General features: G+C 65.0%; 59 protein-coding genes (2 of these 59 running past the window's edge). 24 read left to right on the top strand and 35 right to left on the bottom strand.

The window, feature by feature from the left end; all coding sequences use genetic code 11:
* Nucleotides 1–244, bottom strand: partial view of a hypothetical protein gene (locus AC1RKI_RS12855; protein WP_061958790.1) — the 5' portion only. It extends 167 nt beyond the left edge of the window; 244 of the gene's 411 nt are visible here — the first part of the coding sequence; the start codon lies at nt 242–244; the stop codon falls past the left edge of the window.
* A gap of 416 nt (nt 245–660) precedes the next feature.
* On the opposite strand from AC1RKI_RS12855, the gene rpsP reads away from it, so the two are divergent.
* The 5 genes from rpsP to AC1RKI_RS12830 all read left to right on the top strand — a co-directional run bounded on the left by rpsP (nt 661) and on the right by AC1RKI_RS12830 (nt 3743).
* Nucleotides 661–912: a 30S ribosomal protein S16 gene (gene rpsP / locus AC1RKI_RS12850; protein WP_061958789.1), complete on the top strand. Its 252-nt coding sequence runs from the start codon at nt 661–663 to the stop codon at nt 910–912.
* A 58-nt stretch (nt 913–970) separates the two neighbouring features.
* Nucleotides 971–1639, top strand: a complete 669-nt coding sequence (rimM, locus tag AC1RKI_RS12845; protein ID WP_492795547.1) for a ribosome maturation factor RimM — start codon at nt 971–973, stop codon at nt 1637–1639.
* A gap of 22 nt (nt 1640–1661) precedes the next feature.
* Nucleotides 1662–2444 carry a tRNA (guanosine(37)-N1)-methyltransferase TrmD gene (gene trmD, locus AC1RKI_RS12840; RefSeq protein WP_244786871.1) on the top strand — a complete coding sequence of 261 codons (783 nt, stop codon included), beginning with the start codon at nt 1662–1664 and terminating at the stop codon, nt 2442–2444.
* 74 nt (nt 2445–2518) lie between these two features.
* Nucleotides 2519–2908 carry a 50S ribosomal protein L19 gene (rplS, locus tag AC1RKI_RS12835; RefSeq protein WP_061958786.1) on the top strand — a complete coding sequence of 130 codons (390 nt, stop codon included), beginning with the start codon at nt 2519–2521 and terminating at the stop codon, nt 2906–2908.
* A gap of 154 nt (nt 2909–3062) precedes the next feature.
* Nucleotides 3063–3743, top strand: coding sequence for a CoA pyrophosphatase (locus AC1RKI_RS12830; RefSeq protein WP_492795544.1), 681 nt, complete (start codon nt 3063–3065; stop codon nt 3741–3743).
* Nucleotides 3744–3793: 50 nt separating this feature from the next.
* Here the strand turns inward: AC1RKI_RS12830 and AC1RKI_RS12825 are convergent, their stop codons facing one another.
* The gene (locus AC1RKI_RS12825; protein ID WP_492795543.1) at nt 3794–4663 is read right to left on the bottom strand and encodes a sulfurtransferase; all 870 of its coding nucleotides are present in this window, start codon (nt 4661–4663) and stop codon (nt 3794–3796) included.
* A gap of 185 nt (nt 4664–4848) precedes the next feature.
* On the opposite strand from AC1RKI_RS12825, the gene dnaE reads away from it, so the two are divergent.
* Both dnaE and AC1RKI_RS12815 read left to right on the top strand, forming a co-directional pair.
* Nucleotides 4849–8352, top strand: coding sequence for a DNA polymerase III subunit alpha (gene dnaE / locus AC1RKI_RS12820; protein WP_490714741.1), 3504 nt, complete (start codon nt 4849–4851; stop codon nt 8350–8352).
* A complete protein-coding gene (locus AC1RKI_RS12815; RefSeq protein ID WP_492795541.1) occupies nt 8345–9601 on the top strand; it encodes a glycosyltransferase in 1257 nt (418 codons plus the stop codon). The genes dnaE and AC1RKI_RS12815 overlap by 8 nt, the downstream gene beginning before the upstream one ends.
* Here AC1RKI_RS12815 and AC1RKI_RS12810 read toward each other — a convergent pair.
* Nucleotides 9534–10316 (bottom strand): glycosyltransferase family 2 protein, encoded by a 783-nt coding sequence (locus tag AC1RKI_RS12810; protein ID WP_084004152.1) that lies wholly within the window; start codon nt 10314–10316, stop codon nt 9534–9536. The two genes, AC1RKI_RS12815 and AC1RKI_RS12810, sit on opposite strands and share 68 nt — an antisense overlap.
* 88 nt (nt 10317–10404) lie before the next feature.
* Between AC1RKI_RS12810 and msbA the strand changes: the two genes are divergently transcribed.
* Together msbA and AC1RKI_RS12800 are read left to right on the top strand one after the other, a co-directional pair.
* Entirely contained in the window at nt 10405–12174 is a 1770-nt protein-coding gene (msbA, locus tag AC1RKI_RS12805) for a lipid A export permease/ATP-binding protein MsbA (RefSeq protein ID WP_341248019.1), read from the top strand.
* An 84-nt stretch (nt 12175–12258) separates the two neighbouring features.
* A complete protein-coding gene (locus AC1RKI_RS12800; RefSeq protein WP_492795539.1) occupies nt 12259–12852 on the top strand; it encodes a peroxidase-related enzyme in 594 nt (197 codons plus the stop codon).
* 87 nt (nt 12853–12939) lie between these two features.
* Here AC1RKI_RS12800 and AC1RKI_RS12795 read toward each other — a convergent pair whose 3' ends face one another.
* From AC1RKI_RS12795 to phnG, 8 genes are all read right to left on the bottom strand, one after another.
* Complete coding sequence (locus AC1RKI_RS12795; protein ID WP_223505670.1) at nt 12940–13461, bottom strand: hypothetical protein; 522 nt, start codon at nt 13459–13461, stop codon at nt 12940–12942.
* A 186-nt stretch (nt 13462–13647) separates the two neighbouring features.
* Nucleotides 13648–14847, bottom strand: a complete 1200-nt coding sequence (locus tag AC1RKI_RS12790; RefSeq protein ID WP_492795538.1) for an alpha-D-ribose 1-methylphosphonate 5-triphosphate diphosphatase — start codon at nt 14845–14847, stop codon at nt 13648–13650.
* 169 nt (nt 14848–15016) lie between these two features.
* Nucleotides 15017–15745, bottom strand: coding sequence for a phosphonate C-P lyase system protein PhnL (gene phnL, locus AC1RKI_RS12785; RefSeq protein ID WP_411800707.1), 729 nt, complete (start codon nt 15743–15745; stop codon nt 15017–15019).
* A 2-nt stretch (nt 15746–15747) separates the two neighbouring features.
* Nucleotides 15748–16524: a phosphonate C-P lyase system protein PhnK gene (phnK, locus tag AC1RKI_RS12780; protein ID WP_061958776.1), complete on the bottom strand. Its 777-nt coding sequence runs from the start codon at nt 16522–16524 to the stop codon at nt 15748–15750.
* Complete coding sequence (locus tag AC1RKI_RS12775; protein ID WP_061958775.1) at nt 16521–17423, bottom strand: alpha-D-ribose 1-methylphosphonate 5-phosphate C-P-lyase PhnJ; 903 nt, start codon at nt 17421–17423, stop codon at nt 16521–16523. The genes phnK and AC1RKI_RS12775 overlap by 4 nt, the downstream gene beginning before the upstream one ends.
* Nucleotides 17420–18553 carry a carbon-phosphorus lyase complex subunit gene (locus tag AC1RKI_RS12770; RefSeq protein ID WP_061958774.1) on the bottom strand — a complete coding sequence of 378 codons (1134 nt, stop codon included), beginning with the start codon at nt 18551–18553 and terminating at the stop codon, nt 17420–17422. The genes AC1RKI_RS12775 and AC1RKI_RS12770 overlap by 4 nt, the downstream gene beginning before the upstream one ends.
* 1 nt (nt 18554) lies before the next feature.
* The gene (phnH, locus tag AC1RKI_RS12765) at nt 18555–19172 is read right to left on the bottom strand and encodes a phosphonate C-P lyase system protein PhnH (protein ID WP_150979402.1); all 618 of its coding nucleotides are present in this window, start codon (nt 19170–19172) and stop codon (nt 18555–18557) included.
* A 1-nt stretch (nt 19173) separates the two neighbouring features.
* Nucleotides 19174–19662, bottom strand: coding sequence for a phosphonate C-P lyase system protein PhnG (gene phnG, locus AC1RKI_RS12760; RefSeq protein ID WP_341248016.1), 489 nt, complete (start codon nt 19660–19662; stop codon nt 19174–19176).
* Between the two features lie 179 nt (nt 19663–19841).
* On the opposite strand from phnG, the gene phnF reads away from it, so the two are divergent.
* From phnF to phnN, 4 genes are all read left to right on the top strand, one after another.
* A complete protein-coding gene (gene phnF / locus AC1RKI_RS12755; protein WP_061958772.1) occupies nt 19842–20576 on the top strand; it encodes a phosphonate metabolism transcriptional regulator PhnF in 735 nt (244 codons plus the stop codon).
* Nucleotides 20577–20657: 81 nt separating this feature from the next.
* Nucleotides 20658–21860: an alpha-D-ribose 1-methylphosphonate 5-triphosphate diphosphatase gene (locus AC1RKI_RS12750; RefSeq protein ID WP_492795533.1), complete on the top strand. Its 1203-nt coding sequence runs from the start codon at nt 20658–20660 to the stop codon at nt 21858–21860.
* Nucleotides 21857–22588 carry a DUF1045 domain-containing protein gene (locus tag AC1RKI_RS12745; RefSeq protein ID WP_492795532.1) on the top strand — a complete coding sequence of 244 codons (732 nt, stop codon included), beginning with the start codon at nt 21857–21859 and terminating at the stop codon, nt 22586–22588. The genes AC1RKI_RS12750 and AC1RKI_RS12745 overlap by 4 nt, the downstream gene beginning before the upstream one ends.
* Nucleotides 22585–23160, top strand: a complete 576-nt coding sequence (gene phnN / locus AC1RKI_RS12740) for a phosphonate metabolism protein/1,5-bisphosphokinase (PRPP-forming) PhnN (RefSeq protein WP_061958770.1) — start codon at nt 22585–22587, stop codon at nt 23158–23160. The genes AC1RKI_RS12745 and phnN overlap by 4 nt, the downstream gene beginning before the upstream one ends.
* Nucleotides 23161–23396: 236 nt before the next feature.
* Here phnN and AC1RKI_RS12735 read toward each other — a convergent pair whose 3' ends face one another.
* From AC1RKI_RS12735 to phnC, 4 genes are all read right to left on the bottom strand, one after another.
* Nucleotides 23397–23930 (bottom strand): phosphonate degradation HD-domain oxygenase, encoded by a 534-nt coding sequence (locus AC1RKI_RS12735; RefSeq protein WP_200899066.1) that lies wholly within the window; start codon nt 23928–23930, stop codon nt 23397–23399.
* A gap of 2 nt (nt 23931–23932) precedes the next feature.
* Complete coding sequence (gene phnE, locus AC1RKI_RS12730; protein WP_061958768.1) at nt 23933–24745, bottom strand: phosphonate ABC transporter, permease protein PhnE; 813 nt, start codon at nt 24743–24745, stop codon at nt 23933–23935.
* Nucleotides 24746–24831: 86 nt separating this feature from the next.
* Complete coding sequence (gene phnD, locus AC1RKI_RS12725; protein WP_061958767.1) at nt 24832–25812, bottom strand: phosphonate ABC transporter substrate-binding protein; 981 nt, start codon at nt 25810–25812, stop codon at nt 24832–24834.
* Nucleotides 25813–25873: 61 nt separating this feature from the next.
* Nucleotides 25874–26728, bottom strand: a complete 855-nt coding sequence (gene phnC / locus AC1RKI_RS12720; protein ID WP_061958766.1) for a phosphonate ABC transporter ATP-binding protein — start codon at nt 26726–26728, stop codon at nt 25874–25876.
* 285 nt (nt 26729–27013) lie between these two features.
* Between phnC and AC1RKI_RS12715 the strand changes: the two genes are divergently transcribed.
* Nucleotides 27014–27613: a hypothetical protein gene (locus tag AC1RKI_RS12715; RefSeq protein ID WP_492795529.1), complete on the top strand. Its 600-nt coding sequence runs from the start codon at nt 27014–27016 to the stop codon at nt 27611–27613.
* Here AC1RKI_RS12715 and AC1RKI_RS12710 read toward each other — a convergent pair.
* Both AC1RKI_RS12710 and AC1RKI_RS12705 read right to left on the bottom strand, forming a co-directional pair.
* Complete coding sequence (locus tag AC1RKI_RS12710; RefSeq protein ID WP_492795572.1) at nt 27573–27989, bottom strand: OmpA family protein; 417 nt, start codon at nt 27987–27989, stop codon at nt 27573–27575. The genes AC1RKI_RS12715 and AC1RKI_RS12710 overlap by 41 nt on opposite strands.
* A gap of 28 nt (nt 27990–28017) precedes the next feature.
* Nucleotides 28018–28608, bottom strand: a complete 591-nt coding sequence (locus tag AC1RKI_RS12705; RefSeq protein WP_492795527.1) for a M35 family metalloendopeptidase — start codon at nt 28606–28608, stop codon at nt 28018–28020.
* 56 nt (nt 28609–28664) lie between these two features.
* Here AC1RKI_RS12705 and AC1RKI_RS12700 point away from each other — a divergent pair, with 56 nt between their 5' ends.
* Entirely contained in the window at nt 28665–28832 is a 168-nt protein-coding gene (locus AC1RKI_RS12700) for a hypothetical protein (protein ID WP_492795526.1), read from the top strand.
* Between the two features lie 89 nt (nt 28833–28921).
* On the opposite strand, the gene rng is transcribed toward AC1RKI_RS12700, so the two are convergent.
* The 8 genes from rng to AC1RKI_RS12660 form a co-directional block, all read right to left on the bottom strand.
* On the bottom strand, nt 28922–30385 hold the full coding sequence (gene rng / locus AC1RKI_RS12695; RefSeq protein ID WP_150979393.1) for a ribonuclease G: 1464 nt from the start codon (nt 30383–30385) through the stop codon (nt 28922–28924).
* Between the two features lie 115 nt (nt 30386–30500).
* Nucleotides 30501–31106 carry a Maf family nucleotide pyrophosphatase gene (locus AC1RKI_RS12690; protein ID WP_227459876.1) on the bottom strand — a complete coding sequence of 202 codons (606 nt, stop codon included), beginning with the start codon at nt 31104–31106 and terminating at the stop codon, nt 30501–30503.
* Nucleotides 31107–31261: 155 nt separating this feature from the next.
* Nucleotides 31262–31741 carry a 23S rRNA (pseudouridine(1915)-N(3))-methyltransferase RlmH gene (gene rlmH, locus AC1RKI_RS12685; protein WP_061958762.1) on the bottom strand — a complete coding sequence of 160 codons (480 nt, stop codon included), beginning with the start codon at nt 31739–31741 and terminating at the stop codon, nt 31262–31264.
* Between the two features lie 37 nt (nt 31742–31778).
* Entirely contained in the window at nt 31779–32555 is a 777-nt protein-coding gene (gene rsfS, locus AC1RKI_RS12680) for a ribosome silencing factor (protein ID WP_211922708.1), read from the bottom strand.
* A gap of 46 nt (nt 32556–32601) precedes the next feature.
* Complete coding sequence (locus AC1RKI_RS12675) at nt 32602–33315, bottom strand: nicotinate-nucleotide adenylyltransferase (protein ID WP_150979390.1); 714 nt, start codon at nt 33313–33315, stop codon at nt 32602–32604.
* A gap of 5 nt (nt 33316–33320) precedes the next feature.
* Nucleotides 33321–34232 carry an oxygen-dependent coproporphyrinogen oxidase gene (gene hemF / locus AC1RKI_RS12670; RefSeq protein WP_061958794.1) on the bottom strand — a complete coding sequence of 304 codons (912 nt, stop codon included), beginning with the start codon at nt 34230–34232 and terminating at the stop codon, nt 33321–33323.
* Between the two features lie 137 nt (nt 34233–34369).
* Nucleotides 34370–35638: a phosphoribosylamine--glycine ligase gene (gene purD / locus AC1RKI_RS12665; RefSeq protein WP_061958760.1), complete on the bottom strand. Its 1269-nt coding sequence runs from the start codon at nt 35636–35638 to the stop codon at nt 34370–34372.
* 83 nt (nt 35639–35721) lie between these two features.
* The gene (locus AC1RKI_RS12660) at nt 35722–36447 is read right to left on the bottom strand and encodes a YebC/PmpR family DNA-binding transcriptional regulator (protein WP_061958759.1); all 726 of its coding nucleotides are present in this window, start codon (nt 36445–36447) and stop codon (nt 35722–35724) included.
* Nucleotides 36448–36708: 261 nt separating this feature from the next.
* Here AC1RKI_RS12660 and AC1RKI_RS12655 point away from each other — a divergent pair, with 261 nt between their 5' ends.
* On the top strand, nt 36709–38241 hold the full coding sequence (locus AC1RKI_RS12655; protein WP_492795522.1) for a helicase HerA-like C-terminal domain-containing protein: 1533 nt from the start codon (nt 36709–36711) through the stop codon (nt 38239–38241).
* A 171-nt stretch (nt 38242–38412) separates the two neighbouring features.
* Here AC1RKI_RS12655 and AC1RKI_RS12650 read toward each other — a convergent pair whose 3' ends face one another.
* From AC1RKI_RS12650 to AC1RKI_RS12640, 3 genes are all read right to left on the bottom strand, one after another.
* Nucleotides 38413–38577 (bottom strand): DUF3149 domain-containing protein, encoded by a 165-nt coding sequence (locus tag AC1RKI_RS12650; RefSeq protein WP_150979388.1) that lies wholly within the window; start codon nt 38575–38577, stop codon nt 38413–38415.
* 97 nt (nt 38578–38674) lie between these two features.
* On the bottom strand, nt 38675–39325 hold the full coding sequence (gene upp, locus AC1RKI_RS12645) for a uracil phosphoribosyltransferase (RefSeq protein ID WP_061958757.1): 651 nt from the start codon (nt 39323–39325) through the stop codon (nt 38675–38677).
* 165 nt (nt 39326–39490) lie between these two features.
* On the bottom strand, nt 39491–40483 hold the full coding sequence (locus AC1RKI_RS12640) for a Bug family tripartite tricarboxylate transporter substrate binding protein (RefSeq protein ID WP_492795520.1): 993 nt from the start codon (nt 40481–40483) through the stop codon (nt 39491–39493).
* Nucleotides 40484–40793: 310 nt separating this feature from the next.
* Between AC1RKI_RS12640 and AC1RKI_RS12635 the strand changes: the two genes are divergently transcribed.
* The 3 genes from AC1RKI_RS12635 to AC1RKI_RS12625 all read left to right on the top strand — a co-directional run bounded on the left by AC1RKI_RS12635 (nt 40794) and on the right by AC1RKI_RS12625 (nt 42969).
* The gene (locus AC1RKI_RS12635; protein ID WP_227460188.1) at nt 40794–41681 is read left to right on the top strand and encodes a DMT family transporter; all 888 of its coding nucleotides are present in this window, start codon (nt 40794–40796) and stop codon (nt 41679–41681) included.
* Between the two features lie 65 nt (nt 41682–41746).
* Nucleotides 41747–42535, top strand: a complete 789-nt coding sequence (locus AC1RKI_RS12630) for an SDR family oxidoreductase (RefSeq protein WP_061958754.1) — start codon at nt 41747–41749, stop codon at nt 42533–42535.
* Nucleotides 42535–42969, top strand: a complete 435-nt coding sequence (locus tag AC1RKI_RS12625; protein WP_061958753.1) for a methylglyoxal synthase — start codon at nt 42535–42537, stop codon at nt 42967–42969. Before AC1RKI_RS12630 ends, AC1RKI_RS12625 begins: the two co-directional genes overlap by 1 nt.
* A gap of 101 nt (nt 42970–43070) precedes the next feature.
* On the opposite strand, the gene AC1RKI_RS12620 is transcribed toward AC1RKI_RS12625, so the two are convergent.
* The 6 genes from AC1RKI_RS12620 to AC1RKI_RS12595 form a co-directional block, all read right to left on the bottom strand.
* Entirely contained in the window at nt 43071–43364 is a 294-nt protein-coding gene (locus AC1RKI_RS12620; RefSeq protein WP_061958752.1) for a YkvA family protein, read from the bottom strand.
* 187 nt (nt 43365–43551) lie between these two features.
* Nucleotides 43552–44694, bottom strand: a complete 1143-nt coding sequence (locus AC1RKI_RS12615; protein ID WP_492795517.1) for a BMP family ABC transporter substrate-binding protein — start codon at nt 44692–44694, stop codon at nt 43552–43554.
* A gap of 75 nt (nt 44695–44769) precedes the next feature.
* Nucleotides 44770–45690 carry an ABC transporter permease gene (locus AC1RKI_RS12610; RefSeq protein ID WP_150979384.1) on the bottom strand — a complete coding sequence of 307 codons (921 nt, stop codon included), beginning with the start codon at nt 45688–45690 and terminating at the stop codon, nt 44770–44772.
* 18 nt (nt 45691–45708) lie between these two features.
* Nucleotides 45709–46803, bottom strand: a complete 1095-nt coding sequence (locus AC1RKI_RS12605) for an ABC transporter permease (protein WP_150979383.1) — start codon at nt 46801–46803, stop codon at nt 45709–45711.
* Entirely contained in the window at nt 46796–48364 is a 1569-nt protein-coding gene (locus AC1RKI_RS12600) for an ABC transporter ATP-binding protein (protein ID WP_244786916.1), read from the bottom strand. Before AC1RKI_RS12600 ends, AC1RKI_RS12605 begins: the two co-directional genes overlap by 8 nt.
* A gap of 301 nt (nt 48365–48665) precedes the next feature.
* On the bottom strand, nt 48666–49583 hold the full coding sequence (locus AC1RKI_RS12595) for a pirin family protein (protein WP_492795514.1): 918 nt from the start codon (nt 49581–49583) through the stop codon (nt 48666–48668).
* 212 nt (nt 49584–49795) lie between these two features.
* Here AC1RKI_RS12595 and AC1RKI_RS12590 point away from each other — a divergent pair, with 212 nt between their 5' ends.
* The 5 genes from AC1RKI_RS12590 (at nt 49796) to AC1RKI_RS12570 (ending at nt 53966) form a co-directional block, all read left to right on the top strand.
* A complete protein-coding gene (locus AC1RKI_RS12590) occupies nt 49796–49999 on the top strand; it encodes a hypothetical protein (protein ID WP_157779632.1) in 204 nt (67 codons plus the stop codon).
* 390 nt (nt 50000–50389) lie between these two features.
* Entirely contained in the window at nt 50390–51106 is a 717-nt protein-coding gene (locus tag AC1RKI_RS12585) for an ABC transporter permease (RefSeq protein ID WP_061959884.1), read from the top strand.
* Between the two features lie 40 nt (nt 51107–51146).
* Nucleotides 51147–52100, top strand: coding sequence for a glycine betaine ABC transporter substrate-binding protein (locus AC1RKI_RS12580; protein ID WP_061959883.1), 954 nt, complete (start codon nt 51147–51149; stop codon nt 52098–52100).
* Between the two features lie 10 nt (nt 52101–52110).
* Nucleotides 52111–52761: an ABC transporter permease gene (locus AC1RKI_RS12575; protein WP_061959882.1), complete on the top strand. Its 651-nt coding sequence runs from the start codon at nt 52111–52113 to the stop codon at nt 52759–52761.
* Nucleotides 52758–53966, top strand: a complete 1209-nt coding sequence (locus AC1RKI_RS12570) for an osmoprotectant ABC transporter ATP-binding protein OsmV (protein WP_492795511.1) — start codon at nt 52758–52760, stop codon at nt 53964–53966. The genes AC1RKI_RS12575 and AC1RKI_RS12570 overlap by 4 nt, the downstream gene beginning before the upstream one ends.
* Before the next feature lie 183 nt (nt 53967–54149).
* Here AC1RKI_RS12570 and AC1RKI_RS12565 read toward each other — a convergent pair whose 3' ends face one another.
* Nucleotides 54150–54681, bottom strand: the 3' portion of a protein-coding gene (locus AC1RKI_RS12565; protein WP_492795509.1) for an aldehyde dehydrogenase (NADP(+)). It continues 1046 nt past the right edge of the window; only the last 532 of its 1578 coding nucleotides appear in the window; its start codon lies off the right edge, out of view; the stop codon is at nt 54150–54152.

The following is a 54681-nucleotide window of genomic DNA, read 5'->3' as shown; positions in this document are numbered from 1 at the left end:
TCAGCCGGTCGTCGTTGCGCGCGCGCTGTTCCATCCGGTCGATCTGAGCCTGGACGTGGTCGCGGTTTTCCGCGCGCACGCTGGCCATGTCCCAGCCGCCGCCCCGTCCCATGCGCACCGAGTTGTCGGCGCGCGCATGGTGCCAGAAGGCGATTTGTGCGTGGCTGGTGGCGATGGAGCCAACCAGGCCGATGACGGCCACGGTACCAGCCACCAGACAGCGCAGGTGGGGGCGGGTAAGCATGTGGATTTCCAATGTCCTGTAGCAGGTGATGAGTCAGGCGTTGGATTCATGGTACGCAGGCAGCCTGGGATGGCCTATTCGAATCGCGTTACCGGTGTAACGGATTGTTTCGTCATTTTTGCCAACTTCGATGCGTCTGCCGCCGGCGTCGGGCACTTAGGCTCTGCCGCATACTACTGACGCCCTGCCATGCGTGGGGGCGCCTTCGACGATGCGCGACTCGATGTGTCGTATTCGTTGCATGAGCCAAGCACTGTCACCATTTTCGCCACGGCGGGCTTGCGTCGATGTTGCGCTGGCGGCGCACCGGCGGCCGAGGAGATAGCGAAAAGCCCTAAGAGTTTGTTCGGGGTCCCGAAGTGGGCTATACTCTTGCGTTTCGTGTTCGCACACCCCCGTTTTTTCGAGGAATTAACATGGTCGTAATCCGTCTGGCTCGCGGCGGCAGCAAGAAGCGCCCGTTCTTCAACATCGTTGCTACCGATTCGCGCAACCGTCGCGATGGCCGTTTCATCGAGCGCGTTGGCTTCTACAACCCGCTGGCTTCCGACAAGGAAGAAGGCCTGCGCCTGGTGCAAGACCGTCTGGCCTACTGGCAAGGCGTTGGCGCCCAGCTGTCGCCGACCGTTGCTCGTCTGGTCAAGCAAGCTGGCAAGGCTGCTGCCTGATAGCTTTAAGGCGTACCGGTTCGGGTGCGCTTGATGCATAACTGACGCTCTCTGCAACGTGACTGGCAACGCCACCGGCCGTAAGCCGCTGAATCTTTCGGGTGCTGCCGCGCAATCTGGCGCCGCTGCCCGCGAGGCGAAGCTGCCTGCCGCACTGCTGGACACAAATAGCCTTCCTGACGATCTGATCGAGGTCGGCTATGTGGGTGCGGCATATGGCATCCGGGGCTGGATCAAGGTCCATCCGCATGCGGACGACGCCTCCGCATTGCTGCATGCCCGTCGCTGGTGGCTGCTGCGTGCGCCGCCGGCAGGCGTGATGACCGCGCCGGCGCAGTCTGCCGAAGCGGTCAGCGTCAAGATTGCCCAGTCGCGCGAGCATAGCGGTACCGTGGTGGCGCAAGCCGCCGGCGTTTCGGATCGCAATGTGGCTGAAATGCTTAAGGGCCGTCGCGTCTGGATCCGGCGTGAGGATTTTCCCGCGCCGGAAGAAGGTGAATTCTACTGGGTCGACCTCATCGGTTGCGCCGTGGTCAACGAGCAGGGCGAAGCGCTCGGCGAAGTGACCGGCCTGATCGACAACGGCGCCCATCAGATCCTTCAGGTGGCTTTCAAGCTGCCGGATGGAAAGGCCGCGGAGCGGCTGATTCCGTTTGTCGACGCATACTTGCGCACGGTCGATACATCGGCCAGGCGCATTGTCGTGGACTGGGGGCTCGAGTACTGAAGTTCCGTCTAGGGAGGCGCGGATGCAGTTCGACGTAATCACGCTGTTTCCCGAGATGTTTCGCGCGCTGACCGACTGGGGCATTACCAGCCGTGCAGCCAAGCAGGACCGCTACGCCTTGCGGACCTGGAATCCGCGCGATTTTACTGTCGACAACTACCGGACGATCGATGATCGTCCCTATGGCGGCGGCCCCGGCATGGTTATGCTGGCCAAGCCGCTGGAAGACGCGATCGATGCCGCAAGCGCGGCGCAATCGCAGGCCGGTGTCGACAAGCCTCACGTTGTCCTGATGTCGCCGCAAGGCGCCACACTGACGCACGAGAAGGTCATGTCGCTGTCGCGGCGGCCCGGCCTGGTGTTGCTGTGTGGGCGCTATGAAGCCATCGACCAGCGTCTGATCGATCGTCGCGTGGACGAGGAAATCAGCCTCGGAGATTTCGTGCTGTCGGGTGGAGAGCTTCCCGCGATGGCGCTGATCGACGCGGTGGTGCGGCATCTGCCCGGCGTGCTGGGCGATGCGCAGTCGGCGGTGCAGGACAGTTTCGTCAACGGCCTGCTTGATTGTCCGCACTACACGCGGCCGGAAGAATACGAAGGCGTGCGGGTCCCCGATGTACTGCTGGGGGGGCATCACGCCGAAATCGAAAAATGGCGGCGCCAGCAGGCGTTGTCCAATACGGCTCGCAAGCGTCCCGATCTGATCGTGGCGGCGCGCGAGCAAGGATTGTTGTCCAAGGCCGATGAGAAGTTCTTGTCGGAGTGGGCGACGAAAGCAGGGCGGGAGTTCGCTTCCGCCAAGTGAAAACCCCATCCTCTGCCGGGGCCCAGCAAGGTTCTGGGGCATACAACGCCGGCACGATGGTTAAGGAGAAAACGATGAACATCCTCGAGCAAATCGAGAAGGAAGAAATCGCGCGTCTGACGGCGAACAAGACCATCCCCGCATTCGCACCTGGCGATACCGTTATCGTCAACGTGAACGTGGTGGAAGGTAACCGCAAGCGCGTGCAGGCCTATGAAGGCGTGGTGATCGCCAAGCGTAACCGTGGCCTGAACAGCTCCTTCATCGTGCGCAAGATCTCGTCGGGTGAAGGCGTGGAGCGTACGTTCCAGCTGTACTCGCCGCTGATCGCCGGCATCGAAGTGAAGCGTCGCGGTGACGTCCGTCGCGCGAAGCTGTACTACCTGCGCGAGCGCTCGGGCAAGTCGGCACGTATCAAGGAAAAGCTGGTGACGAAGGCCTCGAAGGCCGCCGCCGCCCAGTAAGCTTCCTGGTCAGGCGCCGGCAACGGCGCCCTGCCGGATTGCGAAGGACACCCTCGGGTGTCCTTTTTGCGTTCTGAGCCGATGTTGCGCCGATGTCGTCACGGTATTGTGCTGCAGTGCGGCAATACGCCGTTCTGTCATACTTGACGGCGTTATGCGCCCCATATTCGATCCCCAAGCGTTACCGGTCATCGAGACCGATCACCGTCGCGCGCCGCTTTCCGCGCCGCGCATGCGACCCGATTTCATCCGGCACAGATTGCTCTCGCCCCCGGCATGGGAGCCGGAGCTGACCGATGAATCGCGAGTCTATGACAAGTCGCGCGGCCTGCGCGAAGCCGCCGTGCTGGTGCCGCTGGTCGATCGTCCGGACGGCTTGACCGTGCTGCTGACCGAGCGCAATGCCAACCTCACGGCGCATGCGGGGCAGATCAGCTTCCCGGGCGGCAGCCGGGAAACCTACGACGCCGACCGGATTGCCACGGCATTGCGCGAGACACGCGAAGAAATCGGGCTGGATCGCGACCACATCGAGGTGCTCGGGTCGTTGCCCGACTACATCACCGGAACCGGATTTCACGTCAGTCCCGTGGTCGGGTTGGTGCGTCCCGGATTTACCTTGCAGCCCCATGCGGGCGAAGTGGCCGATGTATTCGAAGTGCCGTTGGCCTTCCTGATGGATCCGTCGCGGCACGAGCGCCGCCTGTTCCGCTGGGACGGGGGCGAGCGCCAGTTCTATGCCATGCCGTATCCGCGCGAGGATGGCGGCCATTGGTTCATCTGGGGCGCCACGGCCGGCATGCTACGCAATCTCTATCACCTGCTTGCCGCCTGAGCCCCGCGCGCCGTTGAAGACCGGGCCAGCCGGCTCACACGCCTGATGTCTCAGGCCGCGACCTGCGCGTCGTTGCCGTCCGACGCGGGCATCTGGTCGGCACAGTGCGGGCAGCTCTTGCCGACCACATACTTCGGATCTTGCTGCGCCTCGGGCGTCACCACTGCGCGGCAAGCGAAGCACTGTACCGGACCGGCGGGCTCCAGATTGGGATTCAGCGCGGTTCGGTAGTCGAACACGAAACAGTCGCCGCGATAGTGACTGCCGCCGACTTCCTCGAAATACTTGAGAATGCCGCCCTCAAGCTGATAGACGCGCTCGATCCCGACTTCCTGCATGTGGATCGCGGCCTTTTCGCAGCGAATGCCGCCCGTGCAGAACGAGACCACGGTCTTGCCCTCAAGCGTTGCACGGTTCTCGGCCACGGCCGGCGGGAAATCGCTGAACTTGTCGATGTTGTACTCGACGGCGTTCTCGAACGTGCCGACCGCCACTTCGAACGCATTGCGCGTATCCAGCATCACCACGGGACGGCCGTCGTCGTCGTGCCCCTGGTCGAGCCAGCGCTTCAGATCCGCCGGCCGGACTGACGGCGCGCGGCCGGCCTCCGGTCGGATCAGCGGCATCTTCATGGTGATGATTTCCTTCTTGGCGCGCACCAGCATCCGCTTGAACGGCTGGTTCTCGGACAGGCTCTCCTTGGATGCGATATCGGCAAAGCGCGCGTCCGCGTGCAGCCACGTCATGAATTCATCAATTTGCGCCCGGGTGCCGGCCAGGAACATGTTGATGCCCTCCGGCGCAAGCAGGATCGTGCCTTTCAGCCCCGCGGCCTCGCAGCGTTCGCGCATGGCGGGGCGCAGCGTCTCGATGTCTTCGAGAGTGACAAACTTGTAAGCTGAAATATTGACGATCTGCATGGCCGGTGCCGCGTGTCGAGTGCGTGAGCGCGCTCGATAACTGCCTGATTGGAAAGGCGAAATTATAGCCGCTTGGCGGCCGTGCCGATACCCGCCGGCGCGCTGGCACGGCGGTGCGCGCCGGCACATCACTTTACGAATTCTCTCAGCGTGCCGCGCAAAGGGAGCCGGTACAATGGCGCCCTATGTCTGAACCCCGCTTCGTACACCTTCGCCTGCATTCCGAATATTCGGTCGTGGACGGCATCGTCCGCCTCGATGACGCGGTCAAGGCCGCCGCCAAAGACGGCATGGGCGCGCTCGCGCTGACCGATCTCGCCAACGCCTTCGGCCTTATCCGCTTCTACAAGGAAGCGCGCGGCGGCGGCGTCAAGCCCATAGTGGGCGCTGACGTCTGGCTGACCAACGCCGACGATCGCGACAAGCCCGCGCGCATGCTGCTGCTTGTCCAGGACCGCATTGGCTATCTCAATCTCTGCGCGCTGCTGTCGCGCGCCTGGCTGGGCAATCAGCACCGTGGCCGCGCCGAATTCGAACCGGCCTGGTTCGAAGAGCCGGGCGAGGAAGGCCTGCCCCTGGCAACGGGCCTGATCGCGCTGTCCGGCGCAATGGGCGGCGATGTCGGCCAGGCTTTGGCCAACGGCAACGCCGATGGCGCGCGCCGCGCCGCACAGCACTGGGCGCGCGTTTTTCCGCAGCGCTTCTATATCGAATTGCAGCGCGCGGGGCATCCGGGCACCGAGGCATATGTCCAACAGGCGGTGCAGCTGGCCGCCGCGCTGCAGTTGCCGGTCGTCGCCACGCATCCGGTCCAGTTCATGACGCCGGACGACTTCACCGCGCATGAGGCGCGCGTGTGTATCGCCGAAGGCGAATTGCTGGCCAATCCGCGCCGCACGCGCAAATTCACTACCGACCAGTATTTCAAGACCCAGGACGAGATGTGCGCGCTGTTCGCCGACATCCCGTCCGCGCTGCAGAACGCGGTCGAGATTGCCAAGCGCTGCAACCTGACGCTGGAACTTGGCAAGCCGCGGCTGCCGCTGTTTCCCACGCCCGATGGCATGTCGCTGGACGACTACCTGGTCTTCATGGCCAAGGACGGCCTGGAAAAGCGCCTGGCGGTGCTGTTTCCCGATGAAGCCGAGCGGGAACGCAAACGGCCCGAATACTATGACCGGCTCCAGTTCGAGACCGGCACCATCATCAAGATGGGATTTCCGGGCTACTTCCTGATCGTGGCGGACTTTATCAACTGGGCCAAGAACAATGGCGTGCCGGTGGGGCCGGGCCGCGGCTCGGGCGCGGGCTCGCTGGTGGCCTATGCCCTGGGCATCACCGATCTCGATCCGCTCAAGTACGCGCTGCTTTTCGAGCGTTTCCTGAATCCCGAGCGGGTTTCGATGCCCGACTTTGACATCGACTTCTGCCAGCACGGTCGCGATCGCGTGATCACGTACGTGAAGGAAAAGTATGGCAAGGACGCCGTGTCGCAGATCGCCACGTTCGGCACCATGGCCGCAAAGGCGGCCGTGCGCGACGTGGGCCGCGTGCTCGATCTCGGCTATGGCTTTGTCGATAGCGTCGCCAAGCTGATCCCGTTCAAGCCAGGCAAGCTCGTTACCCTAGAAGAGGCGAAGAAGGAAGAGCCCGCGCTGGCTGAGCGCGAGCGCAACGAGGAAGAAGTCCGCCAGTTGCTGGAGCTGGCGCAGCGCGTGGAAGGGATGACGCGCAACGTCGGCATGCACGCCGGCGGCGTACTGATCGCCCCGGGTCGCCTGACCGATTTCTGCCCGCTCTATACGCAGGGCACCGATGGCATGAGCGGGGTGGTCAGCCAGTATGACAAGGACGACGTCGAGGCGGCAGGCCTGGTCAAGTTCGACTTTCTGGGCCTGACCACGCTTACGATCCTCGATTGGGCCGAGCGCTATATTCGCCGGCTCGATCCCGCCAAGGCCGACTGGAACTGCAGCCAGATTCCGCTGGACGACGGCCCCGCCTTCGAGATTCTCAAGAGCGCCAACACGGTCGCGGTATTCCAGCTGGAAAGCCGTGGCATGCAGGGCATGCTAAAGGACGCCAAGCCTGACCGGTTCGAGGACATCATCGCGCTTGTGGCGCTCTATCGCCCCGGCCCGATGGACCTGATCCCCAGCTTCTGTGCGCGCAAGCACGGTCGCGAAAAGGTTGAATACCCGGATCCGCGCGTCGAGCCCGTGCTCAAGGAGACCTACGGCATCATGGTCTACCAGGAGCAGGTCATGCAGATGGCGCAGATCATCGGCGGCTACTCGCTGGGCGGCGCCGATCTGTTGCGCCGGGCCATGGGCAAGAAGAAGGCCGAGGAAATGGCCAAGCATCGCGAACTGTTCCGCGAAGGTGCAGCCAAGAACGGGCTGAGCGCGCAACAGGCCGACGATATCTTCGATCTGATGGAAAAATTCGCGGGCTACGGCTTCAACAAGTCGCATGCTGCCGCCTACGCGCTGCTGGCCTACTACACGGCGTGGCTCAAGGCGCACCATCCCGCGGAATTCATGGCAGCCAATATGTCGCTGGCCATGGACGACACGGACAAGGTCAAGATCCTCTACGAGGATTGCCGGCTCAACAAGATCGAAGTGCTGCCGCCCGACGTCAACGCCAGCGAGTACCGATTCGCGCCGACCGACGCCAAGACCATCCGCTATGGCCTTGGGGGGATCAAGGGGTCCGGGCAGGGCGCGATCGAAGACATCCTGCGCGCGCGCGAGGAACGGCCCTTTACCGATCTGTTCGATTTCTGCGAGCGCGTAGACCGGCGGCAGGTCAATCGCCGCACCATCGAAGCGCTGATTCGCGCCGGCGCGTTCGACAGCCTCAACCCGAATCGGGCGCAATTGCTGGCTTCGGTGTCGATCGCCATGGAAGCGGCCGAGCAGAAGGCCGAATCCGCCAACCAGGTGTCGTTGTTCGACCTGATGGGCGACGCTGGCGACGCGCATCGCCCGGAGCTGGTCGACGAGCCGGCGTGGTCCACCAAGCGGACGCTGCAGGAAGAAAAGCAGGCGCTTGGCTACTATTTCTCGGGCCACCTGTTCGACGCATCGCGCGACGAGGTGCGCAAGTTCGTCAAGGGCACGCTGGCCGCGCTGGAAAAGGAAGTGCAGGGCAATGGCGGCGGATACGGCCGCGATGTGCGTGGCAAGGTGATCGCCGGCGTCATCATGGGTGTCCGCACGCAAATGACGCAACGCGGCAAGCTGATCATCGTGATGATCGACGACGGCACCGCGCAGATCGAAATGACCGTCTTCAATGAACTGTACGACGCCAATCGGCACATGTTCCGTGAAGACGAACTCCTGATCGCGCAAGGCAATGCCCGTCACGATACTTTCACCGGCGGGGTCCGCTTCACGGCGGAATCGGTAATGGATCTGGTCACGGCGCGCGCGCGATATGCCGAGGCGGTTTGCCTTGGCTTCAATGGCAATGCGTCGACCGAACGCCTGCGCGAGCTGCTGACGCCGTATCTGGCCAACGGCGGCAAGGGCGCCGGCGTGCCGGTGCGCATCAGCTATATCAACAAGACAGCTCAATGCGAGGCCATGCTTGGCGCGCAGTGGCAGATCACGCCGTCCGAGGAGGCGCTTGCCAGCTTCCGCAGCGCGCTCGGCGATGGCGTGCGGATCATCTATGCCTGATCGTGCCCCGGCTGCCGGCATGCGCCGGCGACGCGTGCTGTTCCACGTGACGCACTTCCTCCATGGCGGGATTGAAACGTCGCTGGTCTCGCTACTGAATTCGCTGGACCCGGATCGTTTCGAACTGGGCCTGACGGTGACCTATCCGTCGCCGGAGCTGGAATCGCACTTCCGGGCGCGCTTGCCGGCCCACGTCGCGGTCCATGTCCTGGCGCCGGAACCGTGGTTGTCGCGTTGCCGGCAATTGAAGAAGCAGCGCAAGCTTGGTCCGCTGGGCAAGCTGTATGAAGAGGTGTTGCTGCCGCCCGTGCGCAAGCCGCTGATGAACCAGCGTTTCCGCAAGATCCTGAACGCTGGCGGTTACGACGCTGTGGTCGACTACGACATGTCGCTGTCGCGCATTACCGGGCCGCTGCCGGTGCCGATGATTGGCTACCAGCATTTCAGCGTGGAACATCTCGCGCGCGGTCACGGACGCAAGCTGCGCAAGTTGCGGCATCAGTGCAAGGTGGATTACGACGCGGTGGTGATGCTGACGGACAGCATGCTGGCGGATGCGCGCAAGCTGATACCAGAGGCCGCGGACAAGCTCGTCCGGCTCTACAACGCGATCGACCTCGCCAGCATCCGCGCGAAGGCGGAGCAGCCACTCGATCCCGCCGTCGCGCCCGCTGGCCCATTCATAGTCTCCGTGGGGCGCCAGGAAGAAAGCCAGAAGGATTTCACGTCGTTGCTGCGCGCCTATGCGCGGCTTGTGGCGCAGGGCATCGAGGAAAACCTCGTGCTGGTGGGCGATGGCGCTTCGCGTCCGCAGCTCGAAGCGCTGGCCCAGTCCCTTGGCATCGCCGTGCGCGTAACGTTTGCGGGTTTCCAGTCCAATCCGTACGCGTGGATTCGCCGTGCCCGGCTGATGGCGTTCAGTTCCAAGATGGAAGGGCTGCCCAACGTCCTGCTCGAAGGGCTCGCCGTCGGCCAGGTGGTGGTCAGCACCGACTGCCCCACCGGCCCGCGTGAAATCCTCGATGACGGGCGCGCTGGCTTGTTGGTGCCGGTGGGCGATGTGGATGGGTTGGCTGAGGCGATGCGGCGCGGCTTGCAGGACGACGCATTGCGCAGCACGTTATTGGCGCACGCGGCCCGTCATGTCGAACAAATGGGTTTCGGCCCGACTTCCCAGGCCTTTACTGCACTGGTCGATCGCCTGACGAAGACGACTGCCGCGCCTGCTGCTGCAACAGCCAGAGCTTGATGTACTTGTAATAGCTGGCCTGTCCGTTCATCAGCGCCACGGCCAGCCCTTGCGGGCCGTCCAGAAAGCCGCGGCGGATCAGCCAGGTGCGCAGGAACGCCCAGCTTCCGTGGGTCCAGGCGCTGAACACGGACGCCGTCTTGCCGCGCCGGAACGCCTGCTGGGCGCCAAGCGTGGAATATTGATCGACCTTGCGCAGCACCTGGGAGAAATCGTCGTAGGTGTAGTGCAACAGCGGTGTTTGCAGGTGTCCGATGGGGCCGTCGGCGATCACGTTTTCATGGACGATGTCGTCGGTGAAGCGCGCCTTGCCGGTGCGGAACAGGCGGGTGAGACGGTCCGGATACCACCCGCTGTGGCGCATGAACCTCCCGCAGAAACGCGACAGGCGGGGCATGTCATAGGCGTCGAACCGGCCCGATCCGATCGCGGCGAGGATCTCGTCGCGCAGTTCGGGGGTGACGCGTTCGTCGGCATCGATCGAGAGCACCCATTCGCTCGTGGCCTTGGACAGGGCGAGGTTTTTTTGCGGGCCAAAGCCGGGCCAGGTGGCCGTTTCATGAACTTCGGCACCCATGGCGCGGGCGATCTCGAGCGTGCCGTCGGTGCTGCCGGAGTCCACTATAATCGCGCGGTCGCACCAGGAGACGCTCTCGAGGCACTCCCGAATATTGTGTGCCTCGTTTTTTGTAATCAGTACGACAGAAATTTTCATAGATGCTTGCGATGGGATCCCGCATGCCGGAATTGCCCGCCATTCTAGCGGCAGTCGGCGCAGCGCCCATTTGGCAAGTGGAGCCAACGTGAACGACAGCAAAAAGCAAACGCCCCAGGAATCCGACACGCTCAAGCGCGTCTGGGCCTATCTGAAGCCCGAGATGCGCAATTTTGTGCTGGCCATCCTCGCCATGGCCCTGGTCGCCGCCAGCGAGGGCATCATCCCGAAGGTCGTCAATGATCTGCTCGACAAGGGGTTTGGCGGCGACTACGCCGGCAAGCTCTGGCACGTGCCCGCGCTGCTGGTCGGCGTGGCGCTGGTGCGCGGCGTTGCGCAGTTTGCGTCGGGCTACCTGCTGTCGTTGATCTCCAATCGCGTCCTGCTCAAGATGCGCATGCAGATGTTCGAACGCATGCTTCACGCGCCCGCTCTGTTCTACCACCGCAACACCGCGGCCTCGCTGATCAACGCGGTGATCTTCGAAGTCAACCAGGTGATGCAGATCCTCACCGGCGTGCTGATTACGCTGGTGCGCGATTCCCTGACCGTGCTCGCGCTGCTGATCTACCTGTTCTACACGAACTGGAGACTGACGCTGGTGGTGGCCGTGCTGCTGCCCGCCATCGGATTTGTGATGTCGAAGGTCAATCGCCGCCTGCGCCGCCTGAACCGCGAGCATCAGGCCCTGACCAATACAGCTGCCTATGTGGTCGAAGAGGCGGCTGGCGGTTTCAAGGTGGTCAAGCTCCACGGCGGCGAGGCGTACGAAACCGCGCGCTTTGCCACGATGGCGGAGCGCCTGCGTGGTTATTCGATGCGCATGGCCGTTGCTGGCGGCCTCAATCAACCGGTCACCGCGTTCCTGGCGTCGCTGGCGCTATCGGTCATCCTGACCATCGCCATGGTGCAGGCGCAGGGCAACCAGACGACGATCGGCGGCTTCACCGGTTTCGTGATGGCCATGCTGCTGCTGATTTCGCCGCTCAAGCACCTGACTGACTTGAACCAGCCTTTGCAACGCGGCCTGACTGCCGCCGAAATGATCTTCGGGCTGATCGATGAGCCGGTCGAGCCGCAGACTGGCGGCTTGCCGCTGGAGCGCGCCACCGGCGACCTCGTGTTTGAAAACGTCGGCTTCCGCTATGGCGATGCGGGACGCCCCGCGCTCGATCGCGTGAATTTCCATGCGGCCCCGGGCGAGGTGGTGGCGCTGGTCGGGCCGTCGGGCAGCGGCAAGACCACGCTGGTGAATCTGTTGCCGCGCTTCTTCGATCCCACCGAAGGCCGCATCGTGCTCGATGGCCGGTCGATCGACCAGTTTGGCCTGGCGGACCTGCGCCGCCAGATCGCCTTCGTCAGCCAGGATGTGGTGCTGTTCAATGACACCGTGGCCGCCAACGTGGCCTATGGCGTCCATCCGCGCGAGAAGATCGACATGGCGCGCGTGGAGCGCGCGCTGGCCGCGGCGTACCTGACCGATGTGGTCAAGGGCCTGCCCGACGGCGTGGAGACCAATATCGGCGACAACGGCATGAAGCTGTCCGGCGGCCAGCGTCAGCGGCTGGCCATCGCGCGGGCGTTGTACAAGGATGCACCGATCCTGATTCTGGACGAAGCCACTTCCGCGCTCGATTCCGAATCCGAGCGTCAGGTTCAGGCCGCGCTGGAATCGCTGATGGTGGGCCGCACTACGCTGGTGATCGCCCACCGTTTGTCGACGATCGAAAACGCCGACCGCATCGTGGTGCTGGAGCAGGGTCGCGTGGCGGAGCAGGGCAGCCACGCCGACCTGCTGGCCGCCAACGGCCTGTACGCCGGCCTGCACCGTATCCAGTTCGCCACTTCGGCGCACTGAGCCGGAGAAGGATCCGATGGCCGCGGCGAGGGCTGCGGCCGGGCATGTACCAACAGGGGAACATACCCCGACGAGGAGACAGACATGACCAACGCTTCAGCGCCAATCAGCCGCTATCCGGTTCCCGCGATTGCCAAGCTGCCGGACGATATCCGCCAGCGCGTACTCGAAGTCCAGGAAAAGGCCGGCTTCGTTCCCAACGTGTTTCTCGCGCTGGCCCACCGCCCCGACGAATGCCGCGCCTTCTTCGCCTATCACGACGCGTTGATGCTCAAGGAGACCGGCAACCTGACCAAAGGCGACCGGGAAATGATCGTGGTGGCTACCTCGGGCGTGAATCAGTGCCTCTATTGCGTGGTCGCGCACGGCGCCATCCTGCGCATCTACGAAAAGAAACCGCTGGTGGCCGATCAGGTGGCCGTCAACTATCGCAAGGCCGACATCACCCCGCGTCAGCGCGCGATGCTCGATTTCGCGATGAAGGTCTGCACCGAATCCCATACGATTGGCGAGCCCGATTTCGACGCGCTGCGCGCGCACGGCCTGGACGACGAGGACGCGTGGGATATTGCCGCGATCACCGCATTCTTCGGCCTGTCCAACCGCATGGCCAACACCATCGGCATGCGTCCCAACGACGAGTTCTTCCTGATGGGGCGGGTGCCCAAGAGCAAATAATCGGCCGCGCCCTGCCGGGGCGGTCCCGCCCGGCAGCGCGTGCTCTGGCGCGAGCGCGACAGCCGGGGCGCCGCAACGGGCTGAACGCTATCGGACTTGCGCGCACGCTCCGCTTTTCGGATCGAACAACACAGGCCACGCCTCATCGTAGATGCCGGGCGTGCAGTGTTTTTCGCAATGCGCGTGGGCCAGCGTGATGCGGCGCGGATCCTGCCAAACCATCAGCGTGCAGCCGCTGCCGTCGACGGCATGCAGTTCGATATGCGGCGTTTGCTGTACCTGTTTGAATTCCGACAGATCGAAGTGGCAAGAGCCGCGGCGCGATACCCAGAGTTTCCAGGACAGCTGCTGCACGGCGTTGTGCGACACGCGCACCAACGCATCCTCGCGAAAGCCGTCTTCCTCGGTACGTTTGCATGTGCCGTTCATGTCGATTTCGTGTGCCGGGATCGGGGTGGCGCGCGCCACCGCAGGCGCGGGTCGCGTGGCGTAGGGTTCGGGAAACGGGCCGTTGTACGTCTGCGGGCCTTCGGTGGTCCCCGGCGCGGTGCACGCCGCGCACAAAAAAAATGCCAGCATCGCTGGCATGATGATTCTTGTTGACGTCATGTTGGCCCCCTCGTACTTCCTCCGCCTACTTCAATGTAGCGGATGGATTGCCAAAGGCCAGCCATATGCGATCGGGACTAGCCCTAGCAGGCGAAGAAAAAGGGCGACGACTATAGTGAGACGATACGGGCCGCGCGACGAAGCATGTCGCGCGGCCTTTTTGCGAATACCGAATTAAGCTTCGGCTCAGGCCACGGCCTGCAGCGCAGCCGCGCGCGGCGCGGCGGCATGCACGGGCGGGTAACCGGCGGCGAACACCAGCCGGCCGGCCGACCACGTGTGCGTGACCAGCGGCTGTCCGGCCACACTGGCCACGGCAATCACGTCGGCGCGCTTGCCCGGCGCAAGGCGGCCGCGATCATCGAGCTGGCACGCGTCGGCCGGGTTGGCGCTGACCAGCGCCAGTGCCTCGTTCAGTGGCAGATCGGCCAGACGCGCGGCGGCAAACGCGGCGGCGATCAGGGTCGACGGCTGATAGTCCGAACACAGGATGTTGCCCACGCCTGCATGGATCGCGTCGATGGCCCGCATCGACCCACTCTGGCTTTTGCCGCGCAACACATTGGGCGCGCCGAGAATCGTCGGCAGTGCGTGCGTGGCCGCTGCACGCGCCGTTTCCAGGTTGATCGGGAATTCGCTCATGCGCACGCCGAGCGATTGCATCGCGGCGATGCGCTGCGGCGAATCGTCGTCATGGCTGGCAGTGGGAATGCGCAGTGCGTGCGCCTTGGCGATCAGCCGATTCACGCGATCGGTCGCGCCATCGAGTTCGGCGGCTTTCTTCGTGGCGGCGTCGGCAGCTTCCTCGCGGCTCATGCCGTGGTTGCCCATCATGTAGGACAGATACGCGTCCATGGTCTTGAACTGCCCTTGGCCCGGCGAGTGATCCATCACGGACAGCAAATCGACCACGCCTTCTTCCATCAGCATCTCGAGCACCGGCACCGCGGCGGCGTCGGTCACTTCGTAGCGGCAATGGATGCGGTTGTCGACCAGGCTGTGCGCGCGGTAGCCGGCCACGGTGCGCACCAGTGTGGCGGCCGTGTCATTGTTGCGCACGCCAAACTGGTTGCTGGCGAAAGACAGTGCGTGATACGGCGTGGTGATGCCGGCCGCCGCGTTGCGGCGATCGACCTGCGCGACGGCAAAATCGAGCGGAAACAGCACATTGGCGCGCGGTTCGGCTTCCTTTTCGATGGCGTCGCAATGCACATCGATCAGGCCCGGCATCACGGTGTGGCCGCGCAGGTCGATGACGCTGGCATGGGCGGGCGCCGAAATGGGATCGATGGCGGCGATCTGGCCATCGTCGATCAGCAGGGCGCTGTCGTGCAGCACGCGATCTGGAAGAACGAGCGTCGCGTGCGTGAGGTACGTGGTGGACATGTCCGGTTCCGTTTCAGGTTCGGGGCAGTGGCTGAGGGCGATCCCGGCGCGCCTGAGTGCGAGGGGCGAGCAGGGCGCTTCGGGCTATATGGTCATTAGGGGCGAATGTTCGATATGGCGACCGGGACGATCGGCTCTGCTGGCGCGCCGACGCGACCCGGCCGATGCTTCAGGCATTGGCAGCCGCCACGGGTTGCAGTGGCAGCGCGCGCGTGGCAACCGCGTCGCGCACCGCTTCGTCGTGGAAGATGCCGATCAGTGCGCGGCCTTCGGCCAGCGCTTCGCGGATCAGCGCGATCACCACGGCGCGGTTGTCGGCGTCGAGCGAAGCGGTCGGCTCGTCGAGCAGCAGGATCGGGTGGCCGCCGATCAGGCCGCGCGCGATGTTCACGCGCTGCTGCTCGCCGCCGGAGAACGTCGCCGGCGGCAAATCCCACAGACGGCGCGGCAGGTTCAGACGTTCGAGCAGCACCGCGGCCCGGCCGCGCGCCTCCTCGTGACTGGCGCCACGTTGCTGCAGCGGATCGGCCACGACATCGAGCGCGGACACGCGTGGAATGGCGCGCAGGAACTGCGAGACATAGCCGATCACATCGCGGCGCAGCTTCAGCACGCGCTGTTCGGGCGCGTTGGTCAGCTCGACCCACGGCTCGCCCGCGGCGCTGGTATCGCGCAGACGGATGGTGCCTTCGGTGGCCAGGTAGTTGCCGTACAGGCAGCGCAGCAGCGTGCTCTTGCCCGTACCTGAGCGGCCCGACAGCACCAGGCATTCGCCGCGCGATGCATCGAAATCGATCGCCTGCAGCACGGGCAGCCGGATGCCGCCCTGGTTGTGCAGCGTGAACATCTTGCCGAGGCCTCGCACCTCGATCAGCTTGCGGGTATCTGCGTGCATCATGGTCAGCCTTGCAGGATGGAGGAAACGAGCAGCTGCGTGTAAGGGTGCTGCGGGTCGTCGAGAATCTGGTCGGTCAGGCCCTGCTCCACCACGCGGCCGCCTTGCATCACCAGCGTGCGGTGCGCCAGCAGGCGCGCCACTGCCAGGTCGTGCGTGACCAGGATCGCGGCCAGGCCCAGGTCGGTCACCAGCCGGCGCAACAGGTCCAGCAGGCGCGCCTGCACCGATACGTCTAGCGAGGCGGTCGGCTCGTCCATGAAGACCAGGCGCGGATGGGTCACCAGATTGCGCGCGATCTGCAGGCGCTGCTGCATGCCGCCCGAGAACGTGCTGGGCACGTCGTCAAGCCGCGCCAGATCGATCTCCATCTTTTCCAGCCACGCGCCGGCGATCTCGCGCAGATCGCCGTAATGGCGATTGCCGACGGCCATCAGGCGCTCGGCGATATTGGCGCCGGCGCTGACCTGCATACGCAGGCCGTCGCGCGCGTGCTGGCGCACAAAGCCCCAGTCGGTGCGCGCCAGCAGGCGCATGCGCGCGCTGGACAGCCCGCCGAGATCGGTCAGCCCGGTTTCACGCATGTCGTAACTGACGCTGCCGCGCTGTGCCTTGACCTGCATCGACAGCGCCTGCAGCAGCGTGCTTTTGCCCGATCCCGATTCGCCCACCACGCACAGCACTTCGCCGGGGTACAGGTCGAAGTCGACATCGTGGCAGCCATGCACGCCATCCCAGGTGTGCGTCAGGTTGCGGACGGAAAGCAGGGGTGTGGCGTTCATTGCGAGTCTCCGGCGGCGTGTTTGACGGCCAGCGCGGCCTGGCGGTCGGCGCAGTATTCGGTGTCCGAGCACACGAACATGCGCGTGCCTGCATCGTCGGTGATGATTTCGTCGAGATAGCTGTCGGTGGCGCCGCATTGCGCGCAGCAGCTCGACCATTTCTCGACGGTGAACGGATGGTCGACAAAATCGAGGCTCTTGACCGACGTGTACGGCGGCACCGCGTAGACGCGCTTCTCGCGGCCCGCGCCAAACAGCATCAGTGCCGGGCTGCGATCCAGCTTCGGGTTGTCGAATTTTGGAATCGGCGACGGGCGCATCATGTAACGCTGATTGACGATGACCGGGTAGTCGTACGTCGTGGCGATATGGCCGTGGTGCGCGATGTCTTCATAGAGCTTCACATGCATCGACCCGTATTCGGCCAGCGCGTGCATCGTGCGGGTTTCGGTTTCGCTCGGCTCCAGCCAGCGCAGCGGTTCGGGGATGGGCACCTGATAGACCATCGTCTGTCCGGCGCGCAGCGGCGTTTCGGGAATGCGGTGGCGCGTCTGGATGATGCTGGCCTCGGCCGTGCGTTCGGTGGTCTGCACGCCGGTCACGCGGCCGAAGAAGCGGCGAATGTTGATCGCGTTCGTGGTGTCGTCCGATCCCTGGTCGATCACCTTGAGCACGTCCTGGCGGCCGATGATGGCGGCGGTCACCTGAATGCCGCCGGTGCCCCAGCCATAGGGAAGCGGCATTTCGCGGCTGCCGAACGGCACCTGGTAGCCGGGGATCGCCACCGCTTTCAACAGCGCGCGGCGCAGCATGCGCTTGGTCGATTCGTCCAGATAGCCAAAGTTGTAATGCTCGTCGCGCGCGACGGCGGTGTCTGGTGTGGCGGCGTGGGCGTTCATGCCAGCGACTCCTCTTGCGACGGTTGCGGTTGCGGCGTGGGCGCGGATGTGGGCGTGGCGTTCGGGTCCTGCTCGGCGCGCAGGCGGCGCAGCAGTTCGAGATTGGCCTGGAAATCCACGTAGTGCGGCAGCTTCAAGTGCTGCACGAAGCCGGACGCTTCGACGTTGTCGCTGTGGTACAGCATGAATTCGATGTCGTTGGCCGGATTGTCGGCAGCTTCACCCAGCTCGGCCGCACGCATCGCGCGATCGGCCAATGCCATCGACATCGCCTTGCGCTCGTTGTAGCCGAACGTCAGCCCATAGCCGCGCGTCAGGCGCGGCGCTTCGTCGGCATTGCCGGCAAACTGGCTCACCATCTGGCATTCGGTGAGTTCCACTTCGCCGATGGTGATGGCGAAGCCGAGTTCCTCGATGAACATTTCCACTTCGGTGCTGCCGTAGCGGATCTCGGCAGCAAACGGGTGCGAGTTGCCGTAGCCGCGCTGCGTCGAGTAACCCATCGCCAGCAGAAAGCCTTCGTCGGCGCGCGCCAGGTTCTGCAGGCGCGCGGGACGATCCGCGGGGAACGTCAGCGGCTCGCGCGTCAGATCGGGCGGGGCGGGGTCGCCAGCCGGCACCGCGTCGGCCTCGACCAGCGCTTCGGCTTCGAGCAGGCCGGTGACGCGCGGCATGCCGGTCGGCAGCGGCTGCGGCGACGGCGGCAGCGCTTCGGGGTCACGGCCCGCTTCGAGCGAGAAGTCGAGCAGGCGCTGCGTGTAGTCGTAGGTCGGCCCCAGTACCTGCCCGCCGGGCACGTCCTTGAAGGTCGACGAGATACGGCGCTGCAGCTTCATCTTGCCGGTGTCCAGCGCCTGCGTGTAGCCGAAACGCGCGAGCGTGGTGCGGTAGGCGCGCAGCAGAAAGATCGCCTCGATCTGGTCGCCTGCCGCCTGCTTGATTGCCAGCGCGGCCAGGTGCGGATCATAGAGCGACCCTTCGGCCATCACGCGGGACACGGCCAGCGGCATCTGCTCGCGAATCTGCGCCAGCGTGAGTTCGGGCACCGACGTGTCGCCACGGCGATAGGCGTCGAGCATCCGGTAGGAATTGAGGATGGCGCGTTCGCCTCCCTTGACGGCTACATACATGTCAGTCCTCCACGCGCGTGGTGCGCGTCATCGCGCAGAATTGCCGGCCGCTGGCCAGCAGCAGATCGACGCCAAGCGGAAAAGTCGCGTTGTTGGCGCGCCATTGCGCGCGGAAATCGGCAGGCAGACCGCCGACATGCAGCGTCTGCGTAGCTTCGATGCCCGGCCCGGCAAGCGTCAGCGTGTCGCCGTCGTGCAACGACGCCACTTCCACGATCAGCGTGGCCGATCGGTCGGGATACGCGGGCAGACCCTGCGCGCAATCGGCCAGGCGTGGCATGGCGTGGCCGTCGGGCACGCACACGAAGGTGGCTTGCGCCACGTCGTCGACCAGCGGGCAGCCGCAATGAAAGCGCAGGAAGGCACGGGCGGCGGCGGGAACGTCGGCCGGCAGCCATACCGGCGTGTCGGGATCGGCCAGTGTCAGCAACAGTGCGGTGAGCGCCGGCGACAGTCCTTCGGGTTGGCCGCTGTCGGCCGGCAGCGTTTCAAGGCGCCCGGGATGCGCGAACGCTTCCAGCGCGGCGCGGAACACCGCCTGCGCGTCATCGACCGGATTGTCGAAACCGGGCAGCAGCGAGGTAGCCGGGGCTTGCATGGTGATTTGTGTCGATGACATGTCAATCCTCTCCGCGGGCCATCGTGAAAAACTCCACGCGGGTTTGCGCGGCAACTGCGGCCTGCTGCGCGGCACGCTCGTCGAGCGCCTGCGAGAGCGGTGCGATGACGATGTCCTGCACGCGCCGATGCCAGGTGGCGCGCTGCAACAGCGCATCGAGCACGGCAGCCTGTTCGGCGTGGCGCGCGCCGCGTCCTTGCACATAGGACACGCCCGCGGTGGCGGCCTCGTCGCCGGTCTGATCGAGCACCACGGCGCAGCGTGTCACCGACATCTCGCCAAGGTTGAACTGCGCGCCGGTGCCGCCGGCGCGGGCGCGCACCATCGCCATGCCCGACTCCGGCTTGCGCAGCAGCCGGTAGGCCGGCAGCGCTTGCGCTTCGGCCAGGCGTTGAAAGGCCGCATCGAGTGCGTCCGACCGGGCCAGCGCCAGCACCCGTAGCCATGCGGCGCGCGCCGCATTCGCCTGGTTGGCGTTTTCGCTTTGCATGATCACCCCTATACGTCTATACGTTTAGATGTACACTAACACAACACGGCGATAATAGACCACAGCCAGATGTCGGTTTCGTGACGCGGCGGGGCTTTGGTCGGGCACGCGGCGGATGCGGCGGGTATGAGGCACAATCGCACGAAACCCATGAACGCTTGATGACGAGCAGAGCAAAGATGTCCGAACGGGAAGTGGAACGTGGCTCCGGTGTGGCCGTATGGCGCCAGATTGGCGAGGCGCTGGCGGAAGACATCCGCAACAAACTCTATGGCCCCGGCGAGCAGTTGCCGCCGGAGCCCGAACTGGCCACGCGCTTCAGCGTGAACCGCCATACCATTCGCCGCGCCATGGGCGAACTGGAACTAAGCGGCCTGGTGCGCATCGAGCAAGGGCGCGGCACGTTCGTGCAGGAGCACGCGATCGACTACGCGATCGGCCGCCGCACGCGCTTTTCGCAGAACCTCGCAGCGCAGGGCATGCGCGGCCATCTGGAGATCGTCGAGAGCCAGGTGGTCCGCGCGCCCGAGGTGAGCAAGCACCTTGGCCTGTCGCGCACGGCCGAAGTGCTGCGCGTGCAGATGGTCGGCAAGGCTGAAAATCGCACCATCGACGTGGCCGAGCATTATTTCGATCCGAAGCGCTTCCCCGAACTGGAAGCGCGGCTGCGCACCACGCAGTCGATCTCGCGCGCGCTGGCGCAGTACGGCATCGCCGACTACACGCGCAAGTGGTCGCGCATCACGGCGGCCATGCCCAGCGCGCCGGTCGCGCGCCTGTTGAACCAGCCCAAGACGCGCCCCGTGCTGCAGGTGGAGGCGCTCAATGTCGATATCGACGGCGCGCCCGTGCAATACAGCGTGACCCGCTTTGCCGGCGACTGGGTGCAGCTTACGGTGTCCGACAACGACTGACAGACCTGCCGCGCGGTGTGGCGGCACAGTCGTATTGGTCTAGACATCCGTCTGTCATCTGACGCAGCTAACGTAATGCCCATGCATACGACAACCTCCTCCTATTCGGTCCCGCTGCGCGGGATCACCGGCCGCCGGGTACTGGGCGCCGCCGGCATCGCCCCCGCCACGCTGGCTTTCGAGCACGGCAAGATCGCGCAGCGTGACGCCGACGCCGGCGTTGCCATCGACGCGCAGGATCTGCTCGTCCTACCCGGCATTGTCGATATCCATGGTGACGCGTTCGAGCGCGCGGTGATGCCGCGGCCAGGCGTGAGCTTTCCGTACGGACCCGCGCTGATCGATGTCGACCGGCAGTTGCTGGCGCACGGCATCACTACCGAATTCCACGGCGTGACGCTGTCATGGGAAGGCGGGCTGCGTGGCGAGGCCTACGCGCTGCGCATGTTCGATGCGCTGGCGCAGCTGCACCCGGTGCTGGGTGCATCGCACAAGGTGCATCTGCGCTTCGAGGCGTATCACCTGGCCGGCGTGGAAACCGCATTGCAGTGGATTGCGGACGGCCGCGTCGGGCTGCTGGCGATCAACGACCATTTGCCGACGATGGCGCGCCGCATGAGCGACGACAAGAAGGTGGCGCAATATGCCGAACGCGCCGAGTGCGATATGGAGGCGTTCCGCAATCGCCTGCGCGCGGCCAGCCGCCATGCGCAGGATGTGCCGGCCGCCATGTCGCGCCTGATCGCCGCCGCGCGCGCCGCGCAGCTGCCCGTGGCGTCGCACGACGACCCCGACGGCGCCACGCGTCAGCACTACCATCGCCAGGGCTGCTCGATCGCGGAATTTCCGCTTACCGTCGATGTGGCCGCGATGGCGCGCCAGATTGGCGACGAAACGGTGTTCGGTGCGCCCAACGTGCTGCGGGGCACCAGTCATACCGGCGCGCCGAATGCCACCGAAATGGTGGCGGCCGGGCTGTGCACGGTACTGGCGTCCGACTACTACTATCCTGCGCCGCTGCAGGCAGCATTCAAGCTGGCGCAACTGGGCGTCTGCGCATTGCCCGAGGCATGGCATCTGGTGTCGCGCAATCCGGCGCGCGCCGCGGGCCTGCGCGATCGTGGCGCGCTGGTGCCGGGCATGCGCGCCGACGCGATCCTCGTCGATGACAGCCATCCCGGTTTGCCGCGCGTGTGCGGCGCCATCGTCAATGGCGAATTGCGTCATGCGACCACGGCGCTGCCATTGATCGACCTGGCCGACGCAGGCAGTCTGGCGGCATGAGCAAGACCGCACATCGCTACGCGATCTATCTGTCGCCGTCCGAGCCGTTCCGCAGCATTGGCGCGCAGTGGCTGGGCCGCGATGCCGATACTGGCACCGACGTGCCGCTGTCGCCGCGCATCGCGCAACGTCCCGCCGAGTGGGTCGCCGCGCCGGCGCACTACGCGTTGCACGCGACCCTGAAGCCGCCGTTCCGGCTGACCCAAGGCACCGACCCGGCGATGCTCGATCGTGCGGCGCGCGATTTCGCGCGGGGCCGCGCGGCGTTCGATGCGCCGTTGTCGCTGCGCGCACTGCGCGGTTTCCTGGCGTGGTGTCTGGCCGATGCCGAAGGCCATGGCGGCCGACAGATGCACCGGCTAGCCGATGACTGCGTGCGCGACTTCGATCGCTTCCGCGCACCGCCGACTGCCCACGACATCGCCCGGCGAAATCCCGCCAGGCTCGACGCGGCTCAGCGCGACATGCTGGAACAGTGGGGCTATCCGTACGTGTTCGATACGTTCACATTCCATATCACGTTGACGGGCCAGCTCGACGCCGCCAGCCAGACGCTGGCGCTGCGCATGCTGACCGAAGCCGGTGCGCAGCCGGACGCACCGCTGCATGTCGATGGCATCAGCGTCTACGTGCAGGCTGACCCCGGCGCGGACTTCGTGGCCGGGCGCCACTATCGATTCGACGGCGCGGTCAGGGATGGCGCCGGCGCGGTGTATCTGGCGTCATGAACCCGCCGAAGACAAGCGACGGCAGCGGCCTGTTCTACGTGATGGGCCCATCGGGCAGCGGCAAGGATTCTCTGCTGCGCGCGCTGCGTGAACGCCTGCATCGGTCCGATCCGGTGTTGGTCGCGCATCGCTATATCACGCGCGCCGCGGACGCCAGCGAGGCGTCCGTGGCGTTGAGCACCGACGAGTTTCACCGGCGTGTCGATCTGGGATGCATGGCCTTGCATTGGCACAGCCACGGCCTGCACTACGGCATCGGCGTGGAAATCGAGCAATGGCTTGCCCGCGGCCTCAATGTCGTGGTCAACGGATCGCGCGAATATCTGCCGATTGCCGCGGCGCGCTATCCAGGGCTTTGCGCCGTGCATGTGCGCGTGAATCCCGAAGTGCTCGCGGTGCGTCTGCGCCAGCGCGGACGCGAATCGGAAGCCGCGATCGCGCAACGTCTGGCACGCGCCACGCAACCGTTCGACGTGCCCGAAGGCGTGCGGCTGGTCGAGATCGACAACAGCGGTGCGCTCGATGTCGCGGCGGCGGCGTTCTCGCAACTGGTGACGTCTGGACGCGCCTGAGTGCGGTCGGGCGGGGACGGATCGCGCGGATCGCGCCGCGATCGCCGATTGCATTTCCTCGCGCGTGGCCGCAGCACGCTGGCCCTAAGCGCCGGCGTTTGACCTGCCGACGCCGCATACCTTCCCACCCGGCATTTTCGATTTACGCGATGCGCTGACCTGAACCGCCGCGCCGAGGCGTGCATCGCTTCGGCGCGGCGTGCGCCGCGTGCGCGTCTGCGCGGGAATCGGTGGAGCTATGCCGTGCGCATGCAGCGCGCAGCCATGTCGAGATAGTGGTCCAGCGGCGGCGTGGCCAGATCGACAACCTTTGCCAGATCGTCATAGCGGCGCAGGCGCACCGCTTCCAGTGCGTGCGGCGTGGCCGCGAAGGCGGCGGCCTGGGTGCCGTCGTACACGCCGCCCTGCAGTTGCAGGCTGTGCACCGACACCGGCGACAGCGTTTCGAAGTAGCCCGGATCCGTAGCGCACAGGTAGCGCTTGGCGGCCACGTGCAGACGCACCGGCTCGGTGACGTCGGCATCGAACAGCGTCGACAGCGCATCGGCGCCGGCTTCCTGGTGGCGCATGTCGGTCGTGCTGCTTTCCGCGAGCATCAGATGGCCGATGTCGTGCAGCAACGCGGCGACGATCAGCGCTTCGCGCTCGCCGGCCTGTTCGGCCAGTTGCGCGCATTGCAACGCGTGCGCGGTCTGGCTGATGGCCTCGCCGCCGTAGTAGGCCGTGCCGTGCTGTGCGAACAGGCCAGCGATGCGTTCGAGCGTCAGCATGCTCATACCAGCACCTTGCGGATCTGCGCGGAAATCACGTCGATGGCAACCACGAACAGGATGATGATGATCATCACCGCACAAGTCTGCGCGTACTGGAAGCTGCGGATGATCTCCCACAGCACTGTGCCGATGCCGCCCGCGCCGACGATGCCCACCACCGACGCCGAGCGCACGTTCGATTCAAAGCGATACAGCGCGAACGACAGCCACAGCGGCAGCACCTGAGGAATCACGCCATAGACGATTTCCTCGATCGGCCCTGCACCGGTGGCGCGCACGCCTTCCACGGGACGCGGATCGATCGCCTCGACCGCTTCGGCAAACAGCTTGGCCAGCACGCCCATCGTGTGGATCCAGATCGCCAGCACGCCGGCAAACGGCCCCAGCCCGACCGCGACGATAAACAACATCGCAAACACCATTTCGTTGATGGCGCGGCAAGCGTCCATGATGCGGCGCGCGGGCTGGTACACCCACACCGGCACGATGTTCGCCGAGCACAGCAGGCCCAGCGGCACGGCCATGAACACGGCCAGCGCGGTGCCCCAGAGCGCGATCTGGACAGTCACCAGCATTTCGTCGAGATAGGTCTGCCAGTCACGGAAGTTGGGCGGGAAGAAGTCCGCGGCAAACTTTGCCATGTTGCCGGAGTCGCGCAGCAGGTCCAGCGGACGCATGTCGGCGCCTTGCCAGGACATGGCGAGCATGGCCAGCACGATCGCCCAGATGAACATCACGGATAGCGATGTGCGCGGCGGCCGGACGGAACTCTGTGGCGAAGGGGGCAGGCCAGGCTTGGCGGTGGCGGTCATGGGGGCAATCCGAAAGTAAAACAGGGGCTGAAAAGTGGCAAAGCCGACGGCGCCACGCATGCGGCGCCGTCGGCCTTCATAACGACTTACTGCGTGCTGACCGCCTTGTCGAGCTCGGCCAGACGGCGGGTGACATCAGCCAGCTTCTTCTCCTTGTCGGCAGCAGCCAGCGTGCCGTCCGATTCGATCTTGGCCTTTTCCTTGGCCAGTTCGATCTGGCGGATCGGCACCAGTTGCGCGTCGGTCGACGGACGGAAGCCGCGGTAGGTCAGCGCGGCCAGCGTTTCCTTTTCGCGCGCGGCATTCGGGCCCTTGCCGTAGTTGACGAAGAAGTCCTGGATCTTCTTCTTCATGTCCGGCGACAGGTCCTTGCGATAGACCAGCGGATCGGCCGGGATCAGCGGCGACTTCCACAGCACGCGCACTTCGTCGTAGGCATTCTTGCCGGTGTTGATGCGATAGCGCTCGAAGTTCTCGGTGTTGTTCACGGCCACATCGACCTGCTTGTTCAGCACGGACAGCAGATTGGTTTCGTGGTTGCTGATGCGCACGGCCTTGAACAGCGACTTCGGATCCACCTTGTTGGCGGCCCACAGGTAATAGCCCGGCACCGCGGTGCCCGAGGTCGAGTTCGGATCGCCGGCGCCATACGACAGCTCCTTACCGTGCTTGATCACGTCTTCGACCGATTTCAGGTCGCTGTCCTTGCGCACGATCAGCAGCGACCAGTAGCCCGGATTGCCGTCCTTGTCGATCACCGAGGCGAACACTTCGCCATTGGCGCGGTCCACCGCTTCCATGGCCGACTTGTTGCCGAACCACGCGATCTGCACTTTGTTGAAGCGCATGCCTTCGATGATGCCGGCGTAGTCGGAGGCGAAGAACGGCTTGACCTGCACGCCGAGCGTCTTGCTCAGGTCGTCGATCACCGGTTGCCAGGCGTTCTTGAGGTTCGACGACGATTCGGTCGAGATAAAGCCGATGTTCAGGGTCTTGGCGTCCTGGGCGAAGGCGGGCAGCGCCATGACACCCGAAGCCACCACGGCGAGAAAGGTTCTGCGAAGCATCGAAAACTCCGTTGGAAAGTCTGATGGGGAAAACGCGGTCGGTAAGACGGGAAATTCGGGTTCAGGCGGCGGCCAGGTCCATCCTGACCATGACGGGCGCGGGCATGCCCTCGCCGGGCGCAGGTTCGTCCGCCACGGTGTCGTGCAGCAGTTCCTCGGCCTCGGTGCCATAGAGGTCGCGCAGCATGGTTGGCGTGAGCGCGGCCGACGGGCCGTCGTAGACCACCTTGCCCTGGCGCAGCGCCACTACACGCGGGCAGTAGCGCATCGCCACGTCGACCTGATGCAGCGACACCACCACGGCCACCTTGCGCGTGCGATTGATCTGCGCCAGCAACGACATCACGCGGCGCGACGACTCCGGATCGAGCGATGCGATCGGCTCGTCGGCCAGGATCACGCGCGCGTTCTGCACCAGCGTGCGCGCGATGGCCGCACGTTGCTGCTGTCCGCCAGACAACGTCGAGGCGCGCTGAAACGCATAGTCGTCTATACCAACTTGGGCCAAAGCATCGAGCCCGGCCTGCACTTCATCGGCCTTGAAAAAGCGGATCAGGCTGCGCCATTTCGGCACGCGCGTGAGCAGGCCCACCAGCACGTTGGTGATGACTGGCAAACGCCCGACCAGGTTGAATTGCTGGAACACGAATCCGATTTCCGCGCGCACACGGCGCACATCGCGCGCCAGGCGGCCGTTGCGTTGCACGACGCGGCCGTTGACGAGGATCTCGCCGGCGCCGGCGTCGCCGGTGACAAAGCCGGCCATATGGCGCAGCAGCGTCGACTTTCCGGAACCCGATGCACCCAGCAGCGCGACCATTTCGCCCGGTGCGATGTGCAGCGTGACATCGTCAAGCGCCTTGCGGTCCGCGCGGAACGACTTGCTCAGGCCGCGGACTTCGATTGCATGCGTCATGTCGACTCCTTGCTTGAATGACCTGCGCATTCTGGGGGGAGCGCGTGACAGAACGATGACGGGGCAGGACTTCCGTGAACGGCCGGAGCGCGGCCGCGGGACCGGTGGGGCGACGCGTGGTCTGTCCCAGATCACGGCGGCCCGGCCCGAATCTCCCTACGCTGCTTCGGGTTGTCTCCGAGCCACTTTCGTTCCAGATGGGATAGAGGAATCGCCGCGATGAACCGAGTCGTTGTCTTTCAGGGCCAATATGGCGTGTTTCCCACGCGCGGCCTGTCTTTGTCGATGCCCGCCGTGCAGACCTGCATCGGCGTCTTCGGAATCCACGATTCAGGCCAGACGCTGGTGGCCGCGCACTTCGATACCGACCAGATGCTCGAGGCCAATATTGGCGAAATCGAGAAGAAAATGCCGCGCGGGCACCAATGGCGCGACTATGACGTGACCATATTCGGCGGCGACGGCGCGGCCAGCATGTTGCGATGCGGGTGGCCCAGCACTTATATCGGCCAACGGATCCAGGCCTGTCTGCGCCAGCGCGGCTGCATGCGGGCGCAATATACGAACCATTACTCGGGCCTGATCCCGAGGACTTTCAACCTGCAGTTCGAACATGATCGGCCACGCATCATCGAAGGCCAGTCGCACAGGTTCTTCGACGGCCATCATCCGACCGCAAGGCACGTGGCGATCAACCGCATACGCAAGCGCCCCAGCGAGTACACCGTCGTGGACGCGTGCATGCTGGACGTCACGGATCTGTATGTACGGCGCGGGCGCTTAACGGGGGGAGGACGCGGATCCCAGGCCGGTGCCAAGGCCCGGCTAACCTTGCTTTCTAGGCTTACGGCATCGGCACGCCGCGATCCTCTGCCATGTGGGTAGGCAACGAGCAACACGGGTGCGGGCAGCCCGGGAGAAACTCAATGGCGACCGCGCGGGTCGGCTGCCCTTGAATTGGCACGTTGTAGGACGTACCGGGGCGCTCCGCCTGGACGCGATCCGGACGGAAACCGCGATCGGTAAGGAAGCGGCGAACCGAGTTTGCTCGATCCGCGGCCAATCTCTTGCCCCCTCGCTCGGACGGATCAACGTGACCCTCTATCGAAAAGCTTTCGTAGTTGGGGAAGCCGGCTTTTAGGTCAGCCACCCATGCGCCCAAGCGCAAAGCCGACGCGGCATTCAAGTTTGCTGACTCGTTAGCGAAAACCAGATCAAGCCCACGTATGGGGCTGCATCCGAATGCAGCCTGCTGCGCCATGCACCCCGCAAGGAACGCAATGGTGCCCTTACTCCGAACAAACGACATAGCCCGCGATGTTGTCTGCGTTTTCAATGGTTCTTGCATCTCTGGCTCCTGCGTGATCCTTGGCGCTGTGAGTGGAATACCAGTAGTCTTGAGAATTCATGACGTCTGTGAAATGGGATACCTCGTGTACCAGCGTGAGCAACTGCGAATCGAATCGCGGATGGCGGGGGCGTAGCGTACAGAAATCGAGGCGTATGGCGATAGTGTGCGTCGCCGTGTCCGGCGCGCATACCTCAGCGACGGCCCCAGGGCTGTTTTCACGGGAGACGCACCCGCCGACGCGCATTGCGTCGGCGGAGTGGCGGATGAAGTTGGCCGGCGAAAGTGTAGACAGTACGGTCCTCATTCTGGCGAGGCCTCTGGCGATCTCTACGCGAGCTGCGTCATCGGTTGTACCAAACCACAGTAGGAACCGGATCGTGATTTGTCGAAAATCAGAATTTCGAAAAATCAACAGGAAGGTGTGCCGGTTAAAAATCGGCCATTGCTGCGGATGGACGGAATAGAATGCCGCCGTGCGTGTAGAGGCAACTAAATCGTGCTTCAAATGGGGGCATCGGATTGAGGTCATTGGCCTCGCCGGTCTGCAGCCCGCGCAGCAACGAGTGCCAGGGATTGGTAAAGCCCATGAAGCGCGACTATGTCGCCTTCAGGGCCACGCCTCACGCAGAGACGGTTGCCCGCAATCTGGGCATTGCGGTTGAACACTACAACGAGCAGCATTCCCAACAGCGCCAACTGCCGAAGAGGCCAGTTCCTACCGATTCAATGTTCGCCTTGGATGCGCGTCATTGACGCGCCTGGAGATAGCGTAACGGCAAAACTCGTTGCCGTTTCTAGCTTTCCGGGCAGTCGGCGAGTTTGAGGGGATGTCCCCAAATACATCACATCAAAATGATGTCGTACTGTTCCTGGTGGAAGGTCGATTCCACCTGCAGCGAGATCGGCTTGCCGATGAAGTCGCCGAGCATTGCCAGATGTTGGCTTTCTTCCTCGAGAAACAGGTCGATCACTTCCTGCGACGCCAGGATACGGAATTCGCGTGGATTGAACTGGCGCGATTCGCGCATGATTTCGCGCAGGATGTCATAGCACACCGTGCGCGGCGTTTTGACCTGGCCCTTGCCGGTGCATACGGGGCATTGTTCGCACAGCACGTGCGCCAGCGATTCCCGCGTGCGCTTGCGCGTCATTTCCACCAGGCCGAGCTGCGAGAAGCCGTTGACCGTGATACGCGTGCGGTCGCGCGACAGCGCGCGCTTGAGTTCCGACAGCACGGCATCGCGGTGCTCGGCGTTCTCCATATCGATAAAGTCGATGATGATGATGCCGCCCAGATTGCGTAGGCGCAGTTGCCGGGCGATGGTGTGCGCGGCTTCGAGGTTCGTCTTGAAAATCGTGTCGTCGAAATTACGCGCGCCGACGTAGCCGCCGGTATTCACGTCGATCGTCGTCATCGCTTCGGTCTGATCGATCATCAGATAGCCGCCAGACTTCAGGTCGACGCGCCGCGACAGTGCCTTCTCGATTTCGGCGTCGATATTGAACAGGTCGAAAACGGGCCGCTCGCCCGTGTAGTGCGACAGGCGCGACAGCACGGCCGGCGTGTATTCCTGCGCAAACTCCAGAAGCTTCTGGTAGTTCTCGCGCGAATCCACCTGGATGACGCCGGTGGCGTCGTTGATGAAATCGCGCAGCACCCGCTGCGCCAGGTTCAGGTCCTGATAAAGCAGGCTCGGCGCCGGCTGCGTGGTGGCGTTCAGGCGGATCGTGCCCCAGATCTTGCGCAGATAGGCGATGTCGTTGCCCAGTTCTTCGTCGCTGGCTTCTTCGGCGATGGTGCGGACGATGAAGCCGCCGCGTTCATCGGCGGGCACCAGTCCTTGCACGCGGGCGCGCAGCGCTTCGCGATCCACTTCGCCTTCGATGCGCTGGGAAATGCCGATGTGCGGATCCTGCGGCAGGTAGACCAGCGTGCGGCCCGCGATGCTGACTTGCGTGGAAAGCCGCGCGCCCTTGGTGCCGATCGGATCCTTGATGACTTGCACCATCAGCGCCTGGCCTTCGAACAGCGTTTTCTCGATGGCCAGTGGTGCGCTGTTCTTGTCGCTGCCGTCGCGCGGGTGCCAGATGTCGGCCACGTGCAGGAATGCGGCGCGTTCGAGTCCGATATCGATGAATGCCGATTGCATGCCCGGCAGTACGCGCACGACCTTGCCAAGATAGATATTGCCGACCAGCCCGCGCGTGAGCGTGCGTTCGACATGCAGTTCCTGCACGGCCGCCTGCTGCACGATGGCCACGCGGGTTTCTTGCGGCGTGATGTTGACGAGGATGTCTTCGGTCATAGCGATTGGGTTCGCATGTTGGCGCGTCGCCGGTCTGCCGGCGCTTGTTGTTGTCGCCCGGGAAGCGCCCGGGCGTTAGACCCCTGCGCCCTTGCGCGGCGCGTCGGCAGGCGGATCAGAAGCGCAGACCCGCCTCGCGCAGCAGCGCCGCCGTCTCGAACAAGGGCAAGCCCATGATACCCGAATAGCTTCCGTCGATTCGCTCGACAAATTCCGCCGCGCGGCCCTGGATGCCATAGGCGCCGGCTTTTCCCAGCGGCTCGCCGCTGGCCACGTAGGCGTCGATTTCGGCGGCGGTCATGGCCCGGAAAGTGACGTGCGAGATCGACAACGCATGGCGCTTGCCCAACGCGGACACCACGGTGACCGCGGTCAGCACCCGATGCGTGGTGCCGGACAGCGTAGACAGCATGCGCGCCGCATCTGTCGCATCGGCCGGCTTGCCGAGAATCTCGCCGTCGCGGCAGACCGTGGTGTCCGATGTCAGGATCGGCGCATCGGGCAGCGCGCGGCGGATCCGGCGCTGCAGCGCGGCGTCGGCCTTCAGCGCGCACACGCGCTGCACGTAGGCGTCCGGGGATTCGCTGGGCAGCACGGCTTCGAGCGCTTCGGCATCTTCGCCCGCATCGGCAAGCAGCAATTCGTAGGACACGCCCAGTTGCGTGAGCAGTTCGCGGCGGCGCGGGCTTTGGGAAGCCAGATAGAGCAGATTGTGAGTCACTGGATTGGCGCGAAAAAGGACGCCAGCGCGTGACGGCGCGATATGCCGCGGGGCACGCACGATGTGGCGTCGGGATGAGATTCGGAGTGGCGTCGATTGTACGCGCCGCCGCCGGCCGGCGAACGTCCGCCGTGGCGCGAGGGTGCCGGAGCGTTTCAGGCGCGGTGGTACGGGTGATTCTGCGTGACCGACCAGGCGCGATAGAGCTGTTCGGCCAGCAGCACGCGCACCATGCCGTGCGGCAGTGTCAGGCTGGACAACCTGAACAGCGTGTGGGCGCGCGCCTTGAGGGCCGGGTCCAGCCCGTCGGCCCCGCCGATCAGGAACGCCACGTCACCGCCTTCGCGTTGCCAGCCGGTCAACTGGTCGGCCAGTTGCACGGTGGTCCAGTCCTTGCCGCGTTCGTCCAGCGCGACGATGCGGCATTGTTTGGACAGCGAGCCCAGCACGGCGTCGATGCGCGCAGCCTCGCGCTGCATTACCGTGGCGGCGTTGTTGCTGGAAGAGCGCGCCTCCGGCTTGACTTCCCGTAGTTCGATGCGGAGCTCTGGCGGCATCCGTTTCGCGTACTCGGCGAAACCGGTTTCGATCCACGCGGGCATTTTGTGGCCGACGGCCACAATCACGAGTTGCATGCGAAATGCCCGGTGGTCAGTGCCTCAACTGGTGCGATCAGGCCGAGCGCGTGGCGCGCTTGCGCGGCGCGGCGGTCTTTGCTGCGGCCGTCTTGCGTGCCGGGGCCTTGGCGGCAGTGCCGGTGGCCGTCTTGCGCGCAGGGGCCTTGGCAGCGGTACCGGCGGTCGTCTTGCGGGCCGGCGCCTTGGCGGTAGTGCCGGCCGTGGTCTTGCGCGCAGTGGTGGTCTTGCGTGCCGTGGTCTTGAGCGGCGTGCCGGTGCTGGTGGTCTTGCGCGCCGGCGCCTTGCGGATGGTGGCGATGGCGTCCGGATCGGTATCCTCATGACCCATCGGCGGCGACGGCTCTTTCATGCCTTCCGGCAGGCGCGCCAGCGCGGGACGCAGGTTCGACGCGCGGCGCACGCGCGGCGCCGGCTCGGCATCCTCGTCCTCTTCGGCGGGCTCGCTGGCCTTGGCCAGACCCTTGGCGGCGGCCAGTTTCACGCGCACCGGCTTGTCGCCCCAGATTTCCTCGAGGTTGTAGTACAGGCGCAGCTGCGGTTGCAAGATGTGCACCACGGCGTCGCCGCAATCGACCAGCACCCACTCGCCGGTTTCCAGCCCTTCGACGGCAACGATATGGCCGCCGGCCTCCTTGACGGTGTCGCGCACCGAAGCCGCCAAGGCCTTGGTCTGACGATTCGAATTGCCGCTGGCAATCACCACCCGGTCGAACAGCTCGGTCAGGTGAGTGGTGTCGAACACCTTGATGTCCTGCGCTTTCACATCCTCGAGCCCGTCGACGATCGCGCGCTGCAGTTTACGAATATCCATGGTGTCTTTCTTGTTCAGCTTCATTCGGGGTAGGGCGCGCGTCGGCTCAGGGGTGTCGGTACAGCCCTTGACGCGCGATGTAGTGTGCCACGCCGGCCGGCAGTTGGTCATCATCTGCCTGGTCCGACATCGGGCCGTCGGCGAGGCGCTCGCGCAGGCCGGTGGACGACAGGTCGACGGCCAGCGTCTGGTCGATCCACATATGTCCGGAGGGCGAGCATTGTATCAGGTGCGTGTCCGCCAGGCGTTCGTGCAGGGCGGCAAGCACCGGGCCGTCCAGCGCATCGAGATGGAAGCCCGGGCGCGTGGCAGTGCACAGGTGCACATATTCGAACAGCGCTTCCCAGCCATGCCAGGTGTGCAGGCGCAGCAACTGATCGGCGCCCATCAGCCACGACATCGATGCCTGCGGGCCATATTCGGCGCGCAATTGGCGCACGGTGTCGATGGTATAGCTGGGGCCGTCGCGATCCACCTCCATGCGGCTCACGCGCACCTTGGTGCGCCGCGTAGCCAGCGTGGCGGCGGCCAGTTCCGTCATGGCCAGGCGATCGGCGGCGGGCGTCACGTTGTCGCCCTTTTGCCACGAATGGCCGGTCGGGATCCAGACCAGTTCGTCCAGGTCGAGGTGGTCGATGCACAACTGGGCCAGTGCAACATGGCCGCGATGCGGGGGATCGAAGGTGCCGCCGAGGATACCCAGGCGGTAGGGACGTGGCGTTGGTGCGTGCTGGCCGGGGGCGTTCTTTGCTTCAGTCATCAGCTTCAGGCCCACGCGCGCGCCGGCAGGAAATCGGTATAGAGCGCGGCTTCCGGCGTGCCCGCCATGGGCTGCCAGTCGTAGCGCCACGCCGCCAGCGGCGGCATGGACATCAGGATCGATTCGGCGCGTCCGCCCGATTGCAGGCCGAACAGGGTGCCGCGATCGAATACCAGGTTGAATTCGACATAGCGGCCGCGCCGATAGGCCTGGAAGTCGCGTTCGCGTTCGCCATAAGGCGTGTCCTTGCGCGCCGCGAGGATCGGCAGGTAGGCGTCGAGGAAGGCGTCGCCGACCGACTGCATCATGGCAAAGCTGCGCTCGAAGCCCAGCGCGGAAAAATCGTCGAAGAAAATGCCGCCGATACCGCGCGCCTCGCCGCGATGCTTGAGATAGAAGTACTCGTCGCACCATTGCTTGAAGCGCGGATAGAGGTCGTCGCCGAACGGCGCCAGGGCGTCCTTGCAGGTGCGATGGAAATGCTTGCAGTCGGCGGCGTTGCCGTAGTACGGCGTGAGATCCATGCCGCCGCCGAACCACCATACCGGCGCGGCGTCAGGCTTCAGCGCGACGAAGCACCGCACGTTCATGTGCACGGTGGGGACATGCGGATTGCGCGGATGGAAAACCAGCGAGACGCCCAAAGCTTCGAAACTGCGTCCGGCAAGCTCCGGCCGGTTAGCGCTGGCCGATGGCGGCAGCGTGTCGCCGCGCACGTGAGAAAAGCCCACGCCGGCCCGCTCCATCACCGCGCCACCTTCCAGGATGCGCGTGCGGCCGTTGCCGCGCAGGCGGTCGGTCGGGGGCTTTTCCCAGTGGTCGGTCAGGAACGCCTGGCCGTCTACAGCGCCAATGGCGTCGGTGATGCGGTCTTGCAGGCCGAGCAGATAGTCACGGACTGCCTGGGAATCGATCATGATGGGCGGATTGGGATGGGCCGGTGGCACGACGGCGGGGCGGTTCGTGCGCAAGTCGTCATCGCGGTGTCACGATTGTACCGGCTTGACCCGCCCCACGTGATGTCGGGGCGAATCGGGCCGGCACACGGGCCGGATCAGCGCTTGATGGCGCGGTAGCCAATGTCGGTGCGGAACTGCATGCCATCGAAACGGATCTGCTCGACGGCGGCGTAGGCGTTCTTCTGAGCGGCCTTGACCGTGTCGGCCAGGCCGACCACGCACAGCACGCGGCCGCCGGACGTCAGCAGCGCGCCGTCCTTGAGCGTGGTGCCCGCATGGAAGGTCACCGCTTCGGCGGTTTCCGCCGGGATGCCGGTGATGACATCGCCCTTGCGCGGGTTTTCGGGGTAGTCGTAGGCGGCCATCACCACGCCCAGCGCGGTGCGGCGGTCCCAGTCGAGCTCGATCTGGTCGAGCTTGCCCTCCACGGCCGCTTCCATGACATCGACCAGGTCGGTCTTCAGGCGCGCCATGATCGGCTGGGTTTCCGGATCGCCCATGCGGCAGTTGAATTCCAGCGTCTTGGGATTGCCGTCGCGGTCGATCATCAGGCCGGCGTACAGGAAGCCGGTGAACGGAATGCCGTCCTTTTCCATGCCGCGCACGGTCGGCAGGATGATCTCGCGCAGCGCGCGCGCGTGCAGCGCCGGCGTGACCACCGGAGCGGGCGAGTACGCGCCCATGCCGCCTGTGTTTGGACCTGCGTCGCCATCGAGCAGGCGCTTGTGGTCCTGGCTGGTGGCCAGCGCCAACACGTTCTTGCCGTCGACCATGACGATGAAGCTGGCTTCCTCGCCTTCGAGGAATTCTTCGATCACCACGCGCGCGCCGGCATCGCCGAGCTTGTTATCGGCCAGCATCATGTCGACCGCCGCGTGCGCTTCTTCCAGCGACATCGCCACCACCACGCCCTTGCCCGCGGCCAGGCCGTCGGCCTTGATCACGATCGGGGCGCCCTGCGCATCGATGTAGGCGTGGGCGCCGGCGGCATCCGAGAAGGTCTGGTAGTAGGCGGTGGGGATGCCATGGCGATGCATGAACGCCTTGGCGAAATCCTTCGACGATTCGAGCTGGGCAGCCGCCTTGGTCGGCCCGAAGATACGCAGGCCACGCGCGCGGAACACATCCACGATGCCGGCGGCCAGCGGCGCCTCCGGCCCTACCACGGTGAACGACACGCCTTCGCGCTCGACGAACGCGGCCAGCACTTCCGGATCGGTCAGCGGCACGTTCTGCAGGCGCTTGTCGAGCGCCGTACCGCCGTTGCCCGGGGCCACGTACACGACCTGCACCTTGGGGGACTGGGCCAGCTTCCACGCCAGCGCGTGCTCACGCCCACCCGAACCGACAACCAAAACTTTCATGATCCACTGCCAGAAAAGAAACGCATGCGAAAAGCGGCAGCTGGCTGTTGCCGGGCTGCCGCCGTTGGGGCGCGGCGCGAGGGTTAGTCCTCGATCACCGCGTTGGTGAAGACTTCCTGTACGTCGTCCAGGTTTTCCAGCGCGTCCAGCAGCTTCTGCATCTTGATGGCGTCGTCGCCGCTGAAGCTCACTTCGTTTTGCGGCTTCATCACCACGTCGGCCACTTCGGCCTTGAAACCGGCGGCTTCCAGCGCCGCCTTGACCGCGCCGAAATCGTTCGGCGGGCAGGTGACCTCGATCGATCCGTCCTCGTTGGTCACCACGTCGTCGGCGCCGGCTTCGAGCGCGGCGTCCATCAGCTTGTCCTCGGGCGTGCCCGGAGCAAACAGGAACTGGCCGCAGTGCGTGAACATGAAGGCCACCGAGCCTTCCGTGCCCATGTTGCCGCCGTGCTTGGAGAATGCGTGGCGGACTTCGGCGACCGTGCGGGTGCGGTTGTCGGTCAGGCAGTCGACGATGATCGCCGCGCCGGCCAGACCGTAGCCTTCGTAGCGGATTTCCTCGTAGTTCGCGCCTTCCAGGCCACCCACGCCGCGCTGGATCGCGCGCTGCATGTTGTCCTTGGGCATGTTGGCGTCCATCGCCTTTTCCATGGCCAGGCGCAGGCGCGGGTTCGAATCGATGTCACCGCCGCCGAGCTTGGCGGCCACGGTGATTTCCTTGATCAGGCGCGTCCAGATCTTGCCGCGCTTGGCGTCGGCGGCAGCTTTCTTGTGTTTGATATTGGCCCATTTGGAATGACCGGCCATGTTTCTCTCCGAATGCGGAAAACGTGTCGTGTGGTGTGAAGCCCGGCGGCATTGCGCCTGCGGGAAGCCGGTTTCGGTCGTTTTCAGTGACAAATCCTGACAATCCGGCGGCCACGCCATGTGATTGATGTGCCAATCTGCTGGCTATAATCAGCGCAGGATTTTATCACGCGCCCCTGTCGCACCGAAGCGCCTTGCACGCTGCCCGCGAGTGCCGACGCCATTTCCTGCCTTTTGACAAGTCGATCACCGAGACCCGCCATGGCCGATCCCATCCTCATCGCCAAGAATGCCGACCACGAACTGGTGCTGCTGCCCGAAATGGGCAATCGGCACGGCCTGATCACGGGCGCCACCGGCACGGGCAAGACCGTCACGCTGCAGACCTTGGCGCAGGGCTTCTCGCGGCTCGGCGTGCCGGTCTTCATGGCCGACGTCAAAGGTGACTTGACCGGCATTTCCCAAGTGGGGCAGGCGTCCGACAAGCTGAAGGCCCGGCTGGCCGAACACGGCCTGGACGAGCCGGTCTGGGGCGCCTGCCCGACCACGCTGTGGGATGTTTTCGGCGAAAAGGGCCATCCCGTGCGCGCCACGGTGTCCCACATGGGCCCGCTTTTGCTGTCGCGCATGCTCGAACTCAATGACACCCAGCAAGGCGTGCTGAACCTGGTGTTCCGCATCGCCGACGCCAACGGCCTGCTGCTGCTCGACGCCAAGGATTTGCGCGCGATGCTGCAGCATGTGGGCGACAACGCCAGCCAGTTCACCACCGAATACGGCAATATCTCGGCGGCCTCGATCGGCGCGATCCAGCGCGGGCTGATGGCGCTGGAATCGCAAGGTGCGGACAAGTTCTTCGGCGAGCCGATGCTCAATCTGGAAGACTTCATCCAGACCGAAAAAGGCCAGGGCGTCGTCAATATCCTCGCGGCCGACAAGCTGATGAACGCGCCACGGCTGTACGCCACGTTCCTGCTGTGGATGTTGTCGGAGTTGTTTGAAAAACTGCCCGAGGCGGGCGATCTCGACAAACCGAAGCTCGTGTTCTTTTTCGACGAGGCGCATCTGCTGTTCAACGATGCACCGAAGGCGCTGCTCGACAAGATCGAGCAGGTGGTGCGTCTGGTGCGCTCGAAGGGCGTGGGCGTGTACTTCGTGACGCAGAATCCGGTCGACATTCCCGACACCGTGCTGGGCCAGCTTGGCAATCGCGTCCAGCATGCGCTGCGCGCCTTCACGCCGCGCGACCAGAAGGCCGTAAAGGTGGCAGCCACGACCATGCGCGCGAATCCCAAGCTAAATATCGAGCAGGTGATCGGCGAGCTGGGCGTGGGCGAGGCGCTGGTGTCGTGCCTCGATGCCAAAGGCACGCCGTGCGTGACCGAGCGCGCCTGGGTGCTGGCGCCGGGCAGCCGCATCGGCCCGATCACCGACGACGAGCGCAAGGCGCTGATCGCCAACTCGCTGGTGGCGGGCACCTATGAAAAGCTGATCGATCGCGAATCGGCCTACGAAAAGCTGCGCGGCGCGGTGGCGGCGCCGGCAAACGGAGCGCCTGCGGATGCCGGGAAGGGCGTCGGCGCGCCGGCACCGCAATCCGAAGGCGGCGGTTGGATGGATTCGGCCGGGGAGATCTTCGGCAGCTTGACGCGCGGCACTGGCAAGACGGGCCGGGGCGATTCGATCCTGGAATCGATGGCAAAGTCCGCGGCGCGCACCGTGGGCTCGCAGGTGGGACGCGAATTGATCCGCGGTGTGCTGGGCAGTCTGCTGGGCGGCGGGAAACGCAAGTGATCCGGCGAATCATGAGGCGAGTTACGCCCCAAAAATTGCGCAACTGAGCGCGCAACGCGCGCCGGGTTCGCGCAAATGAAGCACCAACAATTGAATACGCCCGCGAAATTGCGGGCGTATTCCGTGTTGCGGCGTCGAACGCTGCCGTGCGGACTTCCAGCGCACTGCGCGTCAGGGCGATTCAGCCGCAGCGGCGCGCCTGGCGGCCTCGGCATCCTGTCGGGCCTTGCGGGCGAACAGGCAGGCGAAGAACGCGGCCATCGCGATGATGAATGCGATGACCGCCAGACTGGCCAGACCCGTGGCGGTGGAGGTGAGAATCTTCAGTGCTTGCATGCGGGATCTCCTTCTTTGTCGGTGCCCGAAAGGCATTCAGTGTAGAAAGAGCGATCCCGCACATCCTTTGCGGCGCATCAACCGCCGCGGATTTCGATCAGTTTTTTGTGCCGAACAGACGGTCGCCGGCATCGCCCAGACCCGGAACGATATAGGCGTGCTCGTCGAGATGGCTGTCCAGCGACGCCACGTAGAGCTTCACGCCCGGGTGGGCCTTCTGGAACACTTCAACGCCTTCGGGTGCGGCCACCAGCGCCACGAACGTGATGGCTTCGTCCGGCACGCCGCGACGCTTGAGCACGTCCACCGCGTGTGCGGCCGAGTAGCCGGTGGCCACCATCGGATCGCACAGGATGAACGATCGATCCTCCAGATCCGGCAGCCGCACCAGATATTCCACCGGCCGATGCTGCTCGTCGCGATACACGCCGATGTGGCCGATACGCGCCGAGGGAATCAGCTCCACCAGACCATCGCTCATGCCGACGCCCGCCCGCAATACCGGCACGATCGTCAGCTTCTTGCCGGCGATCACCGGCGCATCGAGCGCCACCAGCGGCGTGTCGATGCGGCGCGTGGTCAGCGGCAGATTGCGCGTGATTTCGTAGCCCATCAGCAGCGTGATCTCGCGCAGCAGCTCGCGGAATGTGCGCGTCGACGTTTCCTTGTCGCGCATGTGCGAAAGCTTGTGCTGGATCAGGGGGTGATTGAGGATGAAGAGATTGGGAAAGCGCGGATCTTGTTTCATGGCGGGCTCGGCGGAATACGAAAATGGCCCTGACTGACGCGATAGGGCCGATGCAGCGCGATTGTAATGGATGCAGCGGCGCCCGCCGGACGTTGCGGCGGCCGGCCACAGGCGGCGCGCCGGCAATCGCTGCCGGGCGGGAGCGCCGCGCTGCCGGCCGTGCCGTCAATCGACGGTAATCGCGGCGGCTTTTGCGACCTTTCCAAAACGCTCGTATTCGGTTTGGGTCAGCGTCTGCAATTCCGCTGCGCTCGATGCCTTCGGATTAAAGCCCGCCTGCGCGAGCTTGTCGCGCACGTCGGGCCGCGCAAGCGCCTCGACGAATGCCGCATTGAGCGCCTGGACCACCGGCGCGGGCAGGTTGGCCGGCCCGTACACGCCGAACCACGGCTCGACTGCGTAACCCGCCAGTCCCGCTTCAGCCAGCGTCGGCACGTTGGGCAGCGACGGCGCGCGAGTTCTGCCGGCCACGGCCAGCGCGCGCAGCTTGCCAGCCTGGATGTGCGGCAGCGACGCCGGCAGGTTGTCGAACATCACCTGGATGTGGCCGCCCAGCAGGTCGTTGATGGCCGGGCTGCTGCCCTTGTAGGGCACATGGGTCAGGCCCGTCTGCGTCATTTGCGAGAACATCGCGCCGGCCAGGTGCATCGAGGTGCCGGTCCCGGCCGTTGCGTAGGTCAGGCCGGGATGGGCCTTGGCATAGGCAATCAGTTCGGGGACGGTTTTCACGGGCAGGCTTTCGCTGACCTCGAGCACGATCGTCGACGTGCCCAGCAGGCTGATCGCGGTGAAATCCTTGCGCGGATCGAATGGGACGTGCTTGTAGATATGCGGATTCAGCGCGTTGGTTGAAATCGCGCCGAAGCCAATCGTATAGCCGTCGGCGGGTGCCTTGGCCACGGCATCCATGCCGATGTTGCCGCCCGCCCCGGGGCGATTCTCGACCACCACCGGCTGCCCGAGCTTTTCTGCTACGCGCTGGCCCACCGTGCGCGCCACCAGGTCGGTGGTGCCGCCGGCCGCGTAGGGCACGACGAACCGGATCGGCTTGCTCGGAAAACTCTCAGCGGCAAACGCGGCGAATGCGCCGCCGGCCAGCAACAGGGCAACCAGCGAAACAAAGGCGCGGCGGGGAAAGTGAGGGCGATGGGACGACATGATGCGGGAATCTCCGGGATATTGTTGTGATGCATGTATGGCGCGATGTGGCTCGATTTTCTGCGCGCGGCGGGCTGTCGGCTGACGGTCCCGCCTGGCGTGCCGCCGGTTGCGCACGCGCCTGGTGCAGCATCCGGCGCGGGCCATTGTATGGGAAAGCCGCCGTAGTCGTGGCCGGCAGGTGGCGCGTCTTTTGACATACAATCGGCGGCATCCGTCGTGCCTGACTTTGCCGCCGGCAAGTCGTGTTGCCGCGCCATCCTGCGTCCCCGTGCCTGCATCCCAGAAGTCCCTGTCCCCATCCGCCGAAGTGCCTGCCGTGCAGCGCTTCGGGCTGGCCGCCGCGGCCATCGGCGCCGTGCTGTTTTCCGCCAAGGCGATCGTCGCCAAACTGATGTACCGCTACAGCGTCGACGCGGTGATGGTCATCACCCTGCGCATGCTGTTCGCGGTGCCGCTTTTCATGGCGATCGGCTGGTGGCAGGCGCGCAAGCTGCCCGCGCTGTCGTGGGCCGATCGCTCCCGCGTGGTGTTTCTGGGCTTTATTGGTTACTACCTGTCGAGCTTCATGGATTTTCTGGGGCTGCAGTACATCACCGCCGGCCTGGAACGACTGATCCTGTTTCTCACGCCGTCCTTCGTGTTGCTGACCACCGCGCTGGTGTTTCGTCGGCCCATCCATTTACGGCAGTGGCTGTCTTTGCTGCTGGCCTACGCCGGCATCGTGCTGGTCTTCGCGCATGACCTGGACGTCAGCGGCGACCAGGTCTGGCTGGGCGGCGCGCTGGTGCTGGGCAGCGCCCTGTCGTATGGTGTGTACCTGATTCTGAGCGGCGAACTGGTCAAGCGCGTGGGATCGCTGCGGCTGGTGGCCTATGCGATGTGCGTATCGACGCTGTGCTGCGTGATTCAGTATCTGGCGCTGGGCCGGCCGCTGGCCGAACTGGCGCAGCCGGCGCCGGTGCTATGGCTGTCGGTCGTCAACGCGGTGTTCTGCACCGTGCTGCCGGTCTCGCTGACGATGATCGCGGTGGCGCGCATCGGCGCGCCCATGGCATCGCAGGCTGGCATGATCGGACCGGTCTCCACGCTCGCGCTGGCCTTCTGGCTTCTGGGCGAGCCGGTGACCGGCGTGCAGCTGGCGGGCAGTGCGCTGGTGCTGGGCGGCATGTACCTGCTGTCGACCAAACGAGCCTGATCGAGCGGGCTTCGACGTGCAATTCAAAGCGATAAATAGCGATAACCAAGCAAGGAGAGCAAGAAATGGATTTCGGACTGCGCGGTAAGCATGCGCTGGTGTGCGGCGCCAGCAAGGGACTCGGTTTTGCGTGTGCGGATGCGCTCGCGGCCGAAGGCGTGGACGTGGTGGTGGTCGCGCGCGGCGCCGAAGCGCTGGAGAAGGCCGCCGCCGACCTGCGCGCACGCCATGGGCGTCGCGTGGTGGCCGTGGCCACCGACATCACCACGCCCGAAGGCCGCAAGCTGGCGCTCGATGCAGCGGCCAAGCTCGGCGACCTCGACATCCTGGTCAACAACGCGGGCGGCCCGCCGCCGGGCAACTTCCGCGACTGGGGCCGTGACGAATGGATCGCTGCGCTCGACGCCAATATGCTGACGCCGATCGAACTGATCAAGGCCACGGTGGACGGCATGATCGCGCGCCGTTGGGGTCGCATCATCAATATCACCAGCGGTGCGGTCAAGGCGCCGATCGACGTGCTCGGCCTGTCCAACGGCGCGCGCGCGGGCCTGACCGGTTTCGTGGCCGGCCTGGCGCGCGAGGTGGCGCAATATGGCGTCACCGTCAACAACCTGCTGCCCGGTCCGTTCGACACCGATCGCCTGAAGAAGACCATGGAAGGTGGCGCCAAGAAGGCCGGCATCAGCATCGAGGAAATGGCCGCGCGCCGTGCGGCGGCCAATCCGTCGCGCCGCTTCGGCGAGCCGGCCGAGTTCGGCGCCACGTGCGCGTTCCTGTGCAGCAAGCAGGCCGCCTACATGACCGGCCAGAACGTGCTGCTCGACGGCGGCGCTTACCCGGGCACGTTCTGATGCCGAGCGTCGAAGGCACACCGCGCATCGCGCTGATCGCGCACGACCACAAGAAGGACGACATCGTTGCGTTCGCCGGTCGTCATCGCGATTTTCTCAGTCGCTGCGACCTGCTGGCCACCGGCACCACCGGCGGCCGCATCGCCACCGAAACCGGCCTCGAAGTGACGCGCATGTTGTCCGGTCCGTGGGGTGGCGATCTGCAGATCGGCGCGCAACTGGCCGAGGGCAAGATCACGGCCGTGATCTTCCTGCGCGATCCGATGACGCCGCAGCCGCACGAGCCGGACATCAATGCGCTGGTGCGCGCCTGCGACGTCCACAACGTGCCGTGCGCCACCAATCTCGCAACAGCGGAGCTGCTGCTGGTGGAGCTGGCACGTCACTGCTTCGACGACTGCGGCGACGGCAAGGACAGCGGCGGCGCCAGTTGAGCGATGTTTGCCGGCCGTTGCGGCATGAAACGGCAATGCACCGCGAACAAAAAAAATCGCTGCCTGTTGGGCAGCGATTTTCTTTTGGATCTGGCCAGACGTTAGCGCGGCCGCACGGTCGTCGCGGCGGCGCGCATTTGCGCCTGGCGCAGGATGTGAGGCGGCAGGCGCTTTAGGATCAGGTGCACGGCCAGCGGAATGATCACCAAGTCGTCGACGATACCAAGCCCGGCGATGAAATCGGGAATCAGGTCGATCGGCGAAATCGCGTAGAACAGCAGCCCGAATGCAGCGGGTTTCAGCCATGGTGGGGCATCGGGATGACGCAACGCAAACCAGAACAGACGGCCGTCTCGCCGCACCAGCGTCCACAACGCTGACAGTCGTTTCCACATGATGGGCCTCCTTGGTCACACAATCGGCAGGGGATAGGCGAATAGCTTGGGCCGATGCATGGCGATTCAAGTTCCCCGGCGCGCGCCCAGAAAAAACGCCGGCCCGTTTTCACGGGGCCGGCGTTTCTGTCAGACCCGGGAGCGATCCGGATAAGGAACCGGATGGCGGCCGGGATGGCGCAATGGTTTAGCCCGGTACGTTGCCTTCCACGCCCTCGACATAGAACTTGATGTCGTGCAGGAATTTGTCGTCGGCCACCTGATCCTTGGCCAGTTGCTCCTTGCCGGCGTTGTCCTTGAGCGGACCCTTCCAGATCGGCGCGGTGCCGTCGATCACGCCCTTCTTGCGTTCCTCGACCAGCGCCCTGACGTCGTCCGGCACCACGGCGTTGAAGCCCTTCAGGTCGATCATGCCTTCCTTCAGGCCCCACCACGTGGTGGTGTTCTTCCACTTGTTGTCGAGCACGTCGCCGACGACCTTGTTGTAGTAGACGCCCCACGTGATCACCGAAGCGGCCAGATGGGATTTTTCGCCGAAGCGGCTCATGTCGCTATCCCAGCCGAATGCGTACACGCCCTTTTCCTGTGCGGTCTGCACCACGGCGGCCGAATCGGTGTTCTGCATCAGCATGTCGACGCCCTGGCCGATCAGCGTCGTGGCCGCTTCGCGTTCCTTGCCCGGATCGAACCACTTGTTCACCCACACCACCTTGACCGTCGCCTTCGGGTTGACCGAGCGCGCGCCCAGCGTGAACGAGTCGATGTTGCGGATCACTTCGGGAATCGGCACCGACGCCACCACGCCCATCTTGCCGGTCTTGCTCATCTTGCCCGCCACCACGCCGGCCAGGTACGCGCCCTCGTAGGTGCGCACGTCGTACTGGGCCAGGTTGTCGGCGGTCTTGAAGCCCGTGGCGTGTTCAAACTTCACATCCGGGAATTCGCGCGCCACCTTCAGCATCGACTCCATGTAGCCGAAGGTGGTGCCGAAGATCAGCTTGTTGCCCTGGCTGGCCAGGTCGCGGAACACGCGCTCGGCATCGGCTGCGGATTCAGGCACGTTCTCGACGTAGGTGGTCTTCACCTTGTCGCCGAACTTGGCTTCCACCGCCTTGCGGCCGGCATCGTGGGCGTAGGTCCAGCCGGCGTCGCCCACTGGTCCGATATAGACGAAGGCCACCTTCAGCGGCTCGTTGGCGGCCGCGGCCGGCGCCGATGCCGGCGCGGCGGTTTCGGCCGGCTTTTCGGCTTCTTTCTTGCCGCAGCCGGCCAGGGCCAGCACAGCGGTGGCGGCCAGGGCTGCCAGCGTGGTCCTGCGTGAAACGATCATCGATCTCTCCTTGTCAGACGTCTTTGTGATGTGGTTTGAGGTATGGCTCTTGTTATTGGACTTCGGTGATACGGTTCAGGCGTTGCCCGGGCGGAACGGCTTGCCGAGCGAGGCAGGCATGTTCAGGCGAATCCACGCCGGGTTACGCGAAATCAGTGCCAGCACGACGATCGTGGCGGCATAAGGCAGCATCGACAGGAACTGCGATGGCACCGACACGCCGATGCCCTGCAGATAGAACTGCAGGATCGTCACGCCGCCGAACAGCCACGCACCGATCAGCACGCGGCCCGGACGCCAGGTCGCGAACGTGGTGAGCGCTAGCGCGATCCAGCCGCGGCCCGCGACGAGGTTTTCCACCCACATCGGCGTATAGACCAGCGACAGATACGCGCCGGCCAGGCCGCAGCAGGCGCCGCCGAACAGCAGCGCGCCAAAGCGGATCCAGCGCACCGGGTAGCCCAGCGCGTGCGCCGACTCGGGCGATTCGCCGATCGCGCGCAACGTCAGACCGGCGCGCGTGCGGAACAGAAACCACATGATCGCCAGGCACAGCAGCAGGCTGACATAGACCATCCAGTGATGCTGGAAAAACGCCGGGCCGATGAACGGGATATCGGCCAGATAGGGCACCGACTTGGCCTGGGCAGGCATCGCATAGCCGACGAAGCGCTGCGCCATGAAGGCCGACAGGCCGGTGCCGAAGATCGACAGCGCCAGCCCGGTGGCCACCTGGTTGGTGGCCAACACCAGCGCCAGCCACGAGAACAGCGTGGCCATCAGCATGCCGGCGCCGGCGCCGGCGATAAAGCCAAGCATCGGCGACTGGGTCTGGTATCCGACCATGAAGCCCAGCGCGGCGGCCACCAGCATCATGCCTTCGGCGCCCAGGTTCAGCACGCCGGAGCGCTCGTTGACCAGCAGGCCCAGCGCGGCCAGCAGCAGCGGCGTGCCGGCGTTGATCGCGGTGGCGATCAGGGGAGCAAGTTGTTCCATGTTGTTGTCAGCTCCGCATCAGGCCGCGCGTGCGCGCCAGCGCAGATGGTTGTCGATCAGGGTGTCGCAGGCCAGCAGGAAGAACAGCAGCATGCCCTGGAACACCCAACCCAGCGCCGACGGCAGCCCCAGGCGCGACTGCGCCATTTCGCCGCCGATATAGAACAGCGACATGACGATGCCGCCGAACACCGCGCCCACCGGATGCAGGCGGCCCACGAAGGCGACGATGATCGCCGTGAAGCCGTAGCCGGGCGAGATCGACGGCAGCAGTTGGCCGATCGGACCCGTCACCTCGAACGCGCCGGCCAGGCCGGCGGTTGCGCCCGAGATCATCAGGGCGCTCCACAGCGCGCTGCGCGACGAAAACCCCGCATAGCGCGCGGCCAGCGGCGCGGTGCCGCCCACTTGCAGCCGATAGCCGGCGAAGCTGCGGAACACGAACACCGTCATGATCGCCACCAGCACCAGCATCACCGCGAAGCCGACATGCAGCCGCGATCCAGGCAGCAGGTTCGGCAGCAGGAACATCGACGCGAACACTTTCGATTGCGGAAAGTTCATGCCGTTGGGGTCCTTCAGCGGCCCGTTGACCACCCACAGCAGCAGTTGCTGCGCGATATAGGTCAGCATCAGCGACACCAGGATCTCGTTGGCGTTGAAGCGGTCCTTGAGCAGCGCCGTGATCGACGCCCATGCCATGCCGCCGATGCAGCCGGCCAGCGCGGCCAGCACCAGAACCGCGGGGCCGCTCGTGGTGTTACCCGGGCTGTCGAACCACAACACGGTGGCGCCGGCAAGGATGCCGCCGGCGATCAGTTGCCCATCGGCGCCGATGTTCCACACGTTGGCGCGATAGCAGACGGACAGACCGAGCGCGCAGAGCACCAGCGGCACGGTCTTGAGCAGGACTTCGCCGATGGCGCGCCGGTCCTTGAGTGGATCGACCAGGAAGACTTTCAGTGCCGCCACCGGATCCTTGCCGAGGATCAGGAACAGCAGCGCTCCGAACAGCAGTGTCAGCACGATGGCGAACAGCGGCGATGCGTACGCCATCGCGCGCGACGGTTCTCCGCGCGGCGCCAGCACGATAGGGGAGAGCACCTTAGCCATGAGCCGGCACCTCCGCGCTGGACGCCTCGCGCTGGCTGGCGGGACCGCCTTCCCAGAGTCCGCTCATCCACAGGCCAACCTGCTCGCGCGTGGCGGTTTCCACCGGGATCGACGGCGACAGGTGACCCTTGGCGATGACGTGCAGGCGATCGCAGATCGCGAACAGTTCGTCGAGTTCTTCGGACACCACGAGCACCGCGCAACCGGTGGCCTTGAGCGCAAGGATTTCGTTGTGGATCTGGGCCGCGGCGCCGACATCGACGCCCCAGGTGGGTTGTGCCACGATCAGTACCTTCGGGCCGGCTTCGATTTCGCGGCCGACGATGAATTTCTGCAGATTGCCGCCCGACAGGCTGCGCGCCAGCGCGCCGGGGCCGCTGGCCTTGACGCGGAAGCGCTGGATGATGCCGGCGGCCAGCCCTTCGGCGGCGCGCGGCGAAACCATCCCCCCACGCACATAGGGCGGCGTCTGGTGCGACAGCAGGACATTCGACGCCAGACTCATCGCCGGCACGGCACCTCGCCCCAGCCGCTCTTCCGGCACGAAGGCCAGTCCCGCGCGCCTGCGCGCGCGCGCATCGAGCCTGCCCACGGGCCGGCCGTCCAGATGCACGGCCGCGCCGCTGGTGCGCGCGTCCTCGCCGGACAGCGCCGCCAGCAACTCCTGCTGACCGTTGCCGGACACCCCGGCGATGCCGACGATCTCGCCCGCATGGACATCGAGCGAAATGCGCTGCAGTTCCGTGGCGAACTGGTGCGCGCGTGACATCGACAGATCGCGCACCGACAGTTTCAGCGGCCCCGGCTGCGCGCTCACGCGCACTTCGCGCGGCGGCTCGCCGCCGATCATCAGGCGCGACAGCGACGCAGCGCTTTCCTCGCGCGGATCGCAGGTGCCGGTGACGCGGCCCATGCGCATCACCGTGGCGTGGTGGCACAGCGCGCGGATCTCGTCGAGCTTGTGGCTGATATAGAGAATGCTGGTGCCCTCGGCGGCCAACTGACGTAGCGTGACGAACAGCGTTTCCACGGCCTGCGGCGTGAGCACGGAAGTCGGTTCGTCAAGGATCAGCAGTTGCGGCTGTGCCAGCAGCGCGCGCACGATTTCCACGCGCTGGCGCTCGCCCACGGACAGCGTATGCACGTGGCGATTCGGCTCCAGCGGCAGGCCGTAGCGCTGCGCGGTGGCGCGAATCCGCTCGGACAAATCCTTCATGTTGCCCGCGTCCTTGGGCGGCAACCCGAGCGCGATGTTTTCGGCGACGGTTAGCGTGTCGAACAGCGAGAAATGCTGGAACACCATGGCGATGCCCAGATTGCGGGCATCGTGCGGACTGTTGATCGAAACGGGAGCCCCATTGAAGTGCACCTCGCCGGCGTCCGGACGAACCGCGCCGAAGATGATCTTCATCAGGGTGGATTTACCGGCGCCGTTTTCGCCAAGAACGGCGTGGATCTCGCCGGGTGCGACGCTCAAGCTGACGTCGTCGTTGGCGGTGACGCCGGGATAGCGCTTGGTGATATGCGCAAGCGCCAGCCTGGGAGGGGTTTGTAATGTCACTGAGGCGGCTCGTATTGTTGTGGCAGCGACTTCTGAATCAGGCACGTGACAGCGACTGTGCGTGGCGCAGCATCGCCGCGCGGCATGTCGTCATCATCACGATTCTGTGATGTCTAAAATATGCGGTGAATTATATAAGTGCGCGGGGGTCTGGCGGCTCACTTTCACCGGCGCGCCATGCCCCACAACGGTTACAGACAGATTGCAAGTCGCGTGCCGACCACACAGACGAAGAAAAACCGCCGCGCTGCCGGCGAGGGCAGGGCGGCGGTCAGGGTTGACCCCAGTGCCAGCGTGTGAATCAGGCTGTGCTGGCAGGAATCGTCGCAAAGCGGCCTTCGCGGAAATCGGCCAGCGTCTGGTAGATCTGTTCCTGCGTGTTCATCACGAACGGTCCGTACTGCGCGATCGGTTCGTTCAGCGGCTGACCGGCGATCAACAAAAAGCGTGCGTCTTCGCTTGCCGTGACAACCACGCCGTCGGACTGGCCCGCGTTGTCAAGCACGCCCATGCGCTGCGCCTCTACCACCGCGGCATCGGCGCTGTCGCCGATCCTGACTGCGCCGCGATACACATACACGAAGGCGTTATGGCCGGCCGGCAGCGTCTGGGCGAAGCGTTGCCCTGCAGGCAGATGCACGTCCAGATACAGCGGCTCGGTAACCGGCCGGGTGATCGCACCGGCCACGCCGTGCGACGCGCCAGCCAGCACGCGCACCGTGCCGTCCGAAGGCAGCGCCACGGTCGGGATCGCCGCGGCGGGCATGTCGCGATACCACGGCGTGGTCATCTTGTCGGCAGCGGGCAGGTTCAGCCATAGCTGGAATCCCTCCATGCGGCCGTCTTCCTGCTCGGGCAATTCCGAGTGCACCACGCCGGCGCCGGCCACCATCCATTGCGCCCCGCCGTTTTCAAGCAGCCCTTCATGTCCCGCACTGTCGCGGTGGCGCATGCGGCCGGCCAGCATATAGGTGATGGTTTCAAAGCCGCGGTGAGGGTGATCGGGAAAGCCGCCGATGTAGTCGTCCTTGTTGTCGGTGCCGAAGGCGTCGAGCATGAGGAACGGGTCGAGCCGGCGCTGCAGGTTCTGCGTCAGCACCCGCGTCAGCTTGACGCCGGCGCCGTCCGAGGTGGCGATGCCGCGCACCACGCGGTCCACCGAGCGGGAGCGCTCGACGGTTTCCGTGGCGGTGGCGGCGATGGTGGGGGTGTGGGTCATGATTGGATCTCCTGTCGGGATGACTCGGCGCGAATGCAAGTCATCGGATCTACCCATGCAATGTAAGGGTTTGACAGCAAAGCGGTAGACGGCGGTCAGGCAACAGATCGTTCCATCGGCAGAACGAGTTCGGCGGATTTGAGCTGAAATTCGCAACGGCGGCAGCGCGTTTCGAGAGGCCCGCGACGTGGGCCCGACACTCGGAAAATTCCGTGAATCTGCCCCGTCGCGGTGCGTTGTCCGAAGCCGCCGCTTTCGGCGAAATAGCCGTCGGATCGGGCGCAGAAAAGCCGAAGATGACAGGATCGCAGAAGATGTGTAGAATAGCGATCTCTTTGTCATCCGTTGTCGTGAGTTGCGAGGGCGTGGCCTGCACCCCAAGCCCCGCGATCCGTTATCTGACAACGGCCGATTGACCGGCGGCGCCGTACCCAAAAGCGGGTCCGACACGACACCAGCCTGACGCAAGCCGGGCGATTGTCGATCTTTGTCGGCCCCTGTTGTCGGACCTCAGTCGCCACCATTGGCCAACCGTGGAAAATTCTCCGGTTGCGCCGCACCCGCGGGTTTGGGCATCACGCCCTGGCCCCATCAATCGGGTGCCTCGCTGACGTTCCTCGTCGGCGATGCATCCAAAGTCCGTCCGCCGGCAATCGTGCCGGTCATGGCGGCAATGCAATCTGAACCTGGGCCCGGCGGGCACCCCCATCGACAGACTCCGCCGGCCCTTTTGTTTTCCGCATCCGGGATGTGGAGAGTCGTGCATTTCGCGCGATTTTTCCGGCCGGCGTTGGAGAAGGGGAAATATGTCAAAACAAACCATCCGGACCGTGGCCGGAGGTGGTGTCGTTGCCGTCGCGCTGGCCGCACTGGTCGCGTGGATCGGCGTCGATGTCATCCGCCAGTACCAGGACCGGCTGTTCTACGACGTGATCGACCACCTTCGGCTGGTGGCGATATCGATGGCGCTGGCCTTGCTGACCGGCGTGCCGGCCGGCATCGTGCTGAGCCGGCCGTGCATGCGCCGCTGGGCCGATCGCCTGATGCAGGTCTTCAATATCGGCAACACCGTGCCGTCGCTGGCCGTACTGGCGCTCGCGCTGGCGGTGCTCGGCATCGGCGAGCGCCCGGCGATCCTGGCGCTGTGGCTCGCGTCGCTGCTGCCGATCGTGCGCAACACGTACGAAGGCCTGCGCACCGTCTCGCCGGCATTGCAGGAGGCGGCGCGCGGTATCGGCATGACGCCGTGCCAGCGGCTGTTGCGCGTCGAGCTGCCCAATGCGTTGCCGGTGATCCTGGCCGGCGTGCGCATCAGTCTCGTGATCAATGTCGGCACGGTGCCGCTGTCGTTCCTGATCGGCGCGAACAGTCTCGGCGAATTGATCTTCCCCGGCATCTATCTGAACAACCAGCCGCTGCTGTTGCTGGGCGCCGCCGCGACCGCGCTGCTGGCCCTGGCGCTTGACGCGCTGTTCGCCACCGCCGGCCACGTGTACCTGCGCCGTCGCGGCCTGGCGCAATAGGCCGCGCGCTGAACGTGGCACGACACAAGAGGCACGACGTATGAAACATGAAAACACCAGACGCCTGGCGAATCTGCTTGCCGAAGGGCGTTCGTTCTGGCTCGCCGCGGCGGCGGGCCTGGCATTCGCCGCACTGCTGCTGACCACCGCGCCGGCGCGCGCGCAGGAAGGCGCGGGCCCACTGCGCATCGGCGGCAAGAACTTCACCGAGCAGCTGATCCTGTCGTCGATGACGACGCAATACCTGAAGGCCAAGGGCATCGACGCGACGCTGACGTCGGGGCTTGGCAGTACGCTGATGCGGCAGGCGATGGAATCCGGCCAACTCGATGTGGTGTGGGATTACACGGGCACCGCGCTGATCGTGTTCAACAAGGTCGAAGAAAAGCTCGACGGCCCGGAAAGCTACAAGCGCGTCAAGGCACTCGATGCCGCCAAGGGTCTGGTCTGGCTCGATCCGTCGCAGGTCAATAACACCTACGCATTTGCCATGCCGAAGGAACGCGCGGGCGATATCAGGACGCTGTCGGCCTATGCCGAGAAAATGCGCAAGGACGGCGACGACACGAAGCATCCGCTCGCGGTCGATATGGAATTCGCGGCGCGCCCCGACGGCCTCGAGCCGCTCAAGGCCGCTTACCAGTTGCCGTTCGGGCGCAAGGACGTGATTCAGCTCGATCCCGGCCTGGTCTATACGGCGCTCAAGAACAACCAGGTGGACCTGGGCCTGGTCTACACGACCGACGGCCGCGTCAAGGGCTTCGACCTCGTGCTGCTGGAGGACGACCTGCATTTCTTCCCGCCGTACAACGCCGTGCCCGTGGTGCGCAAAGCCGCGCTGGACGCGCATCCGGAACTGGCGGATCTGCTCAATGCGTTGTCGTCGAAGCTCGACAACGCGGCGATGACCGACATGAACTATCAGGTCGACATCAACCAGCAGCCCGTGGACAAGGTGGCCGGCGATTTCTTGCGCGGCCACGGACTGATCTGAGGAGCCGCGCATGGACCTGCTGACTTATCTTCACCATAGCTGGCCGACGCTGCTGCGGCTGACGGGCGAGCATCTCGCGCTGGTCGGCTCCGCCGTGGGCATGGCGATCGTTATCGGCGTGCCGTTGGGCATTCTGATCACGCGCCACCGCTTTCTGGCGACGCCGTTGCTGGCGTTGGCCACGGTCGTGCTGACGCTGCCGTCGATCGCCCTGTTCGGCCTGATGATTCCGATCTTCGCGCGGTTTGGTCATGCACTCGGCTACGTGCCGGCCGTGACCGCCGTGTTCCTGTATTCGCTGCTGCCGATCATGCGCAATACGTACACGGCGCTGGCCAATGTCGACGCCGGCATCCAGGAAGCGGGACGCGGCATCGGCATGACCACCTGGCAGCGCATGCGCCTGGTCGACCTGCCGCTGGCGGTGCCCGTGATCCTCGGCGGCGTGCGCACGGCGGTGGTCATGAATATCGGCGTGGCGACCATCGCCGCCATCATCGGCGCCGGTGGTCTGGGTGTGCTGATCCTCCAGGCGATCAGCCAGAGCAACATGAGCAAGCTTGCCGTGGGCGCCGTCCTCGTCAGCGTGCTCGCCATCGCGGCCGACGTCTGCCTGCAAGCCTTGCAGCGCGCACTGACGCCCAAAGGAATCCGTCAATGATCGAACTCGACAAACTCACGAAGTCTTTCCCGCAAAAGGACGGTACCGAAGTGCGCGCGGTGAATTCCGTCAGCCTGACGGTGCCCAGCGGCGAAATCTGCGTCTTCCTCGGACCGTCCGGCTGCGGCAAGACCACCACGCTCAAGATGATCAACCGGCTGATCGAGCCGACCTCCGGCACGGTTCGCATCGAAGGCGAGGACACCGCCGGTATCGATGGCGTGACGCTGCGCCGCAAGATCGGCTACGTGATCCAGCAGATCGGCCTGTTTCCGAACATGACGATCGAGGAAAACATCATGGTCGTGCCGCGTCTGCTTGGCTGGGATCGCAAGCAGTGCCGCGAACGCGCGCGCGAGCTGATCCGCATGGTGCAGCTCGATCCGGACAAGATGCTCAAGCGCTATCCGCGCGAACTTTCCGGCGGACAGCAGCAGCGTATCGGCGTGATCCGCGCGCTGGCCGCGGACGCGCCGGTGCTGCTGATGGACGAACCGTTCGGCGCGGTGGACCCGATCAATCGCGAGAGCATCCAGAACGAGTTTTTCCAGATGCAGCGGCAACTCGGTAAGACCGTGATCATGGTCTCGCACGATATCGACGAGGCCATCAAGCTGGGCGACAAGGTGGCGGTGTTCCGCGGCGGCAAGCTGGTGCAATTCGATCATCCCGATGCGCTGCTGGCCCATCCGGCCGACGACTTCGTGCAGGCCTTCGTCGGGCACGACAACACGCTCAAGCGCCTGCTGCTGGTCCGCGCCGGCGACGCGGCGACGCTGCCGCCAAGCTGCCGTCCCGATATGCCGTTGGCCGAGGCGTTCGGCGTGATGGACGACGCCGACGTGCGGCACCTGCCGGTGGTCGACGACGCCCAGCGCGCGCTCGGCTACGTGACGCGCCGGGACGTGCGCGCGGCGCTGACCAAGGGCGGCCAGTGCGCCGACGTGATGCGCACGTTCACCACCACTGCCGCGTTCGACGAGCATCTGCGCATCGTGCTGTCGCGCATGTACCAGCACAACACCAGCTGGCTGCCGGTGATCGACGGCGACGGCGTCTATCTGGGCGAAGTCACGCAGGAATCGATCGCCGATTACCTGAGTTCCGGCCGCTCGCGCGGCAATGCGCCGGTGATCCAGCCGCCTGTGGCGAGCATCGCACCGGCCGCCACGGTCGCGGCTGCAAGCGAGCGCGCCGCCGCCTGAGGGCGCTGGCATGGCGGGCGCTGGAGTTTGCCCGCCATAACGGGCTTTCCGGATCGATATGATGGTCGAACCGATGGCGCCCCCGGCGGCATACGCCATGGCAGATGCGCCCCATGGAAAAGAAAAAGCGGAGCCCGCAAGCTCCGCTTTTTTTCGTGCATCGTGGCCGAGGTGCGCGCTGCTTTATGCGTGGCCGAGCTCGCCGTCCTTCAGGCGCCACAGTTTTAGCGGATTGCCGTCCTTGAGCGCTTCCGGCAGCAGGTTGGCCGGAACGTTCTGGTAGCAGACCGGACGCAGGAAGCGATCGAGCGCCGTGGCGCCGACAGACGTCGTGCGCGTATCGGAAGTGGCCGGGAACGGGCCGCCGTGCACCATCGCAAACGAGACTTCCACTCCGGTCGGATAGCCGTTGAACAGCACGCGACCCACCTTGCGTTCCAGCGCCGGCAGCAGCCGGGCGGCCAGCGCATGGTCGCCCTGGTCGGCCTGCACCGCGGCGGTCAGTTGACCTTCGAGGATGCGCGTGACGGCCACGAGCGCGTCGGCATCCTTGCACACCACCAGCACCGTCGATGGACCGAACACTTCGGCGTGCATGCGGTGATCGGCGATGAACTGGTCGGCCGACGTTTCGAAGAACACCGGTCGCGCCTGGTTCGGACCCGTGGCTTCGATGCCGCACGCCGCGCGCGTCAGGCCCGACAGTTCGGACAGC

The sequence above is a fragment of the Cupriavidus sp. GW822-FHT06G04 genome (genome assembly GCF_058799075.1).
Note: the sequence above shows the minus strand (reverse complement) of the source record. Positions and strands in the feature narration are given on the sequence as shown.

Bases quoted from the DNA above. Each gene is read 5' to 3' on its own strand.
- rpsP (WP_061958789.1), top strand. From the start codon at position 661: ATGGTCGTAATCCGTCTGGCTCGCGGCGGCAGCAAGAAGCGCCCGTTC.
- trmD (WP_244786871.1), top strand. From the start codon at position 1,662: ATGCAGTTCGACGTAATCACGCTGTTTCCCGAGATGTTTCGCGCGCTG.
- rplS (WP_061958786.1), top strand. From the start codon at position 2,519: ATGAACATCCTCGAGCAAATCGAGAAGGAAGAAATCGCGCGTCTGACG.
- AC1RKI_RS12830 (WP_492795544.1), top strand. From the start codon at position 3,063: ATGCGCCCCATATTCGATCCCCAAGCGTTACCGGTCATCGAGACCGAT.
- AC1RKI_RS12825 (WP_492795543.1), bottom strand. From the start codon at position 4,663: ATGCAGATCGTCAATATTTCAGCTTACAAGTTTGTCACTCTCGAAGAC.
- dnaE (WP_490714741.1), top strand. From the start codon at position 4,849: ATGTCTGAACCCCGCTTCGTACACCTTCGCCTGCATTCCGAATATTCG.
- AC1RKI_RS12815 (WP_492795541.1), top strand. From the start codon at position 8,345: ATGCCTGATCGTGCCCCGGCTGCCGGCATGCGCCGGCGACGCGTGCTG.
- AC1RKI_RS12810 (WP_084004152.1), bottom strand. From the start codon at position 10,316: ATGAAAATTTCTGTCGTACTGATTACAAAAAACGAGGCACACAATATT.
- AC1RKI_RS12800 (WP_492795539.1), top strand. From the start codon at position 12,259: ATGACCAACGCTTCAGCGCCAATCAGCCGCTATCCGGTTCCCGCGATT.
- AC1RKI_RS12795 (WP_223505670.1), bottom strand. From the start codon at position 13,461: ATGACGTCAACAAGAATCATCATGCCAGCGATGCTGGCATTTTTTTTG.
- AC1RKI_RS12790 (WP_492795538.1), bottom strand. From the start codon at position 14,847: ATGTCCACCACGTACCTCACGCACGCGACGCTCGTTCTTCCAGATCGC.
- phnL (WP_411800707.1), bottom strand. From the start codon at position 15,745: ATGATGCACGCAGATACCCGCAAGCTGATCGAGGTGCGAGGCCTCGGC.
- phnK (WP_061958776.1), bottom strand. From the start codon at position 16,524: ATGAACGCCACACCCCTGCTTTCCGTCCGCAACCTGACGCACACCTGG.
- AC1RKI_RS12775 (WP_061958775.1), bottom strand. From the start codon at position 17,423: ATGAACGCCCACGCCGCCACACCAGACACCGCCGTCGCGCGCGACGAG.
- AC1RKI_RS12770 (WP_061958774.1), bottom strand. From the start codon at position 18,553: ATGTATGTAGCCGTCAAGGGAGGCGAACGCGCCATCCTCAATTCCTAC.
- phnH (WP_150979402.1), bottom strand. From the start codon at position 19,172: ATGTCATCGACACAAATCACCATGCAAGCCCCGGCTACCTCGCTGCTG.
- phnG (WP_341248016.1), bottom strand. From the start codon at position 19,662: ATGCAAAGCGAAAACGCCAACCAGGCGAATGCGGCGCGCGCCGCATGG.
- phnF (WP_061958772.1), top strand. From the start codon at position 19,842: ATGTCCGAACGGGAAGTGGAACGTGGCTCCGGTGTGGCCGTATGGCGC.
- AC1RKI_RS12750 (WP_492795533.1), top strand. From the start codon at position 20,658: ATGCATACGACAACCTCCTCCTATTCGGTCCCGCTGCGCGGGATCACC.
- AC1RKI_RS12745 (WP_492795532.1), top strand. From the start codon at position 21,857: ATGAGCAAGACCGCACATCGCTACGCGATCTATCTGTCGCCGTCCGAG.
- phnN (WP_061958770.1), top strand. From the start codon at position 22,585: ATGAACCCGCCGAAGACAAGCGACGGCAGCGGCCTGTTCTACGTGATG.
- AC1RKI_RS12735 (WP_200899066.1), bottom strand. From the start codon at position 23,930: ATGCTGACGCTCGAACGCATCGCTGGCCTGTTCGCACAGCACGGCACG.
- phnE (WP_061958768.1), bottom strand. From the start codon at position 24,745: ATGACCGCCACCGCCAAGCCTGGCCTGCCCCCTTCGCCACAGAGTTCC.
- phnD (WP_061958767.1), bottom strand. From the start codon at position 25,812: ATGCTTCGCAGAACCTTTCTCGCCGTGGTGGCTTCGGGTGTCATGGCG.
- phnC (WP_061958766.1), bottom strand. From the start codon at position 26,728: ATGACGCATGCAATCGAAGTCCGCGGCCTGAGCAAGTCGTTCCGCGCG.
- AC1RKI_RS12715 (WP_492795529.1), top strand. From the start codon at position 27,014: ATGCCCGCCGTGCAGACCTGCATCGGCGTCTTCGGAATCCACGATTCA.
- AC1RKI_RS12710 (WP_492795572.1), bottom strand. From the start codon at position 27,989: ATGGCGCAGCAGGCTGCATTCGGATGCAGCCCCATACGTGGGCTTGAT.
- AC1RKI_RS12705 (WP_492795527.1), bottom strand. From the start codon at position 28,608: ATGACCTCAATCCGATGCCCCCATTTGAAGCACGATTTAGTTGCCTCT.
- AC1RKI_RS12700 (WP_492795526.1), top strand. From the start codon at position 28,665: ATGAAGCGCGACTATGTCGCCTTCAGGGCCACGCCTCACGCAGAGACG.
- rng (WP_150979393.1), bottom strand. From the start codon at position 30,385: ATGACCGAAGACATCCTCGTCAACATCACGCCGCAAGAAACCCGCGTG.
- rlmH (WP_061958762.1), bottom strand. From the start codon at position 31,741: ATGCAACTCGTGATTGTGGCCGTCGGCCACAAAATGCCCGCGTGGATC.
- rsfS (WP_211922708.1), bottom strand. From the start codon at position 32,555: ATGGATATTCGTAAACTGCAGCGCGCGATCGTCGACGGGCTCGAGGAT.
- AC1RKI_RS12675 (WP_150979390.1), bottom strand. From the start codon at position 33,315: ATGACTGAAGCAAAGAACGCCCCCGGCCAGCACGCACCAACGCCACGT.
- hemF (WP_061958794.1), bottom strand. From the start codon at position 34,232: ATGATCGATTCCCAGGCAGTCCGTGACTATCTGCTCGGCCTGCAAGAC.
- purD (WP_061958760.1), bottom strand. From the start codon at position 35,638: ATGAAAGTTTTGGTTGTCGGTTCGGGTGGGCGTGAGCACGCGCTGGCG.
- AC1RKI_RS12660 (WP_061958759.1), bottom strand. From the start codon at position 36,447: ATGGCCGGTCATTCCAAATGGGCCAATATCAAACACAAGAAAGCTGCC.
- AC1RKI_RS12655 (WP_492795522.1), top strand. From the start codon at position 36,709: ATGGCCGATCCCATCCTCATCGCCAAGAATGCCGACCACGAACTGGTG.
- AC1RKI_RS12650 (WP_150979388.1), bottom strand. From the start codon at position 38,577: ATGCAAGCACTGAAGATTCTCACCTCCACCGCCACGGGTCTGGCCAGT.
- upp (WP_061958757.1), bottom strand. From the start codon at position 39,325: ATGAAACAAGATCCGCGCTTTCCCAATCTCTTCATCCTCAATCACCCC.
- AC1RKI_RS12640 (WP_492795520.1), bottom strand. From the start codon at position 40,483: ATGTCGTCCCATCGCCCTCACTTTCCCCGCCGCGCCTTTGTTTCGCTG.
- AC1RKI_RS12630 (WP_061958754.1), top strand. From the start codon at position 41,747: ATGGATTTCGGACTGCGCGGTAAGCATGCGCTGGTGTGCGGCGCCAGC.
- AC1RKI_RS12625 (WP_061958753.1), top strand. From the start codon at position 42,535: ATGCCGAGCGTCGAAGGCACACCGCGCATCGCGCTGATCGCGCACGAC.
- AC1RKI_RS12620 (WP_061958752.1), bottom strand. From the start codon at position 43,364: ATGTGGAAACGACTGTCAGCGTTGTGGACGCTGGTGCGGCGAGACGGC.
- AC1RKI_RS12615 (WP_492795517.1), bottom strand. From the start codon at position 44,694: ATGATCGTTTCACGCAGGACCACGCTGGCAGCCCTGGCCGCCACCGCT.
- AC1RKI_RS12610 (WP_150979384.1), bottom strand. From the start codon at position 45,690: ATGGAACAACTTGCTCCCCTGATCGCCACCGCGATCAACGCCGGCACG.
- AC1RKI_RS12605 (WP_150979383.1), bottom strand. From the start codon at position 46,803: ATGGCTAAGGTGCTCTCCCCTATCGTGCTGGCGCCGCGCGGAGAACCG.
- AC1RKI_RS12595 (WP_492795514.1), bottom strand. From the start codon at position 49,583: ATGACCCACACCCCCACCATCGCCGCCACCGCCACGGAAACCGTCGAG.
- AC1RKI_RS12585 (WP_061959884.1), top strand. From the start codon at position 50,390: ATGTCAAAACAAACCATCCGGACCGTGGCCGGAGGTGGTGTCGTTGCC.
- AC1RKI_RS12580 (WP_061959883.1), top strand. From the start codon at position 51,147: ATGAAACATGAAAACACCAGACGCCTGGCGAATCTGCTTGCCGAAGGG.
- AC1RKI_RS12575 (WP_061959882.1), top strand. From the start codon at position 52,111: ATGGACCTGCTGACTTATCTTCACCATAGCTGGCCGACGCTGCTGCGG.
- AC1RKI_RS12570 (WP_492795511.1), top strand. From the start codon at position 52,758: ATGATCGAACTCGACAAACTCACGAAGTCTTTCCCGCAAAAGGACGGT.